The 57,671-nt window shown below is 54.3% G+C and carries 52 protein-coding genes, 7 tRNA genes and 2 pseudogenes (1 of these 61 only partly in view); 46 read left to right on the top strand and 15 right to left on the bottom strand.

Translation table 11 applies throughout. From position 1 onward, the window contains the following. Positions 1–137 precede the first annotated feature (137 nt). The 4 genes from chiQ to nagE all read right to left on the bottom strand — a co-directional run bounded on the left by chiQ (position 138) and on the right by nagE (position 6,224). A complete protein-coding gene (gene chiQ, locus C3406_RS01975) occupies positions 138–467 on the bottom strand; it encodes a ChiQ/YbfN family lipoprotein (protein ID WP_103823617.1) in 330 nt (109 codons plus the stop codon). Positions 468–513: 46 nt separating this feature from the next. After that, positions 514–1,920, bottom strand: a complete 1,407-nt coding sequence (gene chiP / locus C3406_RS01970; RefSeq protein ID WP_103823579.1) for a chitoporin ChiP — start codon at positions 1,918–1,920, stop codon at positions 514–516. A 435-nt stretch (positions 1,921–2,355) separates the two neighbouring features. Further along, entirely contained in the window at positions 2,356–4,023 is a 1,668-nt protein-coding gene (gene glnS / locus C3406_RS01965) for a glutamine--tRNA ligase (RefSeq protein WP_103823580.1), read from the bottom strand. Between the two features lie 179 nt (positions 4,024–4,202). Beyond that, complete coding sequence (gene nagE / locus C3406_RS01960; RefSeq protein WP_103823581.1) at positions 4,203–6,224, bottom strand: N-acetylglucosamine-specific PTS transporter subunit IIBC; 2,022 nt, start codon at positions 6,222–6,224, stop codon at positions 4,203–4,205. A 324-nt stretch (positions 6,225–6,548) separates the two neighbouring features. Between nagE and nagB the strand changes: the two genes are divergently transcribed. The 12 genes from nagB to C3406_RS01900 all read left to right on the top strand — a co-directional run bounded on the left by nagB (position 6,549) and on the right by C3406_RS01900 (position 13,419). Beyond that, a complete protein-coding gene (nagB, locus tag C3406_RS01955) occupies positions 6,549–7,349 on the top strand; it encodes a glucosamine-6-phosphate deaminase (RefSeq protein ID WP_039031342.1) in 801 nt (266 codons plus the stop codon). 55 nt (positions 7,350–7,404) lie between these two features. Then, on the top strand, positions 7,405–8,553 hold the full coding sequence (gene nagA / locus C3406_RS01950; RefSeq protein ID WP_103823582.1) for an N-acetylglucosamine-6-phosphate deacetylase: 1,149 nt from the start codon (positions 7,405–7,407) through the stop codon (positions 8,551–8,553). 8 nt (positions 8,554–8,561) lie between these two features. Further along, the gene (nagC, locus tag C3406_RS01945) at positions 8,562–9,782 is read left to right on the top strand and encodes a DNA-binding transcriptional regulator NagC (protein WP_103823583.1); all 1,221 of its coding nucleotides are present in this window, start codon (positions 8,562–8,564) and stop codon (positions 9,780–9,782) included. A gap of 46 nt (positions 9,783–9,828) precedes the next feature. After that, the gene (locus C3406_RS01940) at positions 9,829–10,581 is read left to right on the top strand and encodes an HAD-IIA family hydrolase (RefSeq protein ID WP_103181044.1); all 753 of its coding nucleotides are present in this window, start codon (positions 9,829–9,831) and stop codon (positions 10,579–10,581) included. 250 nt (positions 10,582–10,831) lie between these two features. Then, positions 10,832–12,496, top strand: a complete 1,665-nt coding sequence (asnB, locus tag C3406_RS01935; RefSeq protein WP_103823584.1) for an asparagine synthase B — start codon at positions 10,832–10,834, stop codon at positions 12,494–12,496. Positions 12,497–12,721: 225 nt separating this feature from the next. Beyond that, positions 12,722–12,798, top strand: a tRNA-Met gene (locus tag C3406_RS01930). Positions 12,799–12,806: 8 nt separating this feature from the next. Then, a tRNA-Leu gene (locus C3406_RS01925) sits at positions 12,807–12,891 on the top strand. 23 nt (positions 12,892–12,914) lie between these two features. After that, positions 12,915–12,989 (top strand) — tRNA-Gln (locus C3406_RS01920). A gap of 33 nt (positions 12,990–13,022) precedes the next feature. After that, positions 13,023–13,097: transfer RNA gene (locus C3406_RS01915), tRNA-Gln, on the top strand. Between the two features lie 16 nt (positions 13,098–13,113). Further along, positions 13,114–13,190: transfer RNA gene (locus C3406_RS01910), tRNA-Met, on the top strand. Between the two features lie 43 nt (positions 13,191–13,233). Continuing rightward, positions 13,234–13,308 (top strand) — tRNA-Gln (locus tag C3406_RS01905). A gap of 36 nt (positions 13,309–13,344) precedes the next feature. Next, positions 13,345–13,419, top strand: a tRNA-Gln gene (locus tag C3406_RS01900). A gap of 97 nt (positions 13,420–13,516) precedes the next feature. On the opposite strand, the gene ubiF is transcribed toward C3406_RS01900, so the two are convergent. Next, positions 13,517–14,692, bottom strand: a complete 1,176-nt coding sequence (gene ubiF / locus C3406_RS01895; protein ID WP_103823585.1) for a 3-demethoxyubiquinol 3-hydroxylase — start codon at positions 14,690–14,692, stop codon at positions 13,517–13,519. A gap of 136 nt (positions 14,693–14,828) precedes the next feature. Here ubiF and miaB point away from each other — a divergent pair, with 136 nt between their 5' ends. The 10 genes from miaB to rihA all read left to right on the top strand — a co-directional run bounded on the left by miaB (position 14,829) and on the right by rihA (position 25,108). Beyond that, positions 14,829–16,259: a tRNA (N6-isopentenyl adenosine(37)-C2)-methylthiotransferase MiaB gene (miaB, locus tag C3406_RS01890; protein ID WP_103823618.1), complete on the top strand. Its 1,431-nt coding sequence runs from the start codon at positions 14,829–14,831 to the stop codon at positions 16,257–16,259. Positions 16,260–16,410: 151 nt separating this feature from the next. Further along, positions 16,411–17,457 (top strand): PhoH family protein, encoded by a 1,047-nt coding sequence (locus tag C3406_RS01885; RefSeq protein ID WP_103178684.1) that lies wholly within the window; start codon positions 16,411–16,413, stop codon positions 17,455–17,457. Further along, a complete protein-coding gene (ybeY, locus tag C3406_RS01880) occupies positions 17,454–17,921 on the top strand; it encodes an rRNA maturation RNase YbeY (RefSeq protein ID WP_103823586.1) in 468 nt (155 codons plus the stop codon). The genes C3406_RS01885 and ybeY overlap by 4 nt, the downstream gene beginning before the upstream one ends. A gap of 104 nt (positions 17,922–18,025) precedes the next feature. Beyond that, positions 18,026–18,904, top strand: a complete 879-nt coding sequence (corC, locus tag C3406_RS01875; RefSeq protein ID WP_103823587.1) for a CNNM family magnesium/cobalt transport protein CorC — start codon at positions 18,026–18,028, stop codon at positions 18,902–18,904. 5 nt (positions 18,905–18,909) lie between these two features. Beyond that, positions 18,910–20,448 (top strand): apolipoprotein N-acyltransferase, encoded by a 1,539-nt coding sequence (gene lnt / locus C3406_RS01870; RefSeq protein WP_103823588.1) that lies wholly within the window; start codon positions 18,910–18,912, stop codon positions 20,446–20,448. A 395-nt stretch (positions 20,449–20,843) separates the two neighbouring features. Beyond that, entirely contained in the window at positions 20,844–21,752 is a 909-nt protein-coding gene (locus C3406_RS01865) for an amino acid ABC transporter substrate-binding protein (protein WP_199182727.1), read from the top strand. 158 nt (positions 21,753–21,910) lie between these two features. After that, entirely contained in the window at positions 21,911–22,651 is a 741-nt protein-coding gene (gltJ, locus tag C3406_RS01860; RefSeq protein WP_103178679.1) for a glutamate/aspartate ABC transporter permease GltJ, read from the top strand. Further along, a complete protein-coding gene (gltK, locus tag C3406_RS01855; protein WP_103823590.1) occupies positions 22,651–23,325 on the top strand; it encodes a glutamate/aspartate ABC transporter permease GltK in 675 nt (224 codons plus the stop codon). The genes gltJ and gltK overlap by 1 nt, the downstream gene beginning before the upstream one ends. Then, positions 23,325–24,050, top strand: coding sequence for an amino acid ABC transporter ATP-binding protein (locus tag C3406_RS01850; protein ID WP_103823591.1), 726 nt, complete (start codon positions 23,325–23,327; stop codon positions 24,048–24,050). Before gltK ends, C3406_RS01850 begins: the two co-directional genes overlap by 1 nt. A 122-nt stretch (positions 24,051–24,172) precedes the next feature. Further along, positions 24,173–25,108 carry a pyrimidine-specific ribonucleoside hydrolase RihA gene (gene rihA, locus C3406_RS01845; RefSeq protein ID WP_103823592.1) on the top strand — a complete coding sequence of 312 codons (936 nt, stop codon included), beginning with the start codon at positions 24,173–24,175 and terminating at the stop codon, positions 25,106–25,108. A 64-nt stretch (positions 25,109–25,172) separates the two neighbouring features. On the opposite strand, the gene C3406_RS01840 is transcribed toward rihA, so the two are convergent. After that, a complete protein-coding gene (locus C3406_RS01840; protein ID WP_103823619.1) occupies positions 25,173–25,655 on the bottom strand; it encodes a zinc ribbon-containing protein in 483 nt (160 codons plus the stop codon). Positions 25,656–25,870: 215 nt separating this feature from the next. Between C3406_RS01840 and leuS the strand changes: the two genes are divergently transcribed. The 16 genes and pseudogenes from leuS to lipA all read left to right on the top strand — a co-directional run bounded on the left by leuS (position 25,871) and on the right by lipA (position 41,634). Next, complete coding sequence (gene leuS, locus C3406_RS01835) at positions 25,871–28,453, top strand: leucine--tRNA ligase (protein WP_158250558.1); 2,583 nt, start codon at positions 25,871–25,873, stop codon at positions 28,451–28,453. Between the two features lie 14 nt (positions 28,454–28,467). Further along, positions 28,468–29,046, top strand: coding sequence for an LPS assembly lipoprotein LptE (gene lptE, locus C3406_RS01830; RefSeq protein WP_103823594.1), 579 nt, complete (start codon positions 28,468–28,470; stop codon positions 29,044–29,046). Next, on the top strand, positions 29,046–30,077 hold the full coding sequence (gene holA / locus C3406_RS01825) for a DNA polymerase III subunit delta (protein ID WP_103823595.1): 1,032 nt from the start codon (positions 29,046–29,048) through the stop codon (positions 30,075–30,077). The genes lptE and holA overlap by 1 nt, the downstream gene beginning before the upstream one ends. A 3-nt stretch (positions 30,078–30,080) precedes the next feature. Beyond that, a complete protein-coding gene (gene nadD / locus C3406_RS01820) occupies positions 30,081–30,734 on the top strand; it encodes a nicotinate-nucleotide adenylyltransferase (RefSeq protein WP_103823596.1) in 654 nt (217 codons plus the stop codon). Positions 30,735–31,004: 270 nt separating this feature from the next. After that, a complete protein-coding gene (gene rsfS / locus C3406_RS01810; protein WP_103178668.1) occupies positions 31,005–31,322 on the top strand; it encodes a ribosome silencing factor in 318 nt (105 codons plus the stop codon). A gap of 3 nt (positions 31,323–31,325) precedes the next feature. Then, positions 31,326–31,793, top strand: coding sequence for a 23S rRNA (pseudouridine(1915)-N(3))-methyltransferase RlmH (gene rlmH, locus C3406_RS01805; protein WP_103823598.1), 468 nt, complete (start codon positions 31,326–31,328; stop codon positions 31,791–31,793). Positions 31,794–31,823: 30 nt separating this feature from the next. Then, on the top strand, positions 31,824–33,725 hold the full coding sequence (gene mrdA / locus C3406_RS01800) for a peptidoglycan DD-transpeptidase MrdA (RefSeq protein WP_103823599.1): 1,902 nt from the start codon (positions 31,824–31,826) through the stop codon (positions 33,723–33,725). A 2-nt stretch (positions 33,726–33,727) separates the two neighbouring features. Further along, entirely contained in the window at positions 33,728–34,840 is a 1,113-nt protein-coding gene (gene mrdB / locus C3406_RS01795) for a peptidoglycan glycosyltransferase MrdB (RefSeq protein ID WP_103823600.1), read from the top strand. A 10-nt stretch (positions 34,841–34,850) separates the two neighbouring features. Continuing rightward, entirely contained in the window at positions 34,851–35,972 is a 1,122-nt protein-coding gene (rlpA, locus tag C3406_RS01790; RefSeq protein ID WP_103823601.1) for an endolytic peptidoglycan transglycosylase RlpA, read from the top strand. Between the two features lie 138 nt (positions 35,973–36,110). After that, entirely contained in the window at positions 36,111–37,322 is a 1,212-nt protein-coding gene (dacA, locus tag C3406_RS01785) for a D-alanyl-D-alanine carboxypeptidase DacA (protein WP_103823602.1), read from the top strand. Positions 37,323–37,429: 107 nt separating this feature from the next. Beyond that, complete coding sequence (ybeD, locus tag C3406_RS01780; protein ID WP_003022706.1) at positions 37,430–37,693, top strand: DUF493 family protein YbeD; 264 nt, start codon at positions 37,430–37,432, stop codon at positions 37,691–37,693. Between the two features lie 92 nt (positions 37,694–37,785). Then, positions 37,786–38,427 (top strand): lipoyl(octanoyl) transferase LipB, encoded by a 642-nt coding sequence (gene lipB / locus C3406_RS01775; protein ID WP_103823603.1) that lies wholly within the window; start codon positions 37,786–37,788, stop codon positions 38,425–38,427. A gap of 305 nt (positions 38,428–38,732) precedes the next feature. Beyond that, a pseudogene (locus tag C3406_RS01765) lies at positions 38,733–38,891 on the top strand (YbeF family transcriptional regulator); the annotation flags it as partial. 55 nt (positions 38,892–38,946) lie between these two features. Next, a protein-coding gene (locus C3406_RS01755; RefSeq protein WP_233210529.1) for an IS1 family transposase occupies positions 38,947–39,644 on the top strand; the annotation gives its coding sequence in 2 pieces (ribosomal slippage) (positions 38,947–39,196 and positions 39,196–39,644; 699 coding nt in all). Further along, a pseudogene (locus tag C3406_RS01750) lies at positions 39,644–40,462 on the top strand (YbeF family transcriptional regulator); the annotation flags it as partial. The gene C3406_RS01755 and the pseudogene C3406_RS01750, both read left to right, overlap by 1 nt. Positions 40,463–40,668: 206 nt before the next feature. After that, positions 40,669–41,634 (top strand): lipoyl synthase, encoded by a 966-nt coding sequence (gene lipA / locus C3406_RS01745; RefSeq protein ID WP_103824200.1) that lies wholly within the window; start codon positions 40,669–40,671, stop codon positions 41,632–41,634. Between the two features lie 85 nt (positions 41,635–41,719). Here lipA and tatE read toward each other — a convergent pair whose 3' ends face one another. Next, positions 41,720–41,923 (bottom strand): twin-arginine translocase subunit TatE, encoded by a 204-nt coding sequence (gene tatE / locus C3406_RS01740; protein WP_103824199.1) that lies wholly within the window; start codon positions 41,921–41,923, stop codon positions 41,720–41,722. 125 nt (positions 41,924–42,048) lie between these two features. Beyond that, complete coding sequence (locus tag C3406_RS01735; RefSeq protein ID WP_103824198.1) at positions 42,049–42,837, bottom strand: deaminated glutathione amidase; 789 nt, start codon at positions 42,835–42,837, stop codon at positions 42,049–42,051. Positions 42,838–42,903: 66 nt separating this feature from the next. Here C3406_RS01735 and crcB point away from each other — a divergent pair, with 66 nt between their 5' ends. Then, positions 42,904–43,287 carry a fluoride efflux transporter CrcB gene (crcB, locus tag C3406_RS01730; RefSeq protein ID WP_103824197.1) on the top strand — a complete coding sequence of 128 codons (384 nt, stop codon included), beginning with the start codon at positions 42,904–42,906 and terminating at the stop codon, positions 43,285–43,287. A gap of 219 nt (positions 43,288–43,506) precedes the next feature. Here crcB and cspE read toward each other — a convergent pair whose 3' ends face one another. Next, positions 43,507–43,716 (bottom strand): transcription antiterminator/RNA stability regulator CspE, encoded by a 210-nt coding sequence (gene cspE, locus C3406_RS01725; protein ID WP_002439184.1) that lies wholly within the window; start codon positions 43,714–43,716, stop codon positions 43,507–43,509. Positions 43,717–43,906: 190 nt separating this feature from the next. Further along, positions 43,907–44,482, bottom strand: coding sequence for a lipid IV(A) palmitoyltransferase PagP (gene pagP, locus C3406_RS01720; protein WP_476629925.1), 576 nt, complete (start codon positions 44,480–44,482; stop codon positions 43,907–43,909). Positions 44,483–45,287: 805 nt separating this feature from the next. Between pagP and dcuC the strand changes: the two genes are divergently transcribed. Together dcuC and rna are read left to right on the top strand one after the other, a co-directional pair. After that, positions 45,288–46,661: an anaerobic C4-dicarboxylate transporter DcuC gene (dcuC, locus tag C3406_RS01715; RefSeq protein ID WP_103824196.1), complete on the top strand. Its 1,374-nt coding sequence runs from the start codon at positions 45,288–45,290 to the stop codon at positions 46,659–46,661. A gap of 88 nt (positions 46,662–46,749) precedes the next feature. Then, positions 46,750–47,559, top strand: coding sequence for a ribonuclease I (gene rna, locus C3406_RS01710; RefSeq protein WP_103824195.1), 810 nt, complete (start codon positions 46,750–46,752; stop codon positions 47,557–47,559). A gap of 4 nt (positions 47,560–47,563) precedes the next feature. Here rna and C3406_RS01705 read toward each other — a convergent pair whose 3' ends face one another. Further along, positions 47,564–48,184 carry a flavin reductase family protein gene (locus C3406_RS01705; protein ID WP_103824194.1) on the bottom strand — a complete coding sequence of 207 codons (621 nt, stop codon included), beginning with the start codon at positions 48,182–48,184 and terminating at the stop codon, positions 47,564–47,566. A gap of 397 nt (positions 48,185–48,581) precedes the next feature. On the opposite strand from C3406_RS01705, the gene rnk reads away from it, so the two are divergent. Further along, positions 48,582–48,992: a nucleoside diphosphate kinase regulator gene (gene rnk / locus C3406_RS01700; protein ID WP_103178653.1), complete on the top strand. Its 411-nt coding sequence runs from the start codon at positions 48,582–48,584 to the stop codon at positions 48,990–48,992. 71 nt (positions 48,993–49,063) lie between these two features. Here rnk and C3406_RS01695 read toward each other — a convergent pair whose 3' ends face one another. Then, the gene (locus C3406_RS01695) at positions 49,064–50,302 is read right to left on the bottom strand and encodes a zinc-dependent alcohol dehydrogenase (RefSeq protein WP_103824193.1); all 1,239 of its coding nucleotides are present in this window, start codon (positions 50,300–50,302) and stop codon (positions 49,064–49,066) included. 224 nt (positions 50,303–50,526) lie between these two features. Between C3406_RS01695 and uspG the strand changes: the two genes are divergently transcribed. Continuing rightward, positions 50,527–50,955, top strand: a complete 429-nt coding sequence (gene uspG, locus C3406_RS01690; protein ID WP_103824192.1) for a universal stress protein UspG — start codon at positions 50,527–50,529, stop codon at positions 50,953–50,955. A gap of 56 nt (positions 50,956–51,011) precedes the next feature. On the opposite strand, the gene ahpF is transcribed toward uspG, so the two are convergent. Together ahpF and ahpC are read right to left on the bottom strand one after the other, a co-directional pair. Next, positions 51,012–52,577 (bottom strand): alkyl hydroperoxide reductase subunit F, encoded by a 1,566-nt coding sequence (ahpF, locus tag C3406_RS01685; RefSeq protein WP_103824191.1) that lies wholly within the window; start codon positions 52,575–52,577, stop codon positions 51,012–51,014. 188 nt (positions 52,578–52,765) lie between these two features. After that, positions 52,766–53,329 (bottom strand): alkyl hydroperoxide reductase subunit C, encoded by a 564-nt coding sequence (gene ahpC, locus C3406_RS01680; protein WP_103178649.1) that lies wholly within the window; start codon positions 53,327–53,329, stop codon positions 52,766–52,768. A 902-nt stretch (positions 53,330–54,231) separates the two neighbouring features. On the opposite strand from ahpC, the gene citR reads away from it, so the two are divergent. After that, on the top strand, positions 54,232–55,146 hold the full coding sequence (gene citR, locus C3406_RS01675; protein WP_103824190.1) for a DNA-binding transcriptional repressor CitR: 915 nt from the start codon (positions 54,232–54,234) through the stop codon (positions 55,144–55,146). A gap of 84 nt (positions 55,147–55,230) precedes the next feature. On the opposite strand, the gene C3406_RS01670 is transcribed toward citR, so the two are convergent. Next, the gene (locus C3406_RS01670) at positions 55,231–56,391 is read right to left on the bottom strand and encodes a pyridoxal phosphate-dependent aminotransferase (protein ID WP_103824189.1); all 1,161 of its coding nucleotides are present in this window, start codon (positions 56,389–56,391) and stop codon (positions 55,231–55,233) included. Positions 56,392–56,516: 125 nt separating this feature from the next. Between C3406_RS01670 and C3406_RS01665 the strand changes: the two genes are divergently transcribed. After that, complete coding sequence (locus tag C3406_RS01665; RefSeq protein ID WP_103824188.1) at positions 56,517–57,131, top strand: methylthioribulose 1-phosphate dehydratase; 615 nt, start codon at positions 56,517–56,519, stop codon at positions 57,129–57,131. Next, on the top strand, positions 57,128–57,671 hold the 5' portion of the coding sequence (mtnC, locus tag C3406_RS01660) for an acireductone synthase (RefSeq protein WP_103824187.1). The gene runs 146 nt beyond the window's last position; the window shows 544 of its 690 coding nt (coding positions 1–544); the start codon lies at positions 57,128–57,130; its stop codon lies off the right edge, out of view. Before C3406_RS01665 ends, mtnC begins: the two co-directional genes overlap by 4 nt.

The raw sequence follows: 57,671 nt of genomic DNA, 5'->3' as shown, positions 1-57,671 counted from the left end.
ATACTCTGAGCCAACCTGACGGTTGGCTTTTTTTTGCCTGTCATTATGTAAAAAGCCCGGTGGCGCCTCACTGACACAGACCTACGCATTTGTAGGCCCATGTCAGCGTAGCGCCACCGGGCGTGGTAAACAGCCGATTACTTGCTGTTGTTATTGCGGATCTCCTGCCAGATTTTATCGCAGTCTTTGGTCACGTCCTGATTGTTGCCCGTTTTACGTGCCTGGATACAGGCCTGGTAATCCGCAACCCGAACGGTCTCTTGCGTCGCAAATTGCTCGTGCGCCTTCTCCTTGCGCAGCACGTCCAGCACGCTCTGGCAGGCTTCGATCTTCTCTGGCGACCCTTCAGCGGTATTGATACAGGCGCTGTAGGCCTCTTTCAGACGGGTATCTTCTTTCTGGGTCTGAGGTTGCGCGCAGGCGGTCAGTCCTGATGCCACCAGCGCGACCAGTACGATTTTTTTCAGCATAGCAGTCTCCGGTCGGCGGGGTTATGCCCCGCCGGATGTGTCATCAGAAGATGGTGAACGGGGCGATAACCATAAACTTCACGTCTCGCTCATCCTGGAAGATGTTGCCGTAACCGCCGCCGTAGCTTGGGATATCGGAATGGTTGTCATACTGCGTAAAGTGCAGTTTGAACATAGTGCCTTTCGCGCGACCGTCCTGAAGGGTGTAGATCGCATCCAGACTATAGGCAGACTCTTTGATCTTGTTAGAGGCAATATCTTCACGCTGGCCCGCGCTGTTGATCAGCCAGTCTGCCGGTTTTGCATCCCAGGCGTAAACATAAGAAGCACCTAAGCTCCAGCCTGCGAGGTTCCAGTTGCTCAGGTCATACATCGCGCCGAAAAAGACCGCTTTTTCGCCGTTGGCGTTGAAGTCGGAGCGGTTATCCCACCACACGTCCAGACGGCCGTTGGACGAAGCGTAGGTTGGGGTCATACGCTGCAGGAAGTAACCCTGCTGTCCTTCCGCCTTAACGTAAGTCCCTTCCAGACGTAAATCGACCTGGCCGACCTTATACCCCAGGGTCAGCGCCTGCAGCCATGCCGTGCCGTCGTAGATATCATTCACGGTGCCGCTGTCGGCTTTATCACGCGTGCCGTAGAACTGGTAGCTGGTCGAGAGCGGGCCGCCCACGATATCTAACTTGTAGCTGGCTTTGGCAAAATACTGATCGATGTAACCTTCGGCCTGACCAAACGCGGCTTCCAGAATCAGGTTATTTTTGAAATCGTACTTCGCGCCAAAGGAGTGGAGATAATCGACGCGGGTTTTTCTGTCATTCTGATAGAACTTGTCCACCTCCAGGTGCCACGGCGCTTTGTACTCGTTGGTCCACATGTACGAGAAACTCAGCGCACCGCTGTCGCCGTAGTCAAAGTTGGCCCCGGCTTCGGCACCCTGATAGGTACCTGGCATAAAGCTCCAGTGCGGCGCTAACAGGGTTTGACCGGTTGGCTGCAGCCAGCCGCCGCGCGCCCAGACCGGGCCGTATTTAAATTTAGCAGCCGCTTTATACAGGCTGATCCCGCTCTTATCGCCGGACCAGTCCTCTTTATAGGCTTTGTTGCTGGAGGAGAACGCAATTTCGTTCGGGTGACCGCTGTCGCCATTTTCCGCCATTTCGATGGCTGTGAACGCAGCGAGATCAAGACCGAACATGTCGGCGGCATAGCCGGACTGGAAATCAAGGTTGGCGTTCCAGGTGGAGTGAGCCAGGTTAGTTTCGTATTTGTCTGCGTCGACATTTTTGCGGTCACGTTCACGCTGCCAGTAATAAATACCGCCCGTGAGCGTGGAATCATCAATAAAACCTTCGGCCTGGGCTTTCGGAGAAACTATCCAGCCTGACATTGCTGTTACACCGGCAATAGCCAGCGCAAGCGCACTACGTTTGCCACTGAACGTACGCATAATTAATCCTCTTTGACGTATTTAAAGCGCCTTAAACGGCGAAAAACAAAAAAGTAAAAAAATGGAGGTAACCAGAAATACCCGCTTACATCTCCTGTCTGTAGACTATTTTTCGCGACGCGAATTATCAATGCTTTTCAGCGATCAAAAGTCAGGATTATGACAAAGCGCACATATTTGATTGCTATTTGTAACAATTAAAACTGAAAAGAATTTTTAATTAAAATAACGCACGTAATTAGCGGCTTATTTTTAACAGATAGCTATTTCAAGGCCAGTTCGATAGCTATTATCGTGAATTTGTGAAAGGGAAGAGAAAGCGAATCGTTTTAAGAAATGGGATTAATTCGCAACGCGAACATATTGTTGGTTAATGGCTTGCTTTCGGGGCAAAAAAAACGCCGCTATGCGCGGCGTTTATCGAAAAATAATCAGTTACTCACCGACTTTCGTCCATGTATCACGCAGACCGACGGTACGGTTAAATACCAGTTTGTCCGCAGTGGCGTAGCGGCTGTCGAGGCAGAAGTAACCTTCGCGCTCAAACTGGTACGCATGACCAGCAATAGCCTCTTTCAGGGATGGCTCCGCAAAGCCCTGCTTGATCACCAGCGACTCCGGGTTAATCACCTCCAGGAAGTCTTCAGCAGCCCCAGGGTTTGGCACGCTGAAGAGGCGATCGTACAGACGGATCTCAACCGGCAGCGCATGTGCCGCGCTGACCCAGTGGATAACGCCTTTCACCTTGCGGCCATCGGCCGGATCCTTGCTCAGGGTCTCGGCATCGTAGGTGCAGAAGATGGTGGTGATATTGCCTTCAGCGTCTTTTTCAACGCGCTCAGCTTTGATCACGTAGGCATTACGCAGGCGCACTTCTTTGCCCAGCACCAGACGTTTGTACTGCTTGTTCGCTTCTTCGCGGAAGTCGGCACGATCGATCCAGATCTCTGCGCTGAACGGCACTTCACGGCTGCCCATCTCCGGCTTGCTCGGATGGTTAGGCATGGTCACCAGCTCGCTTTCGCCCTGCGGGTAGTTTTCGATAACCAGCTTAACCGGATCGATAACAGCCATCGCGCGCGGCGCATTGTCGTTCAGATCTTCGCGAATGCAGGATTCCAGCGACGCCATCTCGATGGTGTTGTCCTGCTTGGTCACGCCGATGCGTTTGCAAAACTCGCGGATAGATGCGGCGGTATAGCCACGACGACGCAGACCGGAGATGGTTGGCATACGCGGGTCATCCCAGCCTTCAACATGCTTGTCGGTCACCAGCAGGTTCAGCTTACGCTTGGACATCACGGTGTATTCCAGATTCAGACGAGAGAACTCGTACTGACGCGGATGCACCGGAATGGAGATGTTATCCAGCACCCAGTCATACAGACGACGGTTGTCCTGGAACTCCAGCGTACATAAGGAGTGAGTAATGCCTTCCAGCGCATCGCTGATGCAGTGGGTGAAGTCGTACATCGGGTAGATGCACCATTTGCTGCCGGTCTGATGGTGATCGGCAAACTTAATGCGGTACAGCACCGGGTCACGCATCACGATAAACGGCGAGGCCATATCGATTTTAGCGCGCAGGCAGGCCTTACCCTCTTCGAAGCCACCGGCACGCATTTTTTCAAACAGCGCCAGGTTCTCTTCCACGCTGCGATCGCGGTACGGGCTGTTTTTACCCGGCGCGGTCAGCGTGCCGCGGTATTCGCGGATTTCGTCAGCAGAAAGCTCGTCAACGTAGGCCAGACCTTTGTTGATCAGCTCTACGGCGTAAGCATACAGCTGGTCAAAATAGTCGGAGGAGTAGCAGATGTCGCCAGACCAGTTGAAGCCCAACCATTGCACGTCGTTCTTAATGGACTCAACGTATTCGATATCTTCTTTCACCGGGTTGGTGTCATCGAAACGCAGGTTGCATTGACCCTGGTAGTCCTGCGCGATGCCGAAGTTCAGGCAGATCGATTTCGCATGACCAATGTGCAGGTAGCCGTTCGGCTCCGGCGGGAAACGGGTATGAACTGTGGTGTGCTTACCAGTGGCCAGATCTTCATCAATGATCTGACGGATAAAGTTGCTCGGGCGGGCTTCAGCCTCACTCATCGTGGATTCCTCAAAGCGTAAACGACGTATAACGGCATATGATCTTATAAGCCGGGCGTAGTGACAACCTTTAGTTACGCAAAAAACGGTCTCTGAAGAGAATTATGAGGGCGATTGCTGCAAAAAAAAGCGGCGGGGATATCCCCGCCGCTCAGGCACTAACGCTTACTCAGGAGCACTTATTTGCCTTTAATTTCATACAGTGGTGTCTGGCCGGCAACAACCTGACCCTGCGCCTTAATGACCAGGCCGCTGAAGTCGTCGATATTGCTGCAGACAACCGGGCTAATCATCGAGCGCGCGTTGGCGTTCAGGAAGTCGAGATCCATCTCCAGGACCGGCTGACCCGCAACCACTTCCGCACCCTCTTCGACCAGGCGTTTGAAGCCCTGACCACCCAGCGCAACGGTATCGATACCCATGTGGACAACGATCTCCGCGCCTTTCTCGGTTTCCAGGCAGAACGCGTGGTTGGTGTTGAAGATTTTGACGATAGTACCGGCTGCCGGGGAGACCACGGTTTTATCCGTTGGTTTCACCGCCACGCCATCACCGACAGCTTTGCTGGCGAAGGCTTCATCAGGCACCTGATCCAGAGCAACCACTTTACCGGTCACTGGCGAAACCAGCGCGGCGATAGTGGTCGCGTTGGCAACAGCCTGTGGCTTAACAGCCGCAGGTGCGGCAGCTGGCGCGGATGTCGCTTCAGCAGCGGCAACCGGACCGGTAGTTTTCATCGCATTGGCGATTTTCTCAGCCACGAAGCCGACGATGATCTGCACGCTGGTTTTGTTCAGGCGGATCACGCCAGACGCACCCAGACGTTTCGCCATTGCTTCGTTGACCAGGGAAGAGTCTTTCACGTTCAGACGCAGACGGGTGATGCAGGCATCAATACCGGTCAGGTTGTCGGAACCGCCAACTGCTGCGATGTACTGGCGCGCCAGACCGGAAACGTCTTCCGTCGCGGTGCCGCTAACATTTACGTCCTGACCATCCGCTTCGCTACCGGCAACGGCCAGCTCACGACCCGGGGTCATCAGGTTGAATTTGGTGATGGTGAAGCGGAACACCACGTAGTAGATAGCGAAGAACACCAGACCTTGTGGGATCAGCATGTACCAGTGTGTTGCCAGTGGGTTACGCACCCAAAGCATCATATCCACCAGACCTGCGCTGAAACCAAAGCCTGAAATCCAGTGCATGCTTGCTGCGATGAATACGGAGATACCGGTCAGCACCGCGTGGATTACGTACAGTACTGGCGCCACGAACATGAAGGAGAATTCCAGCGGCTCGGTGATACCGGTGAAGAAGGCTGCGAATGCGCCCGCCATCATGATACCCAGCACTTTTGCTTTGTTCTCTGGACGCGCACAGTGGTAGATAGCCAGCGCTGCACCCGGCAGACCGAACATCATAATCGGGAAGAAGCCCGCCTGGTAACGACCCGTAATACCGATTTCTGCTTTACCAGCAGCAATCGACTGTGCACCGCCGAGGAAGTTAGGGATATCGTTGATACCGGCAACGTCAAACCAGAATACGGAGTTCAGCGCGTGGTGCAGACCGACCGGGATCAGCAGACGGTTGAAGAACGCATAGACGCCCGCACCGACGGAACCCAGTTTCTGGATGTGCTCACCGAAGTTCACCAGACCGTCGAAGATTACCGGCCAGATGTACATCAGGATGAAAGCGACAACGATCATTACGAAAGAGGTCAGGATCGGCACCAGACGACGACCGCTGAAGAAGGAGAGCGCTTTTGGCAACTCAACGCTACTAAAGCGGTTGTAGAGTTCAGCGGAGATGATACCCACCAGGATACCCACGAACTGGTTGCTGATCTTACCGAACGCTGCCGGAACCTGGTCGGCGGGGATCTTCTGGATCATGGAAACCGCAGCCGGGGAGCAGAGCGTGGTCAACACAAGGAAGCCCACAAAACCGGTCAGTGCCGCAGCACCGTCTTTATCTTTGGACATACCATATGCCACACCGATGGCGAACAGTACGGACATGTTATCGATAATGGCTGCGCCCGATTTGATTAACAAAGCAGCCAAGGCGTTATCACCCCCCCAACTTACCGGGTCAATCCAGTAACCGACACCCATCAGTATTGCTGCCGCTGGCAGCGTGGCGACCGGCACCATTAAGGCGCGGCCAACCTTTTGTAAGTAACCTAAAATGCTCAATTTGTTCCCCCTATGAGACCCCGTTAACGGTGTATTCTCAGCTGTGTTTTTATTGTGTCACTAACTTGTAAAAACAGTTGATGATTCACTGGCTGATTGAGTGTGTGGAAAATTAATTCGTATCGCAAATTAAAAGCGTACTTTTTGTGAGTTTTGTCACCAAATATTGTTTATCACTCTCCCCTGCGCTGGCAAACTGCCAAAACTTATTTTATGATACGAAAAATCAAGACGAATTGCCCCCTCTCGGTGTGAACCAGGTTAGTCTTAATCATACCCGGACAAGCAATCCGCCAACTTTTATGAAAACTTCAGAGGTGAATAATGAGACTGATCCCCCTGGCAACTGCAGAACAAGTCGGCAAATGGGCTGCCCGCCATATCGTAAACCGTATCAATGCGTTCAAACCGACTGCCGATCGTCCTTTTGTACTCGGCCTGCCGACCGGTGGCACACCTCTTACCGCCTATAAAGCACTGGTTGAGATGCATAAAGCGGGCCAGGTTAGCTTTGAACATGTTGTTACCTTCAACATGGACGAATACGTTGGCCTGCCAAAAGATCACCCGGAAAGCTACCATAGCTTCATGCACCGGAATTTCTTTGATCATATTGATATTAAACCGGGAAATATTAATCTGCTGGATGGAAACGCACCGGATATCGATGCAGAGTGCCGTCATTACGAAGAAAAAATCCGCGCGTACGGTAAAATCCACCTGTTCATGGGTGGCGTCGGCAACGACGGCCATATCGCTTTCAACGAACCTGCCTCTTCTCTGGCCTCCCGTACCCGTATCAAAACCCTGACACATGACACCCGTGTGGCAAACTCCCGTTTCTTTGATGGCGACGTTAACCAGGTGCCAAAATACGCCCTGACCGTTGGCGTGGGTACCCTGCTGGATGCGGAAGAAGTGATGATTCTGGTGCTGGGCAGCGTGAAAGCGCAGGCGCTGCAGGCGGCAGTCGAAGGCAACGTCAACCACATGTGGACCATCAGCTGCCTGCAGCTGCATCCGAAAGCGGTTGTGGTATGCGATGAACCGTCTACCATGGAACTGAAAGTGAAGACGTTGAAATATTTCAACGAATTAGAAGCAGAAAACATTAAAGGTCTGTAATGTGACGCCGTCTCTGCCTGCAGAGACGGCATGCTATTTTAAACCGGGGGTCGTTATGTACGCTTTAACCCACGGTCGGATTTATACCGGCCATGAAATTCTGGATGACCATGCGATCGTTATCGCCAATGGCCTGATTGAACGTGTCTGCCCACTGGCTGAACTGCCAGCGGACATTGAACAACGCTCGCTCAATGGAGCAATCATCTCCCCCGGTTTTATCGACGTACAGCTTAACGGCTGTGGCGGCGTGCAGTTCAACGATACCGCCGACGCCGTCACCGTTGAAACGCTGGAAATTATGCAGCGTGCTAATGAAAAATCGGGCTGCACCAGCTACCTGCCGACGCTTATCACCACCAGCGACGACCTGATGAAGCAAGGCGTTCGCGTGATGCGTGAATATCTGGCGAAATATCCACACCAGGCGCTGGGTCTGCACCTTGAGGGACCGTGGCTGAATATCGTCAAGAAAGGCACCCATAATCCTGATTACGTCCGTAAACCTGACGATGAACTGGTTGATTTCCTCTGTGCCAACGCGGATGTGATCACCAAAGTGACCCTGGCGCCAGAAATGGTCGATCCTGAAGTGATCCGCAAGCTGGCGGACGCAGGTATTGTGGTCTCTGCAGGGCACTCCAACGCCACGCTGAAAGAGGCCAAAGTGGGCTTCCGCGCCGGTATCACCTTCGCGACCCATCTTTATAACGCCATGCCTTATATTACCGGACGCGAACCCGGTCTCGCCGGGGCAATCTTTGACGAACCGGACGTCTACTGCGGCATCATTGCCGACGGTTTACACGTCGATTATGCCAACGTGCGTAACGCTAAACGCCTGAAAGGTGACAAACTCTGCCTGGTTACCGACGCCACGGCACCGGCAGGGGCAAATATTGAACAGTTCATTTTTGCTGGTAAAACAATATACTACCGGAATGGACTCTGTGTGGATGAGAACGGAACGTTAAGCGGTTCGGCTCTGACCATGATCGAAGGCGTGCGCAATCTGGTTGAACATTGCAGCATTGCCCTCGATGAAGTGCTGCGTATGGCAACGCTCTATCCGGCACGCGCGATTGGCGTAGACAAACAGCTGGGCAGTATTGCACCGGGGATGGTCGCTAACCTCACCGCATTCACACACGATTATAAAATCATCAAGACCATCGTTAATGGTAACGAGGTCGTTACAGAGTAAGCGAAAGTATGACACCTGGCGGACAAGCTCAAATTGGCAACGTTGATCTGGTAAAGCAGCTGAACAGTGCGGCGGTTTATCGACTGATTGACCAGCACGGACCCATCTCGCGGATTCAGATTGCAGAACAGAGCCAGCTTGCCCCCGCCAGCGTGACGAAAATTACCCGTCAGCTTATTGAGCGCGGGCTGATTAAAGAAGTGGATCAGCAGGCCTCCACCGGAGGCCGTCGCGCTATCTCGATAGTTACCGAAACCCGTCATTTCCACGCCATCGGCGTGCGCCTTGGTCGTCATGATGCCACCCTGACGCTGTACGATCTGAGCAGTAAGGCTATTGCTGAAGAGCACTATGCCCTGCCGGAACGCACTCAGGAGACCCTCGAACATGCGCTGCTTAACGCCATCGAGCAGTTTATCGAATCCTGCCAGCGCAAAATCCGCGAGCTGATTGCCATTTCGGTGATCCTGCCCGGGCTTGTTGACCCGGAAAGCGGTGTGATCCGCTATATGCCGCATATTCAGGTCGAAAACTGGGCGCTGATCGACGCGCTGGAGAAGCGTTTCGCCGTGACCTGCTTTGTGGGTCACGATATCCGCAGCCTGGCGCTGGCGGAGCACTACTTTGGTGCAAGTCAGGATTGTGAAGACTCAATTCTGGTGCGCGTTCACCGCGGTACGGGCGCCGGAATTATCTCTAATGGCCGCATTTTTATTGGCCGTAACGGTAACGTGGGCGAGATTGGCCACATTCAGGTTGACCCGCTGGGTGAGCGCTGCCACTGCGGCAACTTTGGCTGTCTGGAAACCGTCGCTGCCAACGCCGCCATTGAGCAGCGGGTCCGTCATCTGCTGGAGCAGGGTTATCAGAGCCGCGTCACGCTCGATGACTGTAAAATCAACGCCATCTGCCGGGCGGCCAATAAAGGCGACGCGTTAGCCAGTGAAGTGATTGAGCAGGTTGGCCGTCATCTGGGTAAAACCATTGCCATCGCCATCAACCTGTTTAACCCACAAAAAGTGGTGATCGCCGGTGAAATTACCGAGGCTGAAAAAGTGCTGTTGCCCGCCATCGAAGGGTGCATCAATACCCAGGCGCTGAAGGCGTTTCGCCAGAACCTGCCGGTGGTTCGCTCCGCGCTGAACGATCGTTCCGCGATTGGCGCTTTTGCCCTGGTAAAACGCGCCATGCTTAACGGTATCCTTTTGCAACGTTTGCTGGAAAGCTGACAGCGTTTTATAGTGTCGCCTTCTTTTTTTTGACGTCGGGAAGTCCATGACCATTAAGAACGTTATTTGTGATATCGACGGCGTGCTGATGCACGACAACGTTGCCGTGCCGGGCGCTGCAGAGTTTCTTAACGGCATCATGGAAAAGGGCATGCCGCTGGTGCTGCTCACCAACTTCCCGTCACAGACCGGGCAGGATCTGGCGAACCGTTTTGCCACCGCCGGTATCGATGTGCCCGCCAGCGTGTTCTATACCTCGGCAATGGCCACCGCAGACTTCCTGAAGCGTCAGGAAGGCAAAAAAGCGTATGTGGTCGGTGAAGGCGCACTGATCCATGAACTGTACAAAGCGGGCTTTACCATCACCGACGTCAACCCCGACTTTGTTATCGTTGGCGAAACGCGCTCCTATAACTGGGAGATGATGCACAAGGCGGCCTTCTTTGTCGCCAACGGCGCCCGCTTTATCGCCACCAACCCGGATACCCATGGGCGCGGCTTTTACCCGGCCTGTGGCGCGCTCTGTGCCGGTATCGAGAAGATGACCGGCCGCATGCCGTTTTATGTTGGTAAGCCCAGCCCGTGGATCATTCGTGCGGCACTCAACACAATGCAGGCCCACTCGGAAGATACGGTGATTGTGGGCGATAACCTGCGCACCGATATTCTGGCGGGCTTCCAGGCCGGGCTGGAAACCATCCTGGTCCTGTCAGGGGTATCCACCCTGGACGATATCGATTCGATGCCGTTCCGACCAAGCTGGATTTACCCCTCGGTCGCGGAAATTGATGTCCTGTAACCCAAAACCACGTCTCCGGACGTGGTTTTTTCATTTTGGCTCATTAAAAACCGAAACCTATCTAATAAAAAACGCCTTTTACTGAATAAACATCAATAATACAGCTTAAGGCGTACGCTTTTTTCAACATTCATCAACAGGTATTGCACTTTTTTCTTTTTACCCGCCAAATCGCTTGCCGCCCCTCCGCTTTTGCGGCATTTTCATAAGCAAGCAACATCACACTGCAACAGGGTTAATGGAGAAGGTTATGTGTTCAATTTTCGGCGTACTGGATATCAAAACTGACGCAGGCGAACTGCGTAAAAAAGCACTGGAACTGTCCCGTCTGATGCGCCATCGCGGCCCGGACTGGTCCGGTGTCTACGCCAGCGATAAAGCCATCCTGGCGCACGAGCGTCTGTCGATTGTGGATGTCAATGCCGGTGCCCAGCCGCTATATAACGAGAAAAAAACCCATGCGCTGGCGGTCAACGGTGAAATCTACAACCACCAGGCGCTGCGCGCGGAGTACGGTGATCGCTATACCTTCCAGACCGGTTCTGACTGCGAAGTGATCCTGGCCCTCTATCAGGAGAAAGGCCCGGAGTTCCTTGACGAATTGCAGGGTATGTTTGCCTTTGCGCTGTACGACAGCGAAAAAGATGCGTACCTGATTGGCCGTGACCACATCGGAATTATCCCGCTCTATATGGGCCATGATGAGCACGGCAACTTCTATGTTGCCTCTGAAATGAAAGCCCTGGTGCCGGTTTGCCGCACCATTAAAGAGTTCCCGGCGGGCAGCTATCTGTGGAGCCAGGATGGCGAAATTCGCCAGTACTATCAGCGCGACTGGTTCGATTACGATGCCGTTAAAGACAACGTCACCGATAAAAACGAACTGCGTCAGGCGCTGGAAGATTCAGTGAAAAGCCACCTGATGTCGGACGTGCCTTACGGTGTGCTGCTCTCAGGCGGTCTGGACTCGTCCGTTATCTCAGCGATCACCAAAAAGTATGCCGCACGTCGCGTGGAAGATCAGGAGCGCTCCGAAGCCTGGTGGCCGCAGCTGCACTCCTTCGCCGTCGGCCTGGAAGGATCCCCGGACCTGAAAGCCGCGCAGGAAGTAGCAAATCACCTGGGCACCGTGCACCATGAAATTCACTTTACGGTGCAGGAAGGTCTGGATGCGATCCGCGACGTTATCTATCACATTGAAACCTATGATGTGACCACCATCCGCGCCTCCACGCCGATGTACCTGATGTCCCGTAAAATCAAAGCGATGGGAATTAAAATGGTGCTTTCCGGCGAGGGTTCTGACGAAGTGTTCGGCGGTTACCTCTACTTCCATAAAGCGCCGGATGCCAAAGAGCTGCACGAAGAGACCGTGCGTAAGCTGCAGGCCCTGCACATGTTTGACTGCGCCCGTGCCAACAAAGCGATGTCTGCATGGGGTGTTGAAGCGCGCGTCCCCTTCCTGGATAAAAAATTCCTCGACGTGGCCATGCGTATCAACCCACAGGACAAAATGTGCGGCAACGGCAAGATGGAGAAACACGTTCTGCGCGAATGCTTCGAATCTTACCTGCCTGCAAGCGTGGCGTGGCGTCAGAAAGAGCAGTTCTCTGACGGCGTAGGTTACAGCTGGATCGACACCCTGAAAGAGGTGGCAGCGAAGCAGATTTCCGATCAGCAACTGGAAACCGCCAGCTTCCGCTTCCCGTACAACACGCCGGGTTCGAAAGAAGCCTATCTGTACCGTGAGATCTTCGAAGAGCTGTTCCCGCTGCCAAGCGCAGCAGAGTGTGTTCCTGGCGGTCCTTCCGTCGCCTGCTCCTCGGCGAAAGCCATTGAGTGGGATGAAGCCTTCAAAACCATGAACGATCCATCAGGTCGTGCCGTGGGTGTGCATCAGTCCGCCTATAAGTAATCAGCCAGATCGTCATGAGGCCCTTCGGGGCCTCTTTTTTTGCCTCGCGTTTCGCTGGACAAAATCGATTAATAACCAATAATTGCCGAATAATCGGCCACGCTGTTCGCAACCTAACCAAACAGTCACATTCCAGACATTTTCGTTGAAAAAGGTGTTGACGCTGCAAGGGTCTATACGCATAATGCGCCCCGCAACGCCGATAAGGTAACGCGAAAAAAAGATGGCTACGTAGCTCAGTTGGTTAGAGCACATCACTCATAATGATGGGGTCACAGGTTCGAATCCCGTCGTAGCCACCATCTTTTTTGCGGGAGTGGCGAAATTGGTAGACGCACCAGATTTAGGTTCTGGCGCCGCAAGGTGTGCGAGTTCAAGTCTCGCCTCCCGCACCATTCCCAGGTAAGCGTTGCACGGATGGGGTATCGCCAAGCGGTAAGGCACCGGTTTTTGATACCGGCATTCCCTGGTTCGAATCCAGGTACCCCAGCCATATTTCTTCGATTTTGCGGTTCTCCGCGGTTATTGGGGTATCGCCAAGCGGTAAGGCACCGGTTTTTGATACCGGCATTCCCTGGTTCGAATCCAGGTACCCCAGCCATCGAAGAATGCAGTCTGGCTACGTAGCTCAGTTGGTTAGAGCACATCACTCATAATGATGGGGTCACAGGTTCGAATCCCGTCGTAGCCACCATATCAGCTTTTATCGATTGCGGTCGGTAAAGCAAAAAAATTGTTGGGGTATCGCCAAGCGGTAAGGCACCGGATTCTGATTCCGGCATTCCGAGGTTCGAATCCTCGTACCCCAGCCAATTTAAAAAGTCGTTAAGCAGTTTGTTTAACGCAATTGGGGTGTCGCCAAGCGGTAAGGCTCTGGTTTCTGATACCAGCATTCCGGGGTTCGAATCCCTGCACCCCAGCCACATAAAAAAAGCTCGCTTCGGCGAGCTTTTTGCTTTTCTGCGTTTCCGAACTAAATAAGCCGGGTGGCGGCTTCGCCTTACCCGGCCTACGGAACGTTTAGAGTCCTAAGGCGTACTTCAGCGCCTGACGTTTCAGCCCACCGGCGCGCTGTGCCGCGATCAGTCCGATATTACGCAAAATGCGTACCGGCCCGAGGTCGTTGCTGAACCCGGCGTAAAAGAGATCCATACCTGACTGCATAATAAAGTTATCTGCCATCCGTCGCGTCTGATAACGCTTAAGCACCTGATGGCTGGCCCAAGCTTCGCCGTGACTGCGGGCGTTGCTTAATACGTCCAGCAGCGCCTCTACGTCGCGATAGCCCAGGTTGACCCCCTGCCCCGCCAGCGGATGAATGGTATGCGCCGCATCGCCGACTAGCGCCAGCCCTTCGCGGGCATACTTCAGCGCATGACGACGCGTCAGCGGGAATGCCCCTGCGGCGACCGGCGTGACCTTACCCAGACGCGACGGGAAATGGTGGGCGATTTCGCGCTGCAGCTGTTCCATAGAGAGCCCCTGCAGCTGGCGGATCCGCGCTGGCGTGTCATACCAGACCAGGGATGCCCAACGGTCAAACAGCGGTAAAAAGGCGTGCGGACCGTTCGGGGTGAAATGCTGCCAGGTGCTGTCACCCGGATCGTTCTCACAGGCGACGGTGATCAGCATGCAGGATTGCTGATATTGCCAGGCGTGAATGCCGATCCCGGCCAGCTCGCGCACCCGGGAATTTGCGCCGTCGGCCCCAACCAGCAGTTTTACCGCCAGCTGCTCGCCGTTATCCAGCTCAATCAGATGCTGATCGTTATGGCGGTGGAGCGCCTTCACCGACGCAGGAACACGCAGCGTCACCTGCGGATGCGCCTCCAGCGCCTGCCAGAGCGCCTGTTGTAGCACCCTATTTTCAACCATGTAACCCAGCAGCGGGAGTTTCAGCTCTGCGGCGTCAAACACCACGTGGGCGTTTTCCCACTCCCAGGTCTCCAGGCGACGATACGGATGCGCGCGCATGGCCAGCACCGCGTCCCATACTCCCAGCCCGCGAAGCAGATCAACTGACGCGGCGCTGATCGCCGAAATGCGTACGTCCGGCTGCTGTGACGCGTCAAAAGCAGCTGGTGGCGCCTGTTCGATAACCGTTACGTCGAACCCGTGTTGCGCCAGCCCCAGCGCCAGCGCCCCGCCGACCATACCGCCGCCGACGACGGCGATCCCGGCTTGTTGGATAGTCATGGTCATTTGTCCTTATTTGATAATCTCCTAAGTTTACCGGATTTTTTTGGCCTTGAGGCTGACAACCTTCATACTGGTCACAACCGCACCAAAGCATTACAATACGCGCCCTGCAATCCTGAGCATGAGCAAGTCGATGACAAAAAAACTCCATATTAAAACCTGGGGCTGTCAGATGAACGAATACGATTCATCCAAGATGGCCGATCTGCTGGATGCCACCCATGGGTATCAACTCACCGACGTGGCGGAAGAGGCAGATGTGCTGCTGCTGAATACCTGCTCAATCCGTGAGAAGGCGCAGGAAAAAGTCTTTCACCAGTTAGGTCGTTGGAAGCTCCTCAAGCAGAAAAACCCGGATATCATCATCGGCGTTGGCGGCTGTGTTGCCTCGCAAGAAGGGAAGCTGATTCGTCAGCGCGCCCACTACGTCGACATTATTTTTGGTCCGCAGACCCTGCACCGTCTGCCGGAGATGATCAACTCCGTACGCGGAAGCGGTAATCGCAAGGCGATTATTGACGTCAGCTTCCCGGAAATCGAAAAATTTGACCGTCTGCCGGAACCGCGCGCGGATGGCCCGACCGCCTTCGTCTCCATCATGGAAGGCTGCAATAAATACTGCACTTACTGCGTGGTGCCTTATACCCGCGGCGAAGAAGTCAGCCGTCCTTGCGACGACATCCTGTTTGAGATCGCCCAACTGGCGGCACAGGGTGTCCGCGAAGTGAACCTGCTCGGGCAGAACGTTAATGCCTGGCGCGGCGAGAACTATGACGGCAGCACCGGCTCGTTTGCTGAACTGCTGCGTCTGGTGGCGGCGATTGACGGTATCGACCGCATCCGCTTTACCACCAGCCACCCGATCGAATTTACCGATGACATCATCGAGGTTTACCGCGATACGCCAGAGCTGGTGAGCTTCCTGCATCTGCCGATCCAGTGTGGTTCTGACCGCGTGCTGAACCTGATGGGCCGCACCCACACCGTGCTGGAATATAAATCGATTATCCGCAAGCTGCGTGAAGCGCGCCCGGATATTCAGATAAGCTCTGACTTTATCGTCGGCTTCCCGGGGGAAACGGACGACGATTTTGAACGCACCATGAAGGTGATTGGTGATGTGAACTTCGACGTAAGTTACAGCTTCATCTTCTCGGCGCGTCCGGGGACGCCTGCCGCCGATATGGTTGACGACGTGCCGGAAGAGGTGAAAAAGCAGCGTCTCTATATTCTGCAGGATCGCATCAACCAGCAGGCCAACGCCTGGAGCCGCCGGATGCTCGGCACCGTGCAGCGTGTACTGGTAGAAGGCACTTCACGTAAGAGCATCATGGAGCTCTCTGGCCGTACGGAGAACAACCGCGTGGTGAACTTCGAAGGTACGCCGGATCTGGTGGGCAAGTTCGTCGATATTGAGATCCTCGAGGTGCTGACCAACTCCCTGCGTGGCAAACTGGTGCGCACCGAAGATGAAATGGGCCTGCGCGTCGCCCAATCGCCGGAATCGGTGATTGCCCGTACCCGTAAAGAAAACGATCTCGGCGTCAGCGTTTATCAGCCGTGATCCTTCGGGCCTGTCGTTTCTGGCAGGCCTTGTATTTCCCCCTGCTCTCCCCCATATCCTTCGCAATGCTTGCGCCTTTATTCCGTGGCGTGAATACTTTCATAAGACAGACCCACTGCCCTATGACACCCGAGACATTAAGAGGAACGGTTTGAATATAGACACACGTGAAATTACCCTTGAGCCAGCAGACAACGCTCGCCTGCTGAGCCTGTGCGGGCCGTTTGATGACAACATCAAACATCTGGAGCGACGTCTGGGTATCGAGATTAATCGTCGCGATAACCAGTTCAAACTCACCGGACGCGCCATTTGCGTCAATGCTGCTGCGGATATTCTCCGTAGTCTGTACGTTGATACCGCGCCGATGCGCGGTGAAACTCAGGATATTGAGCCGGAACAGATCCATCTGGCGATCAAAGAATCGCGAGTGCTGGAGCAGAGCGCGGAGAGCGTGCCGGAATTCGGCAAGGCTATCCACATTCAGACCAAGCGTGGCGTCATTAAGCCGCGCACGCCAAACCAGGCGCAGTACATCGCCAATATCCTCGATCATGACATCACCTTCGGCGTCGGCCCGGCAGGTACCGGTAAAACCTACCTTGCGGTGGCTGCTGCCGTGGATGCCCTTGAGCGCCAGGAGATCCGCCGCATTCTGCTCACCCGTCCGGCCGTTGAAGCGGGCGAGAAGCTGGGCTTCTTGCCTGGTGACCTGAGCCAGAAGGTCGATCCTTACCTGCGCCCGCTTTACGATGCGCTGTTTGAGATGCTCGGTTTTGAGAAGGTCGAAAAACTGATTGAACGTAATGTCATCGAAGTGGCTCCGCTGGCCTATATGCGTGGCCGTACTCTGAACGACGCGTTCATCATCCTGGATGAGAGCCAGAACACCACCATCGAACAGATGAAGATGTTCCTGACCCGTATTGGCTTTAACTCCAAAGCGGTGATCACCGGGGATATCACCCAGGTCGACCTGCCACGCAGCACCAAGTCGGGTCTGCGTCACGCTATTGAAGTCCTGTCCGAAGTGGACGAAATCAGCTTTAACTTCTTCCACAGTGAAGACGTGGTGCGCCACCCGGTGGTTGCCCGCATCGTCACGGCATATGAAGCGTGGGAAGCCGCAGATCAAAAACGTAAAGCAGAACAGGCCGCGGAACGTAAACGCGAAGCCCAGGAGCAAGAGCAGAAATGAGTCAGGTGATCCTCGATTTACAGCTGGCCTGTGAAGACAATTCCGGCCTGCCGGAAGAGAGCCAGTTCCAGGCGTGGCTGAATGCCGTCATCCCGCAGTTTCAGGAAGAGTCAGAAGTCACGATTCGCCTGGTGGATGAAGCAGAAAGCCACGACCTGAACCTGACCTATCGCGGGAAAGATAAGCCAACCAACGTGCTCTCTTTCCCGTTCGAAGCCCCACCGGGTATCGAAATGCCGCTGCTTGGCGATCTGATCATCTGCCGCCAGGTGGTTGAGCAGGAAGCGAAGGAGCAGCAAAAGCCCCTCGAGGCCCACTGGGCGCACATGGTGGTGCACGGCAGCCTGCATCTGCTGGGCTACGACCACATTGAAGATGACGAAGCGGAAGAGATGGAATCCCTTGAGACAGAGATAATGCTTGCTCTGGGCTATGAGGATCCGTACATTGCCGAGAAAGAGTAGTCTGTAGGGCGCGTTTGCGCCTTACTGGCATAATGTGCCGTTGCGTATGACAAAAGTCCGCGTCGGCAGTCAACAGACCAACATGAGAACCCTTAACAAACGCCATGAGCGACGACAATTCACACAGTAGCGACACACCAAACAGCAAAAAAGGATTTTTCTCCCTCCTTCTGAGCCAGCTGTTCCACGGTGAACCTAAAAACCGTGATGACCTTCTGGAGCTTATCCGTGACTCCGGGCAGAACGAGCTTATCGATGAAGATACGCGCGAGATGCTTGAAGGGGTAATGGACATCGCCGACCAGCGCGTTCGCGATATCATGATCCCCCGTTCGCAGATGATTACCCTGAAACGTAACCAGACCCTGGATGAGTGCCTCGATGTCATCATCGAATCCGCTCACTCACGTTTCCCGGTGATCAGCGAAGACAAAGACCACATCGAAGGAATTTTGATGGCCAAGGATCTGCTGCCGTTTATGCGCAGCGATGCCGAAGCCTTCAGCATGGAAAAAGTGTTACGTCCGGCGGTGGTTGTTCCGGAAAGTAAGCGGGTAGACCGCATGCTTAAAGAGTTCCGCTCTCAGCGCTACCACATGGCGATTGTTATCGATGAATTTGGCGGTGTTTCGGGCCTGGTCACCATCGAAGATATTCTTGAGCTGATTGTCGGCGAAATTGAAGATGAATATGACGAAGAAGAGGATATCGACTTCCGTCAGTTGAGCCGCCACACCTGGACCGTGCGTGCGCTCGCCCCTATCGAAGATTTCAATGACACCTTCGGCACCCACTTCAGCGACGAAGAGGTGGATACCATCGGCGGTCTGGTGATGCAGGCCTTTGGTCACCTGCCGGCGCGTGGCGAAACCGTGGAAATTGACGGCTATCAGTTCAAGGTGGCGATGGCCGACAGTCGACGTATTATTCAGGTTCATGTCAGAATGCCGGGCGATGCTCCGCAACCCACACTGGATGATTGATTTAAATGGCATTTGCCCCCTTGCTTGAACGCCAGCGCACGCGTCTGCTGCTGGCGCTAATCCTCGGAGCCAGCGGTACGCTGGCTTTTTCCCCTTATGACTTCTGGCCAGCGGCCCTCCTCTCCCTGATGGGACTTCAGGGGCTGACCCTTAACCGACGCCCTGTTCAGGCGGCGGCGATTGGCTATTTCTGGGGGCTGGGCCTGTTTGGCTCCGGTATTAACTGGGTTTACGTCAGTATTGCCCAGTTTGGCGGCATGCCAGGCCCGGTGAATGTTTTCCTCGTGGTGCTGCTGGCGGCCTACCTCTCGCTTTACACGGGTCTGTTTGCCGGGATCCTCTCCCGCCTGTGGCCAAAAACCAGCTGGTTGCGGGTGGCGATTGCCGCCCCGGTGGTCTGGCAAATTACCGAGTTCCTGCGCGGCTGGGTGCTGACCGGCTTTCCGTGGTTGCAGTTCGGCTATAGCCAGATAGATGGTCCGCTGAAGGGGCTGGCGCCGGTGATGGGCGTCGAGGCGATCAACTTCCTGCTGATGGTGGTAAGCGGCCTGCTGGTGTTGGCGCTGGTGCAGCGCAACGGGCGAGCGCTGGCAGTCGCTCTGGTCCTCTTTGCCCTGCCTTTCCCGCTGCGTTATATCCAGTGGTTCACCCTTGAGCCGGAACGCGCCACCCAGGTATCGATGGTGCAGGGTAATATTCCCCAGTCGCTGAAATGGGATGAAGGTCAGTTGATCAACACCCTGAAAATTTATCTGGATGCCACCCAGAAAGAGATGGGCAAATCCCAGCTGATTATCTGGCCCGAGTCGGCAATCCCGGATCTGGAGATCAACCAGCAGCGTTTTCTGACCATGATGGACGATCTGCTGCGGGCGCGAAACTCCACGCTGATCACCGGTATCGTTGACGCGCGGCTGAACAAGCAGAACCGTTACGATACCTACAACACCATCATCACGCTGGGGAAAGATAATCCGTACAGCTATGAGTCGGCGAACCGCTACAACAAGAATCACCTGGTGCCGTTTGGTGAGTTTGTGCCGCTGGAGTCGATACTGCGCCCGCTGGCGCCGTTCTTCGATCTGCCGATGTCTTCGTTTAGCCGGGGCCCGTACGTTCAGCCTCAGCTGAGCGCCCACGGCTTCCTGCTGACCGCCGCCATTTGCTACGAGATTATCCTCGGTGAGCAGGTGCGGGATAATTTCCGTCCGGACACCGACTATCTGCTGACCATCTCCAACGATGCCTGGTTCGGTAAATCGATCGGCCCGTGGCAGCATTTCCAGATGGCGCGGATGCGCTCCCTGGAGCTGGCGCGCCCTCTGCTGCGTAGCACCAACAACGGCATTACCGCCGTGATTGGTCCGCAGGGTGAAATTCAGGCTATGCTGCCGCAATTCACCCGCGACGTGCTGACGGCGAAGGTCACGCCGACGACCGGGCTGACGCCTTATGCCCGCACCGGCAACTGGCCGCTGTGGATCCTCACCGCACTGTTCGGTTTTGGCGCCGTGCTGATGAGTCTGCGCCAGCGCCGCAAGTAGTTCCCTCCCCTCTTTGCCCGGCGGCGCTACGCTTGCCGGGCCTACGATCTTGTAGGCCGGGTAAGGCGAAGCCGCCACCCGCCAATTCTCACTGCGACACAATTCTGGCACGGCTATTGCTTTATCTATTTACGTAAACGCGATTTGGCTTACTGTGCAACCCGGTCGCACCAGCGTAGCTCATCAGTAGCACCGAAACGGTGCAACGGAAGATTTATGCCTCTGAATGGTGCGGCGCGCTTCGCAAAAATAAACAATAACGCAGCAAAATCTTTACATTAAGCCAAACTAAATGTTAACAAACAGGTATAACACTGCACTCGTATCGCGCGAGCTATAACAACATCACACCGAATATCAATGCGTCTCTGGCGCTGATAATAAAGGAGTTGGATATGCAATTACGTAAACTGGCCACAGCAATGCTGGTGATGGGATTGTCCGCAAGCGTCGTGCACGCTGAAGATGCCGCCCCGGCAGCAGGCGGTACCCTGGAAAAAATCGCGAAAAACGGCGTGATTGTGGTCGGCCACCGTGAATCCTCTGTGCCATTCTCATACTACGACAACACGCAAAAAGTCGTGGGCTACTCACAGGCTTACTCCAACGCGATCGTTGACGCGGTGAAGAAAAAGCTCAACAAACCGGATCTGGAAGTGAAGCTGATCCCAATCACTTCACAAAACCGTATTCCGCTGCTGCAGAACGGCACCTTCGATTTTGAGTGTGGTTCAACGACTAACAACCTTGAGCGTCAGAAACAGGCTGCCTTCTCCGACACCATCTTCGTCGTCGGTACCCGTCTGCTGACCAAAAAAGGCGGCGATATTAAAGATTTCGCCGACCTGAAAGGCAAAGCGGTGGTTGTGACCTCCGGGACGACCTCTGAAGTTCTGCTGCATAAGCTGAATGAAGAGAAAAAAATGGACATGCGTATCATCAGCGCCAAAGACCACGGTGACTCTTTCCGTACTCTGGAAAGCGGCCGCGCCGTCGCGTTTATGATGGATGATGCTCTGCTGGCGGGTGAGCGTGCTAAAGCGAAGAAACCGGATAACTGGGAAATCGTCGGCACCGCGCAATCCAAAGAGGCCTACGGCTGCATGATGCGTAAAGACGACGCGGAATTTAAGAAACTCGTCGACGATACCATCGCTCAGGTTCAGACCTCCGGTGAAGCAGAGAAATGGTTCGATAAGTGGTTTAAAAACCCAATCCCACCAAAAAATCTCAACATGAACTTTGAACTGTCTGACGATATGAAAGCACTGTTTAAAGAACCGAATGACAAGGCACTTAACTAATTAGAACCACTAAGGGGCGGGTTCTCCTGCCCTCTCGATTGTCGGGAAGCGCGGACAGACTAAACGTTGAGTGGTCGTTCCCCACTCAGCGCGAATATTAAAGCTTCTCACCAATCTTCGAGGGTAGCGCTGCTACCCTTTTTTTTCTGGAGTTTACTATGTCAATTGACTGGAACTGGGGCATTTTCCTGCAGCAAGCCCCGTTCGGCAACACCACCTATCTTGGCTGGCTGTGGAGCGGTTTTCAGGTCACGGTCGCGCTGTCGATCACCGCCTGGATTATTGCGTTTCTCGTCGGCTCGTTGTTCGGTATTTTGCGTACCGTCCCTAACCGTTTTCTCTCATCTATCGGCACCTGCTACGTCGAACTGTTCCGTAACGTTCCGTTAATCGTGCAGTTCTTTACCTGGTATCTGGTCATCCCGGAACTGTTGCCGGAAGATATCGGCATGTGGTTCAAATCGGAACTGGATCCAAACGTGCAGTTCTTTGTCTCCTCGATGCTCTGTCTGGGTCTGTTCACCGCCGCCCGCGTGTGCGAGCAGGTGCGTGCAGCGATCCAGTCTCTGCCACGTGGACAAAAAAATGCGGCGCTGGCGATGGGGCTGACCCTGCCGCAGGCTTACCGCTACGTCCTGCTGCCAAACGCCTACCGCGTAATTGTGCCGCCGATGACCTCGGAGATGATGAACCTGGTGAAAAACTCGGCCATCGCCTCCACCATCGGTCTGGTGGATATGGCCGCGCAGGCGGGCAAACTGCTGGATTACTCCGCCCATGCGTGGGAATCCTTCACCGCCATTACCCTGGCCTACGTATTGATTAATGCTGTCATTATGCTGGTGATGAACCTGGTTGAACGTAAAGTTCGCCTGCCGGGCAACCTGGGGGGCAAATAATGTACGAATTTGACTGGAGCTCTATTGTTCCCTCCCTGCCCTACCTGATCGATGGCCTGATCATCACGCTGAAGATCACCCTGACGGCGGTGATTGTCGGGATTGTCTGGGGCACCCTGCTGGCGGTAATGCGTCTGTCGAGCTTTAAGCCTGTCGCCTGGTTTGCTACCGCCTACGTCAACGTGTTCCGCTCCATCCCGCTGGTGATGGTGCTGCTGTGGTTCTACCTGATCGTGCCCGGATTCCTGCAGAACGTTTTAGGCCTGTCGCCTAAATCCGATATCCGCCTGATCTCGGCGATGGTGGCCTTCTCGATGTTTGAGGCGGCGTACTATTCAGAAATTATTCGTGCCGGGATCCAGAGTATCTCCCGCGGGCAGTCCAGCGCCGCCCTGGCGTTAGGCATGACCCACTGGCAGTCGATGAAGCTCATCATTCTGCCGCAGGCGTTCCGCGCCATGGTTCCGCTGCTGCTCACCCAGGGCATCGTGCTGTTCCAGGATACCTCGCTGGTCTATGTATTGAGCCTGGCAGACTTCTTCCGTACCGCCTCCACCATCGGCGAGCGCGATGGTACCCAGGTTGAGATGATCCTATTCGCAGGTGCGGTCTATTTTGCAATTAGTTTAAGCGCGTCGCTGTTGGTCAGCTGGCTGAAGAAAAGGACAGTGTAATGATTTCCCTGAAAAATGTTTCTAAATGGTATGGGCACTTTCAGGTGCTGACCGACTGCTCCACGGAAGTGAAAAAGGGCGAAGTGGTAGTGGTGTGCGGGCCGTCCGGCTCGGGTAAATCCACGCTGATTAAAACCGTGAACGGTCTTGAGCCGGTGCAGCAGGGCGAGATCATCGTCAACGGCACCAAAGTGAATGATAAGAAAACCAATCTGGCGAAGCTGCGTTCTAACGTCGGGATGGTGTTCCAGCACTTTGAACTCTTCCCGCATCTGTCGATCATTGAGAACCTGACCCTGGCGCAGGTGAAGGTCCTCAAGCGCGATAAGGCGGCTGCACGTGAGAAGGGGCTGAAACTGCTGGAGCGCGTGGGTCTCTCCGCCCATGCCGATAAATTCCCGGCGCAGCTATCCGGCGGCCAACAGCAGCGCGTGGCGATTGCCCGCGCGCTCTGTATGGATCCCGTCGCGATGCTCTTTGATGAGCCAACATCCGCACTTGACCCTGAGATGATCAATGAAGTGCTGGATGTTATGGTGCAACTGGCGCAGGAAGGGATGACTATGATGGTGGTCACGCACGAAATGGGCTTTGCGCGTAAAGTCGCAAACCGCGTGATCTTTATGGATGAGGGTAAAATCGTTGAGGACTCCGCGAAAGAAGAGTTCTTTAATAACCCGCAGTCGGAACGTGCCAAAGACTTCCTCGCCAAAATCCTGCATTAATCTTCCCGGTGCGCGATCGTTCAGATTGCGCACCGCTTCACGCTTTTTATCTCTTTATCTCGTCTGCCTCTGCCTTCAGCGTTAGCCTTGTCGCCAAACAACACTAAGAAATGGAGATTTCTATGGCACTGCCCATTATCCTCGATTGCGATCCGGGTCATGATGACGCGATAGCACTCGTCCTTGCCCTCGCCTCACCTGAGCTTGACCTCAAGGCTGTAACCTCTTCTGCCGGTAACCAGACTCCTGACAAAACCCTGCGCAATGTGCTGCGCATGCTGACCCTGCTGAAACGCAGCGATATTCCGGTGGCAGGCGGCGCGATTAAGCCCCTGATGCGCGATCTGATCATTGCCGACAATGTACACGGAGAAAGTGGCCTTGACGGCCCTGCCCTGCCCGAGCCAGATTTTGCGCCGCAGGATTGCACGGCAGTGGAGCTGATGGCAAACGTACTGCGCGAAAGCGCCGAGCCGGTGACGCTGGTCTCTACCGGTCCGCAAACTAACGTCGCCCTGCTGCTGAACAGCCACCCGGAGCTGCATGCGAAAATCGCCCGGATTGTGATCATGGGCGGTGCGATGGAGCTGGGTAACTGGACGCCTGCGGCGGAATTCAACATCTTTGTTGACCCAGAGGCGGCCGAGATCGTCTTTCAGTCCGGCATTCCGGTGGTCATGGCCGGGCTGGATGTGACTCATCAGGCACAAATTATGGCGGAAGATATCGAACGTTTTCGCCGGATCGGCAACCCGGTGGCAACCACCGTGGCGGAGCTGCTCGACTTCTTTATGGAGTACCATAAAACCGAGAAGTGGGGTTTCCAGGGGGCACCCTTGCATGACCCTTGCACCATCGCCTGGCTACTGAAACCGGAGATATTTACCACCGTGGAGCGCTGGGTAGGCGTAGAAACGCAGGGGAAATACACTCAGGGAATGACGGTGGTGGATTATTACTTCCTGACGGGTAACAGGCCAAATACCACTGTTATGACAAACATTAACCGTGAAGCCTTTGTCGATTTATTAGCCGAACGGCTGGCGTTTTACGCTTAACGCCACACAACACTTTTGTACTGAAAAAGCTGGCATCACCGTGCCAGCTTATATTACGACAACATTAGGGTTCAAATGGCCGACGCTGGAACTGATCGTGGCCGCATTTAGGACAGACCGGCAGCATCTCCGGTGTATAAATCGCCATGTGGAAATGGCAGTTCTCGCACACCAGATTCCCCAGCCCGACAACCTCACCGCTGTGATACACCCCGTGGTGGTTCAGATCCTGAAAGACCTCACGCCACTCCAGCTGGGTTTTATCGGTAATGTCCGCCAGCTCCTGCCAGAGGCTCTCTTTAATCACCCGCATAAATACACTGTCGGTGGCCTCGTCCTGGCTTTCGCCATAGCTACGGGCGAACTCTTCCAGATCGCGGCGAACCGCGCGGGTCACCTCTTCCACTTCGGTGCGCGTTAACTCACCCGTCTGCATCACCTTAACGCGTGCATGCTCGACGAGCGCATCAATATCACGCTCACCATTCCGCAGACGTTCTGTCAATGTGGCGACCAGTTCACGGTAAAATTGAGCAACCTTGTTCATCATTTTGCCTCCCGGGTAAGTAAACCTCTCTAATGATAGACCTTATTTGCGCCCCGCTTTGTCAGGTCATCCACACTCTACGTAAATTCCTGCAAGGCGCTTTTAGTGGTAAAGGCTGTTTTGACGCGGGCGTTTGGGCTATGCTATGCGGATCTGAATTACCACATCCATTGGCTACATTTGTAGCTGTATTGAACACAGGACCACTGGCTGCCATGCAAGAGCAATACCGCCCGGAAGAGATAGAATCGAAAGTCCAGCAACACTGGGACGAGAAGCGCACTTTTGAAGTCACCGAAGACGAGAGCAAAGAGAAGTATTACTGCCTGTCGATGCTTCCCTATCCTTCTGGCCGACTACACATGGGCCACGTGCGTAACTACACCATCGGTGATGTGATCGCCCGTTATCAGCGCATGCTGGGCAAAAACGTCCTGCAGCCAATCGGCTGGGATGCGTTTGGTCTGCCTGCAGAAGGTGCCGCGGTGAAAAACAACACTGCGCCAGCACCATGGACCTACGACAACATCGCCTACATGAAAAACCAGCTCAAGATGCTGGGCTTTGGCTATGACTGGAGCCGCGAGCTGGCGACCTGCACCCCGGAATATTACCGCTGGGAGCAGAAGTTCTTCACCGAGCTCTACAAAAAAGGGCTGGTCTACAAAAAAACCTCCGCCGTTAACTGGTGCCCGAACGATCAGACCGTTCTGGCGAACGAACAGGTTATCGACGGCTGCTGCTGGCGCTGCGACACCAAAGTTGAGCGCAAAGAGATCCCGCAGTGGTTTATCAAAATCACCGCTTACGCCGACGAACTGCTGAACGATCTGGATAATCTGGACCACTGGCCAGATACCGTGAAGACCATGCAGCGTAACTGGATCGGCCGCTCTGAAGGGGTAGAGATCACCTTCAACGTTGAAAAGTACGATCAGCCACTGACCGTCTACACCACCCGTCCGGACACCTTCATGGGTGCGACCTACCTGGCCGTGGCCGCAGGTCACCCGCTGGCGCAGAAAGCGGCAGAGAACAACCCGGAACTGGCGACCTTTATCGACGAATGCCGCAACACCAAAGTCGCCGAAGCTGACATGGCAACGATGGAGAAAAAAGGCGTTGCCACCGGTTTCTATGCCAAACACCCACTGACGGGCGAAGCGATCCCGGTCTGGGTCGCCAACTTCGTACTGATGGAATACGGTACTGGCGCGGTGATGGCCGTTCCGGGTCACGATCAGCGCGACTATGAGTTTGCCACCAAATACAACCTGGCGATCAAGCCGGTTATCCTGGCAGCAGATGGCAGCGAGCCTGACCTGTCTGAACAGGCATTGACCGAAAAAGGCACCCTGTTTAACTCTGGTGAATTTAGCGGCCTGAGCTTTGAAGAGGGCTTTAACGCCATTGCTGACAAACTGGCCGCGCTGGGCGTCGGCGAGCGTAAAGTTAACTACCGTCTGCGCGACTGGGGCGTTTCCCGTCAGCGTTACTGGGGCGCGCCAATCCCGATGGTCACCCTGGAAGATGGCACCGTTATGCCAACGCCGGAAGATCAGCTCCCGGTGATCCTGCCAGAAGATGTGGTCATGGACGGCATCACCAGCCCAATCAAAGCCGACCCTGAGTGGGCGAAGACTACCGTAAACGGTATGCCTGCGCTGCGTGAAACCGACACCTTCGACACCTTTATGGAGTCCTCCTGGTACTATGCGCGTTACACCTGCCCGCAGCATCAGGAAGGGATGCTGGATTCCAAAGCCGCAAACTACTGGCTGCCGGTAGATATCTACATTGGCGGTATCGAACACGCCATCATGCACCTGCTCTACTTCCGCTTCTTCCACAAGCTGATGCGCGACGCGGGCCTGGTGAACTCTGACGAGCCAGCCAAACAGCTGCTGTGTCAGGGCATGGTGCTGGCAGATGCCTTCTACTACGTGGGCGCAAACGGCGAACGTAACTGGGTTTCGCCTAAAGATGCGATCGTTGAGCGCGACGAGAAAGGCCGTATCGTGAAGGCGAAGGACGCGGCAGGCCATGAGCTGGTCTATACCGGCATGAGCAAGATGTCCAAGTCCAAAAACAACGGCATCGATCCGCAGGAGATGGTAGAGCGTTACGGTGCCGATACCGTGCGCCTGTTTATGATGTTCGCCTCTCCGGCAGATATGACTCTGGAGTGGCAGGAGTCCGGCGTGGAAGGGGCTAACCGCTTCCTGAAACGTGTCTGGAAACTGGTTTACGAGCACACCGCTCAGGGTGACGCACCGGCACTGAACACCGCGGCGCTGACGGAAGATCAGCAGGCGCTGCGTCGCGATGTGCATAAAACGATTGCCAAAGTGACCGATGATATTGGTCGCCGTCAGACCTTCAATACCGCAATTGCGGCTATTATGGAATTGATGAACAAGCTGGCGAAAGCCCCGCAGGAGGGCGAGCAGGATCGCGCCATCATGCGTGAAGCGCTGCTGGCTGTGGTACGTATGTTGAACCCGTTCACCCCGCACGTCAGCTTCACCCTGTGGCAGGAGCTGAACGGCGAAGGCGATATCGACAATGCGCCGTGGCCAGTGGCTGATGAATCCGCAATGGTGGAAAACACCACGCTGGTCGTCGTGCAGGTCAACGGTAAAGTCCGCGGTAAGATTACTGTTCCGGTTGATGCAACCGAAGAGCAGGTCCGCGAGCGTGCTGGCCAGGAAACTCTGGTGGCGAAGTATCTTGATGGCGTTACCGTACGTAAAGTGATCTACGTGCCTGGTAAATTGCTGAACCTGGTCGTTGGCTAAGCGCGGGAGGAAGCGTGCGACAACTGGCAACATTACTGTTATCGCTGGCGGTGCTGGTCACCGCCGGATGTGGCTGGCATCTGCGTAACACCACACAGGTGCCGGAGCAGATGAAAACGATGATTTTCGATTCGGGCGATCCAAATGGTCCGCTTAGCCGTGCCATTCGTAACCAGCTGCGTCTTAACGGCGTTGAACTGATCGAAAAAGGTACGCTGCGCCAGGACATCCCATCGTTCCGCATCCTGAGCTCTACCCTGAGCCAGGATACCGCCTCCATCTTCCAGGATGGTCGTACTGCGGAATACCAGATGGTGATGGAAGTGCACGCTGCGGTACTGATCCCGGGTAGCGATATTTACCCTATCAGCACCAAGGTCTACCGTTCGTTCTTCGATAACCCGCAGACGGCACTGGCGAAAGACGCAGAGCAGACCATTATCATCAACGAAATGTACGACAAGGCGGCGGAACAGCTGATCCGTAAGCTGCCGAGCGTCCAGACTGCTGAAAAAGAGAATGACCTGAAAGCTCAGCCTGCTGCTCAGCCAACGGCATCCTCCTCGCGCGTCTCCACGACGCTGGGTCAGTAATGCTCAGGTTGTACCCTGAACAACTCCGCGCGCAGCTTAATGAAGGGCTGCGCGCGGCGTATCTGCTTCTCGGAAACGATCCGCTGCTGCTCCAGGAAAGCCAGGACGCCGTGCGTCACTTTGCAGCCTCTCAGGGCTTTGAGGAGCACCACAGTTTCACTCTGGATAACAGCACCGACTGGCAGGAGATTTTCTCCCTTTGCCAGGCTATGAGCCTGTTTGCTGCCCGGCAAACGCTGCTTATCCAGCTCCCGGAAAACGGCCCTAACGCGGCGATCAACGAACAGCTTGCTACGCTGGTTAGCCTGCTGCACAGCGATCTGCTGCTGATCGTTCGCGGCAACAAACTGACCAAAGCGCAGGAAAATGCCGCCTGGTTTACGGCGCTGGCAAACCATTCGGTGCTGGTGACCTGCCAGACACCGGAGCAGGCGCATCTGCCCAAATGGGTGGCGGCCCGGGCAAAGCAGCGCAATCTGCAGCTGGATGACGCGGCCAATCAGCTCCTTTGTTACTGTTACGAAGGTAATCTGCTGGCGCTGGCCCAGGCCCTGGAGCGGCTGGCGCTGCTCTGGCCAGATGGCAAACTGACCTTACCGCGCGTTGAGCAGGCAGTTAACGACGCGGCGCACTTTACCCCTTTCCACTGGGTCGATGCCCTGCTGTCCGCTAAGAGCAAACGCGCTCTGCATATCCTGCAGCAGTTGCGTCTCGAAGGCAGCGAGCCGGTGATTCTGCTGCGAACCTTACAGCGGGAACTGCTGCTGCTGGTGACGCTTAAACGTCAGTCAGCGCATACGCCTTTGCGCGCGCTGTTTGATAAACACCGGGTCTGGCAGAACCGCCGCGTTATGACCACCGAAGCCCTGAACCGGCTGAGTCCGGAACAGCTGCGCCAGGCCGTTCAGCTTCTGACGCGCACCGAGCTGACCCTGAAGCAGGATTACGGTCAGTCGATCTGGTCTGAGCTGGAGAGTCTCTCGCTGCTGCTGTGCCACAAGGCGCTGGCGGACATTTTTATAGAAGGGTAAGAGATGCATTCTCTACAGGCACTCTATGGCGGCACTTTTGACCCGGTACATTACGGGCATCTGAAACCGGTCGAGATCCTGGCCAACCAGATTGGCCTGCAGCGTGTCACTATTATGCCGAACAATGTGCCGCCGCATCGCCCGCAGCCCGAGGCCACCCCCGCCCAGCGCAAACAGATGCTGGAGCTGGCGATCGCCGATAAACCGCTGTTTGTTCTTGATGAGCGCGAGCTGCGCCGGGATAGCCCTTCCTATACGGCACAGACGCTAGAGGAGTGGCGACGCGAACAGGGGCCGGAGAAGCCGCTGGCCTTTATTATCGGCCAGGACTCGCTGCTCAATTTCCCGAGCTGGTATCAGTACGAAACAATCCTTGATAACAGCCATTTAATCGTCTGCCGTCGGCCAGGCTATCCCCTGGCGATGAAAGAGGAGCGGCATCAGCTGTGGCTGGAACAGCATCTCACTTATCAATCTGAAGATCTGCACAACCAGCCTGCCGGCAAAATTTACCTCGCGGAGACGCCCTGGTTTGATATTTCAGCCACGCTTATCCGCCAGCGCCTGCAGCAGGGTCTCCCCTGCGATGAGATGTTACCGATGCCGGTGTTGCGTTATATTCAACAGCAGGGGTTGTATCAGAAAAGCAGCAACTGACTGGCGCCCGGGAGAAAAAGCGCGCCATTCGCGCTCTCACCATTGACACCCCCGTCCAGGCTGATATCCTCCGCTGCCAGACTTCCCGCCAGCACTGTTTTACAAAAACTGTTTTACAAAAATGGCGATGCAATCTTCGGCTGAGGGTGGGATGATACCCGCCTTCTCATGCCCGTCCGGTGACATTTGTCCCGACACTGCAGCCAGTTCAGGTATACTGTCTGGCTACGAATTTATAGTTGTTCAATCTCACTCTCCCAGGGGGAAAACTTGCAGGGTAAAGCACTCCAGGATTTTGTTATCGACAAAATTGATGATCTGAAAGGTCAGGACATCATTGCCATCGACGTTCAGGGCAAATCAAGCATCACCGATTGCATGATTATCTGCACCGGCACTTCTACGCGCCATGTTGCCTCCATCGCCGATCATGTGGTTCAGGAGTCTCGCGCTGCCGGCATGATGCCGCTCGGCGTTGAAGGCGAAGCGACCGCTGACTGGGTCGTTGTTGACCTTGGCGATGTGATTGTCCACGTCATGCAGGAAGAGAGCCGTCGCCTGTATGAACTGGAAAAACTCTGGGGTTAATGCGTGAAGCTGCAACTGGTAGCCGTCGGTACAAAAATGCCCGACTGGGTACAAACGGGGTTTACTGAATATCTACGTCGTTTTCCAAAAGACATGCCGTTCGAGCTGGTGGAGATCCCTGCTGGCAAACGCGGTAAAAACGCGGATATCAAACGTATTCTCGATAAAGAGGGTGAGCAGATGCTGGCTGCTGCCGGTAAAAACCGCATCGTCACTCTCGATATTCCGGGCAAACCCTGGGATACGCCGCAACTGGCGGTTGAGCTGGAACGCTGGAAGCAGGACGGTCGCGACGTCAGCCTGTTGATTGGCGGACCGGAGGGATTATCCCCCGCCTGCAAAGCGGCAGCAGAACAGAGTTGGTCTCTCTCCGCGCTGACGCTCCCCCACCCGTTGGTTCGGGTTCTGGTTGCTGAAAGCCTCTATCGCGCGTGGAGCATCACAACCAACCACCCTTATCACCGTGAGTAATGATTAAGTCCTGGATAAATTAAGCAGCGGATGAAACTACAGAATTCTTTTCGCGACTATACGGCTGAGTCCGCGCTGTTTGTGCGCCGGGCGCTGGTCGCCTTTTTGGGGATTTTGCTGCTGACTGGCGTGCTGATCGCCAACCTCTATAATCTGCAGATTGTCCGTTTTACCGATTACCAGACCCGCTCCAACGAAAACCGCATCAAACTTGTTCCTATCGCCCCCAGTCGCGGCATCATCTATGACCGCAACGGTACGCCGCTGGCGCTGAACCGCACCATCTACCAGATTGAAATGATGCCGGAGAAGGTCGATAACGTGCAGCAGACGCTTGATGCACTGCGCAGCGTGGTTGATCTCACTGATGACGATATCGCCGCCTTCAAAAAAGAGCGCTCACGTTCGCACCGCTTTACCTCGATCCCGGTCAAAACCAACCTCACCGAGGTGCAGGTGGCCCGCTTCGCCGTGAACCAGTACCGCTTCCCCGGCGTGGAAGTCAAAGGCTACAAGCGTCGCTTCTATCCGTACGGCTCTGCCCTGACCCACGTGATCGGCTATGTCTCTAAAATCAACGATAAAGATGTCGACAGGCTGGATAAAGATGGCAAGCTCGCCAACTATGCGGCAACGCACGATATCGGCAAGCTGGGTATTGAGCGTTATTACGAAGACGTTCTCCACGGCCAGACCGGTTACGAAGAAGTTGAAGTTAACAACCGGGGAAGAGTGATCCGCCAGCTGAAAGAGGTGCCGCCGCAGGCCGGACATGACATCTATCTGACGCTGGATCTTAAACTCCAGCAGTATATCGAAACCCTGCTGGCTGGCAGCCGTGCGGCGGTGATTGTCACCGATCCGCGCACTGGCAGCATTCTGTCGCTGGTTTCAACCCCAAGCTATGACCCGAACCTGTTTGTGGATGGCATCTCCAGCAAAGACTATTCTGGCCTGCTCAACGACCCGAATACGCCGCTGGTCAACCGCGCAACCCAGGGGGTTTATCCGCCTGCTTCAACGGTGAAACCGTACGTGGCGGTCTCTGCCCTGAGCGCCGGGGTAATCACCCGCAACACCGGCCTCTTCGACCCGGGCTGGTGGCAGCTGCCGGGCTCTGAAAAACGCTACCGTGACTGGAAAAAGTGGGGCCACGGGCATCTGAACGTCACCAAATCGCTGGAGGAGTCGGCAGATACCTTCTTCTACCAGGTGGCCTACGATATGGGCATCGACCGTCTCTCGGAATGGATGGGCAAATTTGGCTATGGCCATTACACCGGTATCGACCTGGCCGAAGAGCGTTCCGGTAACATGCCAACCCGCGAATGGAAGCTGAAACGCTTTAAAAAGCCCTGGTATCAGGGTGACACCATTCCGGTAGGCATCGGCCAGGGCTACTGGACCGCGACCCCGATCCAGATGAATAAAGCGCTGATGATCCTTATCAACGACGGGGTGGTGAAAGTGCCGCACCTGCTAATGAGCACCGTCGAAGATGGCAAAAAAGTGCCGTGGGCGCAGCCCCATGAACCGCCGGTTGGAGACATTCACTCCGGTTACTGGGAAATTGCCAAAGACGGGATGTACGGCGTTGCTAACCGCGCGAACGGTACAGCGCATAAGTACTTTGCCGGCGCACCGTACAAAATTGCAGCGAAATCCGGTACCGCGCAGGTCTTCGGCCTGAAGGCGAACGAAACCTATAACGCACACAAAATTGCTGAACGTCTGCGTGACCATAAGCTGATGATTGCGTTTGCCCCTTATGAGAACCCACAGGTTGCCGTGTCGATCATTCTGGAAAACGGCGGTGCCGGCCCGGCGGTCGGCACCATTATGCGCCAGATCCTTGACCACATTATGCTGGGTGACAACAACACTGACCTGCCGAGCGAGAGCCCGGCTGCCGCCGGCGCGGAGGACCAATAATCGTGACGGATAATCCGAATAAAAAATCGCTGTGGGACAAGATCCACATCGACCCGGCCATGCTGCTGATCCTGCTGGCGCTGCTGGTTTATAGCGCCCTGGTCATCTGGAGCGCCAGCGGCCAGGACCTCGGGATGACCGAACGCAAGATCGGCCAGATCACCATGGGCCTGGTGATCATGGTGGTGATGGCGCAGATCCCGCCGCGCGTCTACGAAGGCTGGGCGCCCTATCTCTATATCTTCTGTATTATCCTGCTGGTGGCGGTCGATGCGTTCGGGGCGATTTCGAAAGGCGCGCAGCGCTGGCTCGACCTCGGTATTGTGCGCTTCCAGCCCTCGGAGATTGCGAAAATCGCCGTCCCGTTGATGGTGGCACGCTTCATTAACCGTGACGTCTGCCCGCCGTCGCTGAAAAATACCGGTATTGCGCTGGTGCTGATTTTCCTGCCGACGCTGCTGGTTGCGGCGCAGCCAGACCTCGGTACCTCAATTCTGATCGCCCTCTCTGGCCTGTTTGTGCTGTTCCTTTCCGGCCTGAGCTGGCGGCTTATCGGCATTGCAGTGGTGCTGGTCGCCGCCTTTATCCCGATTCTGTGGTTCTTCCTGATGCACGATTATCAGCGCCAGCGCGTGATGATGCTGCTGGATCCGGAGAGCGACCCGCTCGGGGCAGGCTATCATATAATACAGTCGAAGATTGCAATAGGCTCTGGCGGCCTGCGCGGTAAGGGCTGGCTGCACGGTACACAGTCGCAGCTTGAGTTCCTGCCTGAACGTCACACCGACTTTATCTTTGCGGTGCTGGCCGAAGAGTTAGGGCTGGTGGGGATTCTGATTCTGCTGGCGCTCTACCTGCTGTTGATCATGCGTGGATTGTGGATAGCCGCCCGGGCGCAAACCACCTTTGGCCGCGTGATGGCCGGTGGCTTGATGTTGATTTTATTCGTTTATGTTTTCGTAAATATTGGTATGGTGAGCGGTATTCTGCCGGTGGTAGGCGTACCGCTTCCCCTGGTGAGTTACGGAGGCTCGGCCCTGATTGTTCTGATGGCCGGGTTCGGGATCGTCATGTCGATCCACACACACAGAAAAATGTTGTCAAAAAGCGTATAAGGGGCACGCAATGCGTAAGCAGTGGTCTGGGATCTGCATCGCAGTGAGTTTACTGGCAGCCTGTACAAGTGACGATGGTCAGCAGCAAGCGACCGTCGCACCGCCGCAGCCGGCAGTATGTAATGGTCCGGTGGTTGAGATCAGCGGAGCCGATCCGCGTTTTGAACCGCTCAGCGCTACCGCGAACCAGGATTACGAGCGAGACGGTAAAAGCTACAAAATCGTCCAGGATCTTTCCCGCTTCAGTCAGGCAGGCCTGGCGGCTATTTATGATGCCGAGCCAGGAAGCAACCTGACCGCATCCGGTGAAGTGTTTGATCCAATGCAGCTTACGGCTGCGCATCCGACCCTGCCGATCCCGAGCTATGCGCGTATTACCAACCTGGCGAATGGCCGGATGATCGTGGTGCGTATTAATGACCGGGGCCCTTACGGCAACGATCGCGTCATCTCGCTTTCGCGCGCCGCGGCCGACCGCCTGAACACGTCAAACAACACCAAAGTGCGGATCGACCCGATTATTGTCGCCCAGGACGGCTCGCTCTCCGGCCCGGGTATGGCCTGTACCACCGTGGCAAAACAGACTTATGCCCTGCCCGCGCGTCCCGATCTGAGCGGCGGTATGGGTAGCGCGTCGTCCGTTTCCGAACCTGCGCCGCAGGGTGACGTGCGCCCCATCAGTAACGACACGCTGAAAAGCGAAGACACCATGGGCGCACCGGTGAGCAGCAGCGGTTTCCTCGGCGCACCCACCACGCTTGCGCCAGGTGTACTGGAAGGCAGCGAACCGCCAGCGCCACAGCCGGTTGTTACCGCGCCGGTGAACCAGACGGCACCGGTTACTGCGCCAGTGTCCGCTCCGACTCAGGCGCCGGTTACGGCCCCCGTTTCCGCCCCTGCCCAGGCCGGTGGCTATGTCGTGCAGGTTGGCGCAGTCAGCGATCAGGCACGTGCGCAGCAATATCAGCAGCGTCTCGGCCAGCAGTTTGGCGTTCCGGGTCGCGTTGAGCAAAATGGCGCAGTCTGGCGTATCCAGTTAGGCCCGTTTGCCAGCAAATCTGAAGCCGCTGCGTTGCAGCAGCGCCTGCAGAATGAGGCGCAGTTACAATCGTTTATTGCTGTTGCAAAATGATAATCGGCGGTATCCGAATTGTCAGTATTTGTCATGTTGATACACATTCTCATGCTGAAAGTCGGATGCCTGCCTGTATAGCATTTGCTATAGTAAGGCACTTTTTTTAATTCCATCACGGATGTCGTTGTTCTGACCATGAAGACCACTTTCTCCGCTCGTTTTATGCAGCGCATGGCGCTCACTACGGCGCTTTGCGCAGCCACGCTCTCCGTTGCTCACGCCGATGACCTGAATATCAAGACCATGATCCCGGGCGTTCCGCAGATCGACGCGGAATCCTACATCCTGATCGACTACAACTCCGGCAAAGTGTTGGCTGAACAGAACGCTGATGCACGACGCGATCCAGCCAGCCTGACCAAAATGATGACCAGCTATGTCATCGGTCAGGCCATGAAAGCAGGCAAATTCAAAGAGACCGACCTGGTCACCATCGGTAACGATGCGTGGGCCACCGGCAACCCAGTATTTAAGGGCTCATCTTTGATGTTCCTGAAACCGGGTATGCAGGTTCCTGTCTCTCAGCTGATCCGCGGCATCAACCTGCAGTCCGGTAACGACGCCTGCGTGGCGATGGCAGACTTTGCCGCTGGCAGCCAGGATGCTTTCGTCGGTCTGATGAACAGTTACGTGAGCGCGCTGGGTCTGAAAAACAGCCACTTCCAGACGGTTCACGGCCTGGATGCTGAAGGTCAATACAGCTCTGCGCGCGATATGGCGCTGATTGGTCAAGCGCTGATCCGTGACGTACCGAACGAATACACCATCTATAAAGAGAAAGAGTTCACCTTTAACGGTATTCGTCAGACCAACCGTAACGGCCTGCTGTGGGACAACAGCCTGAACGTTGACGGCATCAAAACTGGCCACACTGAAAAAGCCGGTTACAACCTGGTCGCTTCTGCTACTGAAGGCCAGATGCGCCTGATCTCTGCCGTGATGGGCGGTCGTACCTTTAAAGGACGCGAGGCCGAGAGCAAGAAGCTGCTGACCTGGGGCTTCCGCTTCTTCGAAACCGTGAATCCGCTGAAAGCAGGTAAAGAGTTTGCTTCTGAGCCGGTCTGGTTCGGGGATAACGATCGTGCCTCCCTGGGTGTCGATAAAGATCTCTACCTGACCATCCCTCGTGGTCGCATGAAAGACCTGAAGGCCAGCTATGTGCTGAACGCCAGCGAGCTGCACGCCCCGCTGAAGAAAAACCAGGTTGTCGGCACCATCAACTTCCAGCTCGATGGTAAAACCATCGATCAGCGCCCACTGGTGGTGCTGGATGAAATCCCTGAAGGCAATTTCTTCGGCAAAATCATTGATTACATTAAATTGATGTTCCATCACTGGTTTGGTTAAGAATTGAACACTTGAAAGTGTGATTTCTGTCCCCATATACTATGTAACCTGATAACTCCCACCTGATGTGGGAGTTATTATTTTTTTGACGTACTGCCGGAGCTCCCATGAAAACCAAACTTAACGAACTGCTTGAATTCCCTACTCCTTTTACTTACAAAGTAATGGGGCAGGCGTTGCCTGAGCTGGTTGATCAGGTGGTTGAGGTGGTACAGCGCCATGCGCCAGGTGACTACTCTCCGACGGTGAAACCAAGCAGCAAAGGTAACTACCACTCCGTGTCGATCACCATCACGGCGACGCATATTGAACAAGTCGAGACCCTGTACGAAGAGCTCGGCAATATCGATATCGTTCGTATGGTGCTGTAACGCCTTTCGGTTACCCGCATCGCCGGGTAACCTGCTTCCCCTCTGTGATATACTCCCCGCTACAGTTTGTTCCTTCGTTCGGAGAGATCGTTTTGTATCAGGACACCCTTCTCGTTCGCCAGCTTGGGCTGCAGCCCTATGAGCCTGTCTCCCAGGCTATGCATGAATTTACTGACAAACGTGACGAGAACACGCCGGATGAGATCTGGCTGGTAGAGCATCCCCCCGTCTTTACCCAGGGCCAGGCAGGCAAAGCTGAGCATCTGTTGATGACTGGCGATATTCCGGTTATCCAGAGCGATCGTGGCGGGCAGATCACCTATCACGGGCCGGGTCAGCAGGTGATGTATGTTCTGCTCAACCTGAAACGCAGGAAGCTCGGCGTGCGCGAGCTGGTAACGCTGCTGGAACAGACGGTAGTTAACACGCTGGCTGAATTTGACATTGAAGCCCACCCGCGGCCAGACGCCCCCGGCGTCTATGTCGGTGAAAAAAAAATATGTTCACTCGGTCTGCGCATTCGTAAAGGGTGCTCTTTTCACGGTCTGGCATTAAACATCAATATGGATCTTTCGCCTTTCCAGCGCATTAACCCTTGTGGTTATGCGGGAATGGAAATGGCGCAAATGCGCCAGTGGGTTGAGGACATTACGCCTGAGATTGCGCGTCCACATTTGGTAAACTCTTTTTTAGCACTGCTAAACAATCCACCACACAAATATATTACTGCTTAATTCTCTTCCCCTTCTGGCTCATTTATTGGATGAGCCATTCTTATTTCATACCATTTATCCTTTACAACAATCCCTGATTTCTATATTTTCAAAAAGCCTGCAACACGTCTGCATATTCGCGTTTCACCTGTTTTCCAGCGTCGGCATGGCCAGCAAACTGGCGCAATTACGCCCGAACAAAAATCATACAATTCAAGGAGTTAATTTAAAAAACTCCAATTATTTTAAGCAGTTTACCCATATCAATAAGCACATTATTTAAATTCAACTATTATTTATATCGTGAATAAATACGGAGGGATAGCGTGGATAATAATAAACTTCCAGAAAAGCGCTTGAGTGAAACCGGAAGTGATGCAAAACCGCAAATTTTTCGGACTTTACGTAATATCGATCTCAACTTATTGACGATTTTTGAGGCGGTATATGTTCATAAGGGGATCGTTAATGCTGCGAAAATTCTGGGTGATGCTGCCAACTTACTGATTTAGTGTATGATGGTGTTTTTGAGGTGCTCCATTGGCTTCTGTTTCTATCAGCTGTCCCTCCTGTTCAGCTACTGACGGGGTGGTGCGTAACGGCAAAAGCACTGCCGGACATCAGCGCTATCTCTGCTCTCACTGCCGTAAAACATGGCAGCTACAGTTCACTTACACCGCCTCTCAACCCGGTACGCACCAGAAAATCATTGATATGGCCATGAATGGCGTTGGATGCCGGGCAATCGCCCGCATTATGAGCGTTGGCCTCAACACGATTTTCCGCCATTTAAAAAACTCAGGCCGCAGTCGGTAACCTCGCGCATACAGCCGGGCAGTGACGTCATCGTCTGCGCGGAAATGGACGAACAGTGGGGCTACGTCGGGGCTAAATCGCGCCAGCGCTGGCTGTTTTACGCGTATGACAGGCTCCGGAAGACGGTTGTTGCGCACGTATTCGGTGAACGCACTATGGCGACGCTGGAGCGTCTTATGAGCCTGCTGTCACCCTTTGACATGGTGATATGGATGACGGATGGCTGGCCGCTGTATGAATCCCGCCTGAAGGGAAAGCTGCACGTAATCAGCAAGCGATATACGCAGCGAATTGAGCGGCATAACCTGAATCTGAGGCAGCACCTGGCACGGCTGGGACGGAAGTCGCTGTCGTTCTCAAAATCGGTGGAGCTGCATGACAAAGTCATCGGGCATTATCTGAACATAAAACACTATCAATAATTTTGAGTCATTACCAAATTCTGAACCTCACTCCCTCGGCAATTAGTCAATCCATTCAAAAATTACGGACAATTTTTCCCGATCCCCTGTTTATTCGTAAAGGCCAGGGCGTAACGCCTACCGCCTATGCCACCCACCTGCATGAGTACATTAGCCAGGGGCTGGAATCCATTCTCGGCGCGCTGGATTTAACCGGCAGCTACGATAAGCAGCGCATCATCACTATTGGTACGACCCCCTCCGTGGGTGCCCTGGTGATGCCGATGATCTACCATGCCGTGAAGACCCACGCGCCACAGTTGATGCTGCGTAATATCCCGGTCAATGACGCCGAGGCACAGCTCAGCCAGTTTCAGACCGACCTTATCGTGGACAGCAACGCCCTCAACGCCCGGGCCTTAAGCCGTGATGTGCTTTTTGCGGATAAGCTGCTTTTGGTCTGTCGTAAAAATCACCCGGCATTGCACGAACCTGCCACGGTTGAAAATCTCCAGCGCTACGAGCAAACGCTGCTGCTGATGGAGGGTCAAAATCTCAACGGGCTGCGCCAGCGCATTAATGACATTTTCCCGGAACGTCTGGTCAATTTTAGTAGTTACAATATTTTTACCATTGCTGCACTGATTGGCAGCAGCGACCTGCTGGGCATCATCCCGGAGCGCCTGTTTGACCAGGTTCGTCAATGCTGGCCGGTGGACCAGATCCCCTTTGCCCCGCTCAATGCTGAATCCGTTGAAATCTCGCTGTATTACAACAAGCTGAGCCTGCGGGATCCGGTCCTTGAAAATATGATTACTATCATCCGCCAGGCTTTTTGAGCCTCAATCTAATCTGTAAAACCGGGTTATGCCGCACAAAAGGCTTAAAACAACAACTATTTTACAATTTGGCGACCGGGCAGGCTGCTTTATCGTCCGTATCAATGATATACTGCCTGTCGTTCGTTCAAAAATAGTTGATAAATACAACATTCCCTTGAATTGAAACGCTTTCCTTCGATATTCGCAACTGGAAGACGCACGCTATGAGTAAACCCATTGTGATGGAACGCGGTGTTAAATACCGCGATGCCGATAAAATGGCCCTAATCCCGGTTAAAAACGTGGCTACGGAGCGCGAAGCGCTGTTAAGAAAACCGGCATGGATGAAAATCAAACTTCCGGCGGACTCTTCGCGTATTCAGGGAATCAAAGCGGCGATGCGCAAAAACGGCCTTCACTCCGTTTGTGAAGAAGCCTCCTGCCCGAACCTCGCTGAATGTTTCAACCATGGCACCGCGACCTTCATGATCCTCGGCGCTATCTGTACCCGCCGTTGCCCATTCTGCGACGTTGCCCACGGACGTCCTGTCGCCCCGGACGCCAATGAACCCCAGAAACTGGCGCAGACCATCGCCGATATGGCGTTGCGCTATGTGGTCATCACCTCCGTCGACCGTGACGATCTGCGCGACGGCGGCGCTCAGCACTTTGCTGATTGCATCACTGCCATCCGTGAGAAAAGCCCATCCATCAAGATTGAGACTCTGGTTCCGGACTTCCGTGGCCGTATGGATCGCGCGCTGGAAATTCTCAATGCCAACCCGCCAGATGTCTTTAACCACAACCTGGAAAACGTACCGCGCCTCTATCGTCAGGTGCGCCCGGGTGCAGATTACAACTGGTCACTGAAGCTGCTGGAGCGCTTTAAAGAAGCCCATCCGGATATCCCGACAAAATCGGGTCTGATGGTCGGTCTGGGTGAAACCAACGAAGAGATCATTGAAGTGATGCGCGATCTGCGTCGTCATGGCGTCACCATGCTGACGCTGGGCCAGTATCTGCAGCCAAGCCGTCACCACCTGCCGGTGCAGCGTTACGTGAGTCCGGAAGAGTTTGACGAGATGAAAGCCGAAGCGATGGCAATGGGCTTCACCCATGCAGCCTGCGGGCCGTTCGTCCGTTCCTCTTACCACGCCGATATGCAGGCGAAAGGCGAAGAAGTGAAGTAAACCCGTCACAAAAGTTTACAGTTCACCCATAAAAAAACCGGCTTACAGGCCGGTTTTTTTTATCAAACGCTTTAACGCGTTGCCGTTACTCTTTGTGAGAGAGCTTCTCGGCAGCGATATCTGCATCGGCACTTCTTTTCGCCGTTGCATCATCCTCGTTCATCGCCTTTTTAAAGCCTTTGATGGCAGCACCCAGGTCTCCGCCCAGCGTACGTAATTTTTTGGTACCAAACAGCAGGACAACCAGTGCGGCTACCACCAGCAGTTTGGTAATACTAATCTCACCCATAGATACCTTCTTGACGTAAACAGGCTGCATTTCGCGCCTTAAAAACCCGACCTTATTAACGGTCATTTAGCGCCCGCACACAATAGCAATCTGTAACAAGGTGAATCAAGCGTTGTTTAAAAAACTCACAATAATTGCGGTGGCGCGAAACGTCGGTTGCGCAGGACCGGCAACTGCTGGCGCGCATGGGTGATACGCTCACGGTTGATTTCAGCCAGCAACAGTGCCGGACCTTCAGCCGCGGCCGCAATGGTCACGCCCAGAGGGTCGATAATGCGGCTCTGACCGATGTTCTTATTGCCGCACTCGCCTGCTGCGATCACATAGCAGGTTGTGTCCAGCGCCCGGGCCGCCAGCAGCGTAGACCAGTGGTGCTCCTTGAGCGACCCTCTGACCCATGCCGCAGGTAAAACTAATACTTGTGCTCCCGCCAGCGCCAGATTCAATGCCATCTCCGGGAAGCGCAAATCGTAGCAGGTCATCAGCCCCAGATGAATGCCGTCGATCTCAATCAGGGGCGGCACAACCGAGCCCGCATCAACCAGACGGGATTCCTGAATACTGAACGCATCATAGAGATGGAGTTTGGCGTACTGGGCAACGATCCTGCCGTCGCGCAGGGCGACAAGGGTATTAATCGCTCTGCCTGCGGTTGAAGGAACATGCACGGTCAGTACTGTGGTCAGGTGATTACGCGCGCTCTCCTCCAGCAGCCGGGTCATAAAGCCACCGTCGAGCGGCTGAGCGGACTTTACGGAGAGGTCGGGATCGTTATCATCGCGCGCCAGCAGCGCTTCGGGCAGCACCAGCAGCGATGCCCCCTGCTCTGCCGCCTGCGCCATTAGCGACACGCAGGTTTCAGCATTTTTTTGCCAGTCCGCTGTTACTGCAAATTGTCCAACCGCAACGTACATATTTTCCCCCTGCATCAAACGGCGTTACACTCATAGCCCTTACACATCAAACAGCAGGTATTGTTCGTGTTTCAACTACTTTTAGCCGTTTTTATCGGTGGGGGCACAGGAAGCGTGGCGCGCTGGCTGTTAAGCATGCGGTTTAACCCCCTGTATCAGCAAATCCCGTTCGGCACGCTGGCAGCGAATCTCACGGGTGCCTTTATCATTGGCCTGGGGCTGGCGTGGTTCAACAGGATGACCCACATCGATCCGGTCTGGAAATTATTGATCACCACCGGCTTCTGCGGCGGGCTCACAACGTTCTCGACCTTTTCGGCGGAAGTGGTGTTCCTGTTGCAGGATGGCCGCGCCGCGTGGGCGCTGCTGAACATTGCGGTCAATCTGCTGGGCTCGCTAATGATGACCGCGCTCGCATTTTGGTTAGTTTCTGCGATTAACGCGCATTAAAAAGGCGGCCCTTAATGTTGGCTTAATTTTTCTCAGGCACCCTTGAGGCAGTTGACTGAGAGGGCGTGAGAATGAAAGAGAAAATGGCAAGCGCAGGGGCGGTAATGCTGAGCGTACTGATTATCGCCAGCTTTCTGAAACTGTACATGTTTAGCTGAGCTGAAACGAAAAAAACCCGCTCAATGAGCGGGTTTTGGAATTCTTGCTGTCTCGTCTGAATTACAGAGCGATTACGTTAGCAGCAGAAGGGCCTTTGGCACCGTTAGTGATTTCAAACTCAACGCGCTGACCTTCAGCCAGAGTTTTGAAACCATTGCTCTGGATTGCAGAGAAGTGTACGAACACGTCTTTGCTGCCATCTTCCGGAGTAATGAAACCGAATCCTTTGGACTCATTAAACCACTTAACGTTACCTTTAATCTTAGACATCAAAATTACCTTTACATGAAAATTGGACACAAATGCTGTGTCGGGTATCAGTACAACAATTGTTAGCGGTTTTGTCCAGTGGCTTTTTGAAGAAAAGTGACAAAAGTCGCGTTAATTTTTCCTCCCCAATTTTTATCCTTTACTATTCAATAACTGGCTATTAAATCGCCAGCGTGTAAAGTTTTTTCAGTTAAAACTGAAACCGCATCCAGGCGAAGTAAACGTTGCCGTTGTTATAGGTGCCGGGGATGTAGGTCATCTGGAAGGTTGCCGGGCCATATCCCACAGAAGCCAGCGGCAAGAGCACCGGAATGGGAATGTAATTCCAGTTATCGCGGGCCGTCACGCCAGTGGTATAGCCAAGCCCCAGATGGACCTTATCATTCGATAGCGGACGCCAGGTTTTTTCCCAGCCGTAACCCGCTACAGGCTCCCACTTATTGTAGGAATCCTTAAACGCCAACATGTAGAGGCCGTGCCAGTTACCTTTTTCATCCCAGCGTGACTGTCCGAACCCTGCTCCCCAGGGGCGCTCATTGTGGCGATCGGTCTTCTCTTTGTCATAAGCGAAGCGGGCATGCCAGGTTATGGCAGGCACATAGAGATCGTAATGCTGCGGCTTTTGCCAGGTTTGTTTTACATTATTCGTGAAGGTGCTCACCCAACTGTCGGAGGACGTTACGTCTTGTGCTGTCGCTACAGTAGAAAAAGAGACCTCAGCCAAAATAACAGAAAAAATTAAAATAAATTTATTAACAACTCTCACGATATTATTACCAATTATATATTCACTGCATGTTTGCGCACAGAATATGCTCATTGATATTCGCGAGGTATGCCCTTTTACTTTATTAATCATTAACGCCGCATAAAAAAATCCTGAAAATAGCTTGCACCTAATATTAATTAAACGGCAATTAAGCAAAACTAATACTGAGGCGGCAGGTTATATACCGCCGAGATAATTAAAATCGATAATGCAGCCTGGTAAGCTGCTACGGCACCGCAGCGCAACAGGGGAGCCGCGGGCGTTGCAGCAGCGCACACACGCAGAACAGCCTCTTCCTGCAGGGCCTTCATTGATATCGTTTTTCCGCTATTGCTTTCATGAGCGCTCTATTTCCCGGCATACCCAAAAGCCACGACAGACAATAATTCTGCAATTCCATTTAAATATTTTTTAAGACCCAACCAACGAGCGAACATATTATTACCCGCGTTAAACAAGGGTATTTTTACGACAGTCTGAACCCGCTGCTTTTCCTCCAGCGGCAAAGACGAATTATGCGCAACCGGCAGTGAAACCTTTTACACAAGCGATTTTAAAAAGCGCAGACGCAAGCCTCATAACGGTTTAACATTCGTACCACAATCGCGTTTGCGCACACGCGCAGGCACCATCGGCGAAGAGAATGAGCCCGGCCACAGCAAAATCGGAAACATTGCCCCTCTAGTAGCCGATTTATTGATTTTAGTCAGCGAGACCGGGCCATTATTTCGGCACATTTTGTCACCTTATTTTCATTGCTACTTATCCTTCGCTCTGGGGGCGTCGGGAAACAGAGGAAACCATGCTAACGTTTATCGAGCTCCTGATCGGGGTGGTTGTCATTGTCGGCGTCGCGCGCTACATCATTAAGGGTTACTCCGCTACCGGGGTGCTGTTTGTCGGCGGTCTGACTCTGCTGATTGTCAGTGCCCTGATGGGTCACAAGGTGCTGCCATCCAGCGCCACCAGCACCGGTTACACCGCAACTGATATCATTGAATACATTAAAATCCTGCTGATGAGCCGCGGTGGCGATCTGGGGATGATGATCATGATGCTCTGTGGGTTTGCCGCCTATATGACCCACATCGGCGCCAACGATATGGTCGTTAAGCTGGCCTCAAAGCCGCTGAGCTATATCAACTCCCCTTACCTGCTGATGATTGCCGCCTATTTTGTCGCCTGCCTGATGTCACTGGCCGTATCGTCAGCGACGGGCCTCGGCGTACTGTTGATGGCAACCTTGTTCCCGGTAATGGTCAACGTGGGAATTAGCCGCGGTGCGGCGGCGGCCATCTGTGCCTCTCCGGCAGCGATTATTCTCTCCCCCACCTCCGGTGACGTGGTGCTGGCCGCTAAAGCCGCCGAGATGCCGCTGATCGATTTCGCCTTTAAAACCACCCTGCCGATCTCTATTGCCGCCATTATCGGCATGGCAATTGCGCACTTCTTCTGGCAGCGCTACCTCGATAACAAAGAGAACATCTCGCACGAACGCCTCGACGTCAGCGAAATCACCACCACGGCCCCCTCCTTCTATGCCATTCTGCCGTTTACGCCCATCGTCGGCGTGCTGATTTTCGACGGCAAGTGGGGCCCGGAACTGCATATCATCACCATTCTGGTGCTCTGCATGCTGATTGCCGCGCTGCTGGAATTTGTTCGCGGCTTCAATACGCAGAAGGTCTTTAGCGGCCTGGAAGTAGCGTACCGCGGCATGGCGGATGCCTTCGCCGGGGTGGTGATGCTGCTGGTCGCGGCCGGGGTCTTTGCCCAAGGGCTGAGCACTATCGGCTTTATCCAGAGCCTGATCTCCATCGCCACCTCGTTTGGTTCAGCGAGTATCATCCTGATGATGGTGCTGGTCGTTCTGACCATGCTGGCAGCGATGACCACCGGCTCCGGTAATGCGCCGTTCTACGCCTTCGTGGAGATGATCCCGAAACTGGCGCACTCGTCCGGTATTAACCCGGCCTATCTCACCATCCCGATGCTCCAGGCCTCCAACCTGGGCCGCACCATCTCCCCGGTTTCCGGTGTAGTGGTCGCCGTTGCCGGGATGGCAAAAATTTCGCCGTTCGAAGTGGTAAAACGCACCTCGGTTCCGGTGCTGGTTGGACTGATTATCGTGATTATTGCCACGGAAGTACTGGTGCCTGGCACCGCCGTAGGCTAAGCCACGCCACAGCATAAAGCGCCTGCGGGCGCTTTTTGTGCTTTAATAAGCACCAGCAATATTTTGCATTCAACCATCAGGAATTGACATGTTCAGAAAGGATTTCGTTTTGCCTGTCAGCGTAACCGCAGTTGCGCTGTGCGCTTTCCCGGCGCAGGCCGCCCCGCTTCAGGCGACGCAATACGCGGATTTCGATCGCTACGTGCTGGCGCTCTCATGGCAATCTGGTTTTTGCCAGAGCCTGCATGACCGCAACCGCGCAGCGCCAGATGAGTGCCGCCTGCAAAAAGAGCGTGACGACAAAACGACGATCCTCACCGTTCATGGCCTGTGGCCGGGCTTGCCGAAATCTATCGCCGCCCGCGGCGTCGACGATCGCCGCTGGATGCGCTATGGCTGCGCCACCCGCCCCATTCCCAATATGCCGGAGGCAAAAGCCAGCCGTAAATGCGACGCCGCCGAGACCGGCCTGTCGCTGACCGGTGCCGCGAAGCTGAACGAAGTGATGCCCAGCGCAGGCGGCAACTCCTGCCTCGAACGTTACGAATATGCCAAACACGGCGTCTGCTTTGGGTTCGATCCCGACGCCTATTTCGGCACCATGGTGCGCATGAACCAGGAAGTCAAAGCCAGCCCGCTGGGGCAGTTCCTTGCGGCCAACTACGGCAAAACCGTCACCCGCAGCGCCTTTGACGCCGCCGTCGCCAGAAGCTGGGGGCCGACAACGGTGAAAGCTGTCAAGCTCAGCTGCAGCGGTAATCCGGCCTATCTCACGGAAGTACAGCTTTCCCTCACCGCGGCCAGCATCAACGCCCCGCTGGCAACCTCCTCATTTGTGCCACAGCCGCATCCGGGCAACTGTGGCAAACAGTTCGTGATCGACAAAATCGGTTACTGAGATCTTACCCTTTTCGTGCGTCCGGGCGGACCAGGTCAAAGCGTTGATCCTCGCTAATGGCGAAGTACGCCGTCGGGCCACCGGCGCGCAGCACCGGCTGCGCTTTCGCCGTCTGATAGATCCCGTCCTGCAGCAGGTTTTCGTCAATGTGGATCCCCACCACTTCCCCCAGCACGAGCCAGGTATCGATCGGAGCGCCGCTGGCGGCAGTCAGCTGGATACACTGGGACAGGCGGCACTCAAAATTGACCGGACTTTCGGCGACGCGCGGCACCTTCACCACCTGGCTCTCCGCTTTGGTCAGCCCGGCACGTAAAAATTCATCCTCCCCGTGCGCAAGGCTGGCAGAGGTCTCATTCATGGCGCTGGCCAGCTCACGGGTGGTGAGATTCCAGACAAACTCCCCGGTCTCGACAATATTGCGCACGCTGTCCTTCCAGCCGGTGCTGGCAAAACCGATGATGGGCGGATGGTAATTAAAACAGTTGAAGAAGCTGTAGGGCGCCAGATTGGGGCGTCCTTCAGGATCGCACGAGGCAATCCAGCCAATCGGACGTGGGCCAACAATGGCATTGAGTGGATCGTGCGGCAGGCCGTGTCCCTGGTAAGGTTGATAAAAGTACATAGCGCTCTCTGAACAGGTTCGAAATGTAAACCGGCAGGCACGGATTACGCTTCGCTCATCCCCCTGCCCCAAGAGGATCAGCGTAACGCAATCCGTATGAAATGAAGAATGAATATGTGTCGTTTATCGACGCTTATCAGCGGCGCTCACTTTGTAAGGGCGCATAAAAAGGATAATCCAAATCGACGAACGATCACGTTTTTCGTACAAAATTCATACTATCGAGGCAGATGACAGCCCGGAACTCAATCCACGCCATGAATGTGACAGCCATCACTTCAAACCCGGGCGCAGACTCAGTATTATCAGTTAACGTTAAACCCTCGCTACCGGATGGCGAGGGTTTTCTTTTGGCATCTTCTGCGGTTGTCGCAGCATTAACGACATGGAGTAAATAATGTCCAGACCCACCATTATCATTAACGAACTCGATGCTGAACGTATCGACCGCCTGCTGGAGCAACCGGCCTTTGCATCGCTGCCCGTCGCAGATGCCCTGAACGCTGAACTGGATCGTGCCCAGATGTGTGCCCCGCAGGACATGCCGTCCGACGTGGTCACCATGAACAGCCAGGTGAAATTCCGCGATCTGACCACCGGGGAAGTGCGTACCCGCACGCTGGTCTACCCGGCGCAGATGACCGACAGCAGCACGCAACTGTCGGTCCTGGCCCCGGTGGGGGCTGCGTTGATTGGCCTGCGTACCGGCGACACTATCCACTGGGAACTGCCAGGCGGTACCGCCACGCATCTGGAGGTGCTGGAACTGCTCTGGCAGCCTGAAGCGGCAGGCGAATACCTGCGCTAAGCCCATCTGAATAAGCGTTTACGCGCTTAACCCAGAGGATGCCCGGGCATCCTCTTTCCGGCCTTCCGCTATCAGATCACGCCGCCAGGCATAGGGTTGACCAGCCCCGTGACCCGCTCTTTTGCCACTTCCGCGCTTTGTGCACCAGGCACCAGAATAATTTTCCGGCAATCTTCCTGACGTTTATCAAAGATCTCATACCCGCGAGCCGCGTCTTCAAACGGCATATAATGGGTGACGATCTCTTCAGGCGTGAGCAGCCCCTGCTCAATCAGCGGCAACAGTTCACCCAGCCAGGCATGAACGTCAGTCTGCCCCATTTTAAAGGTGAGCCCTTTGTCAAAGGCATCGCCAAACAGGAAACCATGAATAAAGCCGGCATAGACGCCCGGCACGCTGACGATCCCACCGCGCCGTACCGCAGCAATACACTGCCGCAGGGCTTTACCGCTGCTGCCCTCGAGCTTGAGGTTGGTCAGCACCGTTTCCGTAGTGCTCCCTTTCGCCTCAAAACCTACCGCATCGATAACCGCATCCACCCCACGCTGGCCCCGGGTCTGCTCAATGATTTTTTCTGCGGCATCGTCGTCGCGATCAAAGTTAATCGGGATAGCGCCGTACCGGTCCTGGGCGAAGCGCAGTCGGTAGTCGTGATGATCGACGATAAAAATCTGTTCAGCCCCGAGATAACGTGCGCAGGCAACGGTCAGGAGGCCTACTGGCCCGGCGCCAAACACCGCGACGCTGCTGCCCTGAGTAATCTGGGCATTTTTGGCGGCCTGCCAGGCGGTGGGCAGGATGTCCGACATGAACAGGGCCTTATCATCTGACAGCAGCGGCGGCACCTTAAAGGGGCCGACGTTGCCTTTTGGCACGCGGACATATTCCGCCTGGCCGCCGGGCACGCCACCGTAAAGATGGCTATAGCCGAAAAGCGCAGCCGGAGGTGGGATCTGTTTTTTATTCAGGGAGGCGCCGCGCCCGCTGTTGGTATTTTCACAGGCGGCATAATGCTGCATGCGGCAGAAAAAGCAGTCGCCACAGGCAATGACAAAGGGGATCACCACCCGATCGCCCTTAGCGAGGTTTTTCACCTCTCGGCCGGTCTCCACCACTTCCCCCATAAACTCATGGCCGAAGATATCGCCATGTTCCACCTTAGGGATCTTCCCATGATAGAGGTGCAGATCAGAACCGCAGATCGCGGTGGCGGTGATGCGCAGGATAATATCGTCAGCTTGTTCGATGGCCGGATCGGGTACCGTTTCAACCTTAACGTTATGTGGGCCATGATACGTCAATGCTTTCATTCGACCTCCGGATTCAGAGAAAAAATGCGGGCTTACCTTAAAAGGGTAGCCATCAGCGGGGATATACCGGGAAATTGCACGGCTTTGGGATTATTCCTGGCCTGCAAGCGCGACGGCAGAACAACAACAAGCGGGACGATATTAAAAATGCCTGCCAGCTATCAGAATTTGCTTATATTTTGTGTTTGAATGGATTAAGCGTAAATAAACAGGGAGAAACGGTTATGTACCAGACGATTATTATGCCGGTAGATGTTTTTGAGATGGAATTGAGCGACAAGGCGATTCGCCATGCTGAATTCCTGGCGCAACAGGATGGTATTATTCACTTACTGCATGTTTTACCGGGATCTGCCACCTTCGGATTGCATCGCTTCGCCGCGGACATGCGCCGCTTTGAAGAGCATATCGAAAAAGAAGCACAAGCCCGGTTAAAAACCATGATCGGCCATTTCAGCATCGACTCATCACGACTCAGAACCCATGTCTGTTTTGGTAATGTGCGTGACGTAGTGAATGAGATGGCCAGCGAGCTGAAGGCCGATATCGTGGTGATCGGGTCGCGTAACCCGTCAATCTCCACCCATCTGCTGGGGTCGAACGCCTCCAGCGTGATTCGCCACGCCTTTGTGCCGGTGCTGGTTGTGAGATAAAAAAAAGAGGCTACCTCAGGGTAGCCTCTTTACAGTGCAGGTGTTGTCTTACGTTCTTATGCTGTTTTGGTACGAATCAGATGATCAAAGGCGCTCAGTGACGCTTTCGCCCCTTCGCCAGTGGCGATGATGATCTGCTTGTACGGTACGGTGGTGCAGTCGCCCGCCGCAAATACGCCCTTCACGCTGGTTTCACACTTGGCGTCGATGATGATCTCGCCCATACGGTTACGCTCAATGGCGCCTTCCAGCCAGGTAGTGTTCGGCAGCAGACCAATCTGAACGAAGATCCCGGCCAACGCTACGCTGTGCACATCGCCGCTCACGCGGTCGCGGTACTCAAGACCGGTCACTTTGCTGCCGTCACCTTTCACTTCGGTGGTCTGGGCGTTCAGGATGATGTCGACGTTGTTCAGGCTGCGCACTTTATCCTGCAGAACCTGATCGGCTTTCATCTCCGGCGCGAACTCCAGCAGCGTAACGTGCTCCACGATACCGGCGAGGTCGATTGCCGCTTCCACACCAGAGTTACCGCCACCAATTACCGCCACGCGTTTGCCTTTAAACAGCGGACCGTCGCAGTGTGGGCAGTAGGTCACCCCTTTGGTACGATACTGCTCTTCGCCAGGCACGTTCATGTTGCGCCATTTGGCACCGGTGGCAATGATGACGCTGCGCGCTTTCAGCACCGCACCAGACGCTGTCTCAATCTCATGGAAGCCGCCTTCCTGCGCCGCAGGCACCAGTTTGCTGGCGCTCTGGCTATCGATCACATCCACTTCATATTCGCTGACGTGCGCTTTCAGAGCGCCAGCCAGTTTCTGACCTTCGGTTTTAGGTACGGAGATGTAGTTTTCAATATCTACTGTATCCAGTACCTGGCCGCCAAAGCGTTCGCCCATCAGACCGGTGCGAATACCTTTACGGGCAGAATAAACCGCAGCCGCCGCACCCGCAGGGCCGGAACCGACGATCAGCACATCATAGGCATCACGCTTGTTCAGCTCTTCTGCCGCACGTTTTTCAGCGCCGGTATCCACTTTAGCGACGATTTCAGCCAGCGTCATACGACCCTGACCAAACTCTTTACCGTTCACAAATACCGCCGGGACGCCCATCACGTTACGATCGGTGATTTCGTTCTGGAACACCCCACCGTCGATGGCGGTGTGTTTGATGCGCGGGTTCAGCACCGCCATCAGGTTCAGCGCCTGCACTACGTCCGGGCAGTTATGGCAGGAGAGCGAGTAATAGGTTTCGAACTCAAAATCACCGTCCAGATCGCGGATCTGCTCAAGCAATGCCTGCGCTTCTTTCGACGGATGACCGCCGGTCCACAGCAGGGCCAGCACCAGTGAGGTAAATTCGTGTCCCAGCGGAGAACCGGCAAAGCGCGGCCCCTGGGTTGAGCCTGGGTTAGTGATCAGGAAAGAGGGTTTACGCACCGCAAGCGCGTTATCTTCCTTAAAAGTGACCTTTTCGGACAGGTCGGCGATCTCTGCCAGCAGTTCCTTGATTTCTGCCGATTTAGCGCTGTCATCCAGCGTGGCAATCAGCTCAACAGGTTTGGTCAGCTTCTCAAGGTAGGCTTTGAGCTGGGTTTTCATATTTGTGTCGAGCATTCTTTATCTCCTGCTTAAAAAACATCATCATGCAAGCGGCCTAATCCTGGCTGCCTGAGTGCAACTTGCATCATGGTGCTGGAATGAAATGGGCGCGGATGCGCCCATTGAATACCGGGTGGCACTTCGTTTACCCGGCCTACGTTTTGTAGGCCTGTGCAAGCGCAGCGCCGCCGGGCGTTGCAGACTTAGATTTTACCAACCAGGTCTAAAGAAGGTGCGAGGGTCGCGTCGCCTTCTTTCCATTTCGCTGGGCAAACTTCACCTGGGTGAGAAGCAACGTACTGAGCCGCTTTCACTTTACGCAGCAGGTCAGATGCGTCACGGCCGATGCCTTCAGCTGTAACTTCTACCGCCTGGATGATGCCCTGCGGGTCAACGATGAAGGTACCACGGTCTGCCAGACCCTGATCTTCACGCATGTTGTCAAAGTTACGGGTCAGGGCGCCAGTTGGGTCGCCGATCATCGCATATTTGATTTTCGCGATGGTTTCAGAGCTGCTGTGCCATGCTTTGTGAGTGAAGTGGGTATCAGTAGAGACAGAGTAGATATCTACGCCCAGCTTCTGGAACTCGCTGTAGTGGTCAGCAACGTCACCCAGTTCAGTCGGGCAGACGAAGGTGAAGTCAGCTGGATAGAAGAAGAAGACGCTCCAGCGACCTTCGGTATCTTTCTCGGTAACTTCGATGAATTCACCGTTTTTGAACGCCTGGTTTTTGAAAGGTTTGATTTTGGTATTAATTAAAGACATCTGTACTTCCTCCGTGTTTTCGTTGAGGTGTAAGGTACCTAACTTTGCCGATCCGAGCCAATGCGTTTGCATTATCAAATCAATCAGCGATACCTAACAACCCTGCACAAGAAACTGCGTGAACTAAAAAAGTAAAAAGGCCGCCTTGACGGCGGCCCTGATACCCGACTAACCCGAGGGCTCTTCGGTGCCAGCCACGCTGGCGATGTGTTGCGCTCTACATGACCTTTAGCAAGGCCGTAACAGCGAAGAGGATTACACCACCCACCCCAGCAAAGGGCAATTAGCATAGACGTTGTAATACCTATGGCTGTGATAGGTTTTATCTAATCATCTCTTTGTTATTGATTTTATAAGCATTTAAAATGCGCCTATCACGCTCTCGCCATTTTTCGCCCATGCTGGAGAGTAACCCGCACCGTTAACGCTTTTCGCCGCCAAAGGCTCTGCCATAACCTGGCGCGATTATGCACATACCGGCGGTAAAACGTTCCTGAACACTCCCCCAGCCCCGACATCTTTACGTTTAAAAAAGCTGAAAGGTCACGAAGCCATTAAGGATGCTCTGGATGCCGCAGTTCCTTCAGCTATCTATTACATGAATAATGGAATAAATGACAGGGAGCCGCAGGATTACTGAATGCTAAGCAACGCAAATTAACGCGTGCCAGCACCTGACAAAGAGTCAAGGGGGAATATCAATATTCCCCACCATTTTATTTGACTAAAATTATTCACTTCTGGGCTAGCTTGTTTATTCAATTAATCTGCAACCATGATATATTAAGTACAAATTCAAGCGTCGTTAAGTCAGCTATTCTAATGGATAATGAATATCTGGCTAACCTTTATAGTTATATTATATATGCCACTTATGGCAAAACAGCTTATCAGGATGAGTTATGGCTAATCTTTATGACCTCAAAAAATTTGACTTAAATCTTCTGGTGATTTTTGAGTGTATATATCAACATCTTAGTATCAGTAAGGCTGCGGAGACGCTTTTTATTACCCCTTCCGCCGTCAGCCAGTCCTTACAGCGGTTGAGAAACCAGCTCAACGATCCGCTCTTCATCCGGGCGGGAAAAGGCATCACCCCTACCACCGTTGGCATTAACCTGCATAAACATCTGGAAGAGAACCTGAACCAGATTGAGCAAACCATCAACATCATGCACTCCTCCGCGCTCAAAAAGAGCCTGGCGGTATACGCACCGCAGGTGCTGACGCCGGACCGGCTGTTCGGATCCATGAAGTTGCTGATTCGTGAACACAATTATGAGATTGAGTACCACGATCTGTTATTGTGTAAAGAGAGCGCTGACGATCTGCTGGCCTATCGCAAAGCCGATCTGGTCTTCTCCTTTTCCCCTGTAAACAATCGTTCGGTTATCTGTAGTCACTTCGTCACTGTTCCCGTTGTGTTAGTCTGTCGGCAGACACACCCCCGCATCGGCGAGTCGGCAACCTTAGAGCAGCTGAACGAAGAGAAGTTTACCTACTTTATGACCAATGAATCTGGGATAAACCAGTTCCGTGCAGAATCGCATCAACATTTCCCGGATAGAAAATATGGTTTCCGTAGCGACTCTTTCTTCTCGCTTATTAACATGATCAGCTCTTCCAATTTGCTGGGTTACATCCCTGAAATTGCCTATAACCAATACCGCGACACCCTTAAGCTCAGAAAAGTCAACGCTCCTTTTGCGCTGCCCGATCTGAACATTTATATGATGTATAACCGCACTTCGGTAACAAGTAAGGTTTTTTCGAGTTTTATTGAGCAACTCAGCTCAGATGGCTTTAAGTATGATTAATGCTGGTAATGATCACCTGCGTCATTATAAATATGCCAGATTAATAATTCTGGCATATTGAATCCAGTTATTTAGTTCGCAGACTTATAATGCGCAAAGACGTTTTGCGGCGGCCAGCAGAGTGCTTTCCTGTTTAGCAAAACAGAGCCGAATTAATTTATGCGGGAATGGGTCGGCGCAGAATACCGAAAGAGGGATAGCTGCTACCCCCGCCTCTTTCGTCAACCATTTGCAGAAAGTGACGTCATCCAGATCGGAAATCGCACTGTAGTCCGCCAGCAGGAAATAGGTGCCTTCGCAGGGCAAAATTTCCAGCCGGCTGTCTCGCAGCGCGTCGATAAACAGATCCCGACGAGCACGATAAAAATCCGGCAGCTCACGGTAATGTTCTGGCTGGTGACGCAGCATATCGGCAATCGCCAGCTGTGCCGGGGTGTTGACCGCAAAAGTCAGGAACTGATGCACCTTACGCAGTTCGGCGCTAATAGTCGCTGGTGCCACGCAGTACCCCACCTTCCAACCGGTCATATGGAACGTTTTGCCAAACGAGGAGACGGCAATGGCCCGCTCGCGCACCTGCGGATGCGCCAGTACGCTGGCATGCCCCGCCTCTGCAAAGCAGATATGCTCGTACACTTCATCGCTCAACACATAGATTTCGCGTTCCGCAATGGCCTGCCAGAGCGCGGCAAAATCCGCCTGCTGCCATACCGTGGCAGAAGGATTGTGCGGCGTATTCAAAATCACCAGCCGGGTTTTGTCACTTAGCAGCGCCGCGAAGGCCTGCCAGTCCGGGCGAAAATGCGGCGGCTGGAGCGCCACACGTTTCACCACGCCACCCGATAACGCAATCGCAGGGGCATAGCTGTCGTAGCTTGGGTCAAAGCAGATCACCTCGTCGCCGGTACGCACCAGGGCGGTGATCGCGGCGTACAGGGCTTCGGTCGCCCCGGCGGTGACGGTGATATCGCTGTTGGCATCCGGTTGATAGCCATACAGTTCCGCGGTTTTATCGGCAATCGCTTCGCGCAGCGGTTGCGCTCCCGTCATCGGCGCATACTGGTTTGCGCCGTTCGCCACGTGATAAGCCAGACGTTGCTGAAGGTAGTCCGGGCCATCGAAATCAGGAAAACCCTGCGACAGATTAATGGCGTTGCATTGCTGCGCCAGAGCACTCATTTGCGTGAAGATCGTGGTGCCGAGAGCTGGAAGTTTACTCTCCGGAATCAAGGGGTTATTACGCATATCGACGGACCTGTATGTAATACAAATGTTGCTGCCACTATAACACGATGCTAGTATTTGGCAATCAAGACGCTTAGACGTCTAAATCATAATGATATTCCTGGCCGAAGAGGTAATAAAGGAAGATGACAGACAACCTGCAACTCACAGCCCTGGTGGATGCCTGCCACTGGATCGGCGCAAAAGGCTGGGCACCCGCCACCGGCGGCAACATGTCCGTGCGGCAGGATGACACCTGGTGCTGGCTCAGCGAATCCGGTAAAGACAAAGGCAGCCTGACGCCCGCTGATTTCCTGCAGGTTGAGATTACCACCAACCGCGCCCCCTCCGGGCGTAAGCCTTCCGCAGAAACTGGCCTGCATACTCTGATTTATCGCCTCTTCCCGGAGGCCAACGCGGTGCTGCATGTGCATACGGTTAACGCCACGGTGCTCTCCCGGCTGGTTAAAACGCCGGAGCTACGCCTCAGCGGCTTTGAGATGCAGAAATCACTCCGCGGCCAGACCAGCCACCTCGATACGGTGCCCATCGCCGTGTTTGATAACGACCAGGATATCGACGCCCTGGCCTCGCGAATCGCCCATTACGCCCAGGAATGTCCGCTGAATTATGGTTTTCTTCTGCGCGGTCATGGCTTAACCTGCTGGGGACGCGACGTGGCCGAAGCCCGGCGTCACCTTGAAGGCCTCGAATTCCTGTTCGAGTGCGAGATGCGTTTACGACAACTGGAGAGAGTATGATTCGCGCGATTGTGACGGATATTGAAGGCACCACCAGCGATATTCGTTTTGTCCACAATGTCCTGTTCCCTTATGCGCGCGAGCGGCTGGCGGCCTTTGTCAACGCCCAGCAGTATGCCGAACCGGTCAACACCATTCTGGACAATCTGCGCGAAGAGATTGCCCGGCCGCAGGCCAGCACCCGGGATCTGATTGACACCCTGTTCGCCTTTATGGACGAAGACCGCAAATCGACAGCGCTAAAAGCGTTGCAGGGGATCATCTGGCGGGAGGGTTACGTCAACGGCGACTTCACCGGCCATCTCTATCCGGACGTTCTGCCCTCCCTCGAAAAATGGAAAGCGCAGGGCATTGATCTCTATGTTTATTCCTCCGGCTCCGTGGCGGCGCAGAAACTGTTATTTGGCTACAGCGACGAAGGTGATATTACTCATCTGTTCAGCGGCTATTTTGATACCCACATCGGTGCCAAGCGCGAGGTAGCGTCTTATCAGAATATTGCGGCCCAGATTGGCGCAACCCCCTCGCAGATCCTCTTCC

The sequence above is a fragment of the Leclercia sp. LSNIH8 genome (assembly GCF_002920195.1).
Taxonomy (GTDB): domain Bacteria; phylum Pseudomonadota; class Gammaproteobacteria; order Enterobacterales; family Enterobacteriaceae; genus Enterobacter.
This window is presented reverse-complemented; position numbering and strand designations above follow the sequence as displayed.

What these genes read in the sequence shown, in the direction of transcription:
- nagC (WP_103823583.1), top strand. Translation starts at nt 8,562, where the DNA reads ATGACACCTGGCGGACAAGCTCAAATTGGCAACGTTGATCTGGTAAAG.
- chiP (WP_103823579.1), bottom strand. Translation starts at nt 1,920, where the DNA reads ATGCGTACGTTCAGTGGCAAACGTAGTGCGCTTGCGCTGGCTATTGCC.
- citR (WP_103824190.1), top strand. Translation starts at nt 54,232, where the DNA reads ATGGCTAATCTTTATGACCTCAAAAAATTTGACTTAAATCTTCTGGTG.
- C3406_RS01840 (WP_103823619.1), bottom strand. Translation starts at nt 25,655, where the DNA reads ATGAACAAGGTTGCTCAATTTTACCGTGAACTGGTCGCCACATTGACA.
- C3406_RS01850 (WP_103823591.1), top strand. Translation starts at nt 23,325, where the DNA reads ATGATTTCCCTGAAAAATGTTTCTAAATGGTATGGGCACTTTCAGGTG.
- nagA (WP_103823582.1), top strand. Translation starts at nt 7,405, where the DNA reads ATGTACGCTTTAACCCACGGTCGGATTTATACCGGCCATGAAATTCTG.
- lipA (WP_103824200.1), top strand. Translation starts at nt 40,669, where the DNA reads ATGAGTAAACCCATTGTGATGGAACGCGGTGTTAAATACCGCGATGCC.
- ybeY (WP_103823586.1), top strand. Translation starts at nt 17,454, where the DNA reads ATGAGTCAGGTGATCCTCGATTTACAGCTGGCCTGTGAAGACAATTCC.
- asnB (WP_103823584.1), top strand. Translation starts at nt 10,832, where the DNA reads ATGTGTTCAATTTTCGGCGTACTGGATATCAAAACTGACGCAGGCGAA.
- gltJ (WP_103178679.1), top strand. Translation starts at nt 21,911, where the DNA reads ATGTCAATTGACTGGAACTGGGGCATTTTCCTGCAGCAAGCCCCGTTC.
- corC (WP_103823587.1), top strand. Translation starts at nt 18,026, where the DNA reads ATGAGCGACGACAATTCACACAGTAGCGACACACCAAACAGCAAAAAA.
- holA (WP_103823595.1), top strand. Translation starts at nt 29,046, where the DNA reads ATGCTCAGGTTGTACCCTGAACAACTCCGCGCGCAGCTTAATGAAGGG.
- mrdA (WP_103823599.1), top strand. Translation starts at nt 31,824, where the DNA reads ATGAAACTACAGAATTCTTTTCGCGACTATACGGCTGAGTCCGCGCTG.
- C3406_RS01695 (WP_103824193.1), bottom strand. Translation starts at nt 50,302, where the DNA reads ATGAAAGCATTGACGTATCATGGCCCACATAACGTTAAGGTTGAAACG.
- C3406_RS01735 (WP_103824198.1), bottom strand. Translation starts at nt 42,837, where the DNA reads ATGTACGTTGCGGTTGGACAATTTGCAGTAACAGCGGACTGGCAAAAA.
- nadD (WP_103823596.1), top strand. Translation starts at nt 30,081, where the DNA reads ATGCATTCTCTACAGGCACTCTATGGCGGCACTTTTGACCCGGTACAT.
- tatE (WP_103824199.1), bottom strand. Translation starts at nt 41,923, where the DNA reads ATGGGTGAGATTAGTATTACCAAACTGCTGGTGGTAGCCGCACTGGTT.
- cspE (WP_002439184.1), bottom strand. Translation starts at nt 43,716, where the DNA reads ATGTCTAAGATTAAAGGTAACGTTAAGTGGTTTAATGAGTCCAAAGGA.
- dacA (WP_103823602.1), top strand. Translation starts at nt 36,111, where the DNA reads ATGAAGACCACTTTCTCCGCTCGTTTTATGCAGCGCATGGCGCTCACT.
- ahpC (WP_103178649.1), bottom strand. Translation starts at nt 53,329, where the DNA reads ATGTCTTTAATTAATACCAAAATCAAACCTTTCAAAAACCAGGCGTTC.
- glnS (WP_103823580.1), bottom strand. Translation starts at nt 4,023, where the DNA reads ATGAGTGAGGCTGAAGCCCGCCCGAGCAACTTTATCCGTCAGATCATT.
- C3406_RS01670 (WP_103824189.1), bottom strand. Translation starts at nt 56,391, where the DNA reads ATGCGTAATAACCCCTTGATTCCGGAGAGTAAACTTCCAGCTCTCGGC.
- miaB (WP_103823618.1), top strand. Translation starts at nt 14,829, where the DNA reads ATGACAAAAAAACTCCATATTAAAACCTGGGGCTGTCAGATGAACGAA.
- C3406_RS01705 (WP_103824194.1), bottom strand. Translation starts at nt 48,184, where the DNA reads ATGTACTTTTATCAACCTTACCAGGGACACGGCCTGCCGCACGATCCA.
- rnk (WP_103178653.1), top strand. Translation starts at nt 48,582, where the DNA reads ATGTCCAGACCCACCATTATCATTAACGAACTCGATGCTGAACGTATC.
- nagB (WP_039031342.1), top strand. Translation starts at nt 6,549, where the DNA reads ATGAGACTGATCCCCCTGGCAACTGCAGAACAAGTCGGCAAATGGGCT.
- leuS (WP_158250558.1), top strand. Translation starts at nt 25,871, where the DNA reads ATGCAAGAGCAATACCGCCCGGAAGAGATAGAATCGAAAGTCCAGCAA.
- lnt (WP_103823588.1), top strand. Translation starts at nt 18,910, where the DNA reads ATGGCATTTGCCCCCTTGCTTGAACGCCAGCGCACGCGTCTGCTGCTG.
- C3406_RS01940 (WP_103181044.1), top strand. Translation starts at nt 9,829, where the DNA reads ATGACCATTAAGAACGTTATTTGTGATATCGACGGCGTGCTGATGCAC.
- gltK (WP_103823590.1), top strand. Translation starts at nt 22,651, where the DNA reads ATGTACGAATTTGACTGGAGCTCTATTGTTCCCTCCCTGCCCTACCTG.
- dcuC (WP_103824196.1), top strand. Translation starts at nt 45,288, where the DNA reads ATGCTAACGTTTATCGAGCTCCTGATCGGGGTGGTTGTCATTGTCGGC.
- rihA (WP_103823592.1), top strand. Translation starts at nt 24,173, where the DNA reads ATGGCACTGCCCATTATCCTCGATTGCGATCCGGGTCATGATGACGCG.
- rlpA (WP_103823601.1), top strand. Translation starts at nt 34,851, where the DNA reads ATGCGTAAGCAGTGGTCTGGGATCTGCATCGCAGTGAGTTTACTGGCA.
- ubiF (WP_103823585.1), bottom strand. Translation starts at nt 14,692, where the DNA reads ATGACTATCCAACAAGCCGGGATCGCCGTCGTCGGCGGCGGTATGGTC.
- ybeD (WP_003022706.1), top strand. Translation starts at nt 37,430, where the DNA reads ATGAAAACCAAACTTAACGAACTGCTTGAATTCCCTACTCCTTTTACT.
- C3406_RS01865 (WP_199182727.1), top strand. Translation starts at nt 20,844, where the DNA reads ATGCAATTACGTAAACTGGCCACAGCAATGCTGGTGATGGGATTGTCC.
- rna (WP_103824195.1), top strand. Translation starts at nt 46,750, where the DNA reads ATGTTCAGAAAGGATTTCGTTTTGCCTGTCAGCGTAACCGCAGTTGCG.
- uspG (WP_103824192.1), top strand. Translation starts at nt 50,527, where the DNA reads ATGTACCAGACGATTATTATGCCGGTAGATGTTTTTGAGATGGAATTG.
- C3406_RS01665 (WP_103824188.1), top strand. Translation starts at nt 56,517, where the DNA reads ATGACAGACAACCTGCAACTCACAGCCCTGGTGGATGCCTGCCACTGG.
- ahpF (WP_103824191.1), bottom strand. Translation starts at nt 52,577, where the DNA reads ATGCTCGACACAAATATGAAAACCCAGCTCAAAGCCTACCTTGAGAAG.